This is a genomic window from bacterium (assembly GCA_016786595.1).
Classification (GTDB): domain Bacteria; phylum Bdellovibrionota_C; class UBA2361; order SZUA-149; family JAEUWB01; genus JAEUWB01.
This window is the reverse complement of record JAEUWB010000056.1, coordinates 1-46,573: the sequence shown is the minus strand read 5'-3', so window position 1 is coordinate 46,573 and position 46,573 is coordinate 1. Positions and strand designations below refer to the sequence as shown.

General features: G+C 43.9%; 47 protein-coding genes. 26 read left to right on the top strand and 21 right to left on the bottom strand.

What is annotated here, in order from left to right; all coding sequences use genetic code 11:
* From JNK13_09915 to JNK13_09895, 5 genes are all read left to right on the top strand, one after another.
* On the top strand, positions 1–581 hold a 581-nt coding region (locus tag JNK13_09915; protein MBL7663054.1), incomplete at its 5' end, for an RHS repeat-associated core domain-containing protein.
* Between the two features lie 26 nt (positions 582–607).
* Positions 608–997, top strand: coding sequence for a hypothetical protein (locus JNK13_09910; GenBank protein MBL7663053.1), 390 nt, complete (start codon positions 608–610; stop codon positions 995–997).
* Positions 998–1,274: 277 nt separating this feature from the next.
* The gene (locus JNK13_09905; protein ID MBL7663052.1) at positions 1,275–2,426 is read left to right on the top strand and encodes an ATP-binding protein; all 1,152 of its coding nucleotides are present in this window, start codon (positions 1,275–1,277) and stop codon (positions 2,424–2,426) included.
* A gap of 907 nt (positions 2,427–3,333) precedes the next feature.
* Positions 3,334–4,140: a creatininase family protein gene (locus tag JNK13_09900; protein MBL7663051.1), complete on the top strand. Its 807-nt coding sequence runs from the start codon at positions 3,334–3,336 to the stop codon at positions 4,138–4,140.
* The gene (locus tag JNK13_09895) at positions 4,118–5,086 is read left to right on the top strand and encodes a sterol desaturase family protein (protein ID MBL7663050.1); all 969 of its coding nucleotides are present in this window, start codon (positions 4,118–4,120) and stop codon (positions 5,084–5,086) included. Before JNK13_09900 ends, JNK13_09895 begins: the two co-directional genes overlap by 23 nt.
* On the opposite strand, the gene JNK13_09890 is transcribed toward JNK13_09895, so the two are convergent.
* The 3 genes from JNK13_09890 to JNK13_09880 form a co-directional block, all read right to left on the bottom strand.
* Positions 5,060–5,425 (bottom strand): hypothetical protein, encoded by a 366-nt coding sequence (locus tag JNK13_09890; protein ID MBL7663049.1) that lies wholly within the window; start codon positions 5,423–5,425, stop codon positions 5,060–5,062. The two genes, JNK13_09895 and JNK13_09890, sit on opposite strands and share 27 nt — an antisense overlap.
* 197 nt (positions 5,426–5,622) lie before the next feature.
* Positions 5,623–6,867 carry a diaminopimelate decarboxylase gene (gene lysA / locus JNK13_09885; GenBank protein ID MBL7663048.1) on the bottom strand — a complete coding sequence of 415 codons (1,245 nt, stop codon included), beginning with the start codon at positions 6,865–6,867 and terminating at the stop codon, positions 5,623–5,625.
* Between the two features lie 124 nt (positions 6,868–6,991).
* A complete protein-coding gene (locus JNK13_09880; protein MBL7663047.1) occupies positions 6,992–7,276 on the bottom strand; it encodes a hypothetical protein in 285 nt (94 codons plus the stop codon).
* A 174-nt stretch (positions 7,277–7,450) separates the two neighbouring features.
* Between JNK13_09880 and JNK13_09875 the strand changes: the two genes are divergently transcribed.
* The 3 genes from JNK13_09875 to JNK13_09865 are packed head-to-tail and all read left to right on the top strand — an operon-like array spanning position 7,451 to position 10,333.
* A complete protein-coding gene (locus tag JNK13_09875; GenBank protein MBL7663046.1) occupies positions 7,451–8,326 on the top strand; it encodes a DNA adenine methylase in 876 nt (291 codons plus the stop codon).
* 16 nt (positions 8,327–8,342) lie between these two features.
* Entirely contained in the window at positions 8,343–9,776 is a 1,434-nt protein-coding gene (locus tag JNK13_09870) for an amino acid permease (protein MBL7663045.1), read from the top strand.
* Positions 9,777–9,826: 50 nt separating this feature from the next.
* Complete coding sequence (locus JNK13_09865; GenBank protein MBL7663044.1) at positions 9,827–10,333, top strand: hypothetical protein; 507 nt, start codon at positions 9,827–9,829, stop codon at positions 10,331–10,333.
* Positions 10,334–10,354: 21 nt separating this feature from the next.
* Here JNK13_09865 and JNK13_09860 read toward each other — a convergent pair whose 3' ends face one another.
* Together JNK13_09860 and JNK13_09855 are read right to left on the bottom strand one after the other, a co-directional pair.
* Complete coding sequence (locus tag JNK13_09860) at positions 10,355–11,527, bottom strand: polysaccharide pyruvyl transferase family protein (GenBank protein MBL7663043.1); 1,173 nt, start codon at positions 11,525–11,527, stop codon at positions 10,355–10,357.
* A 50-nt stretch (positions 11,528–11,577) separates the two neighbouring features.
* Positions 11,578–12,348, bottom strand: a complete 771-nt coding sequence (locus tag JNK13_09855; GenBank protein ID MBL7663042.1) for a hypothetical protein — start codon at positions 12,346–12,348, stop codon at positions 11,578–11,580.
* Between JNK13_09855 and JNK13_09850 the strand changes: the two genes are divergently transcribed.
* A complete protein-coding gene (locus JNK13_09850; protein MBL7663041.1) occupies positions 12,319–13,992 on the top strand; it encodes a PAS domain-containing protein in 1,674 nt (557 codons plus the stop codon). The two genes, JNK13_09855 and JNK13_09850, sit on opposite strands and share 30 nt — an antisense overlap.
* 34 nt (positions 13,993–14,026) lie before the next feature.
* Here the strand turns inward: JNK13_09850 and efp are convergent, their stop codons facing one another.
* Positions 14,027–14,584, bottom strand: a complete 558-nt coding sequence (gene efp / locus JNK13_09845) for an elongation factor P (protein ID MBL7663040.1) — start codon at positions 14,582–14,584, stop codon at positions 14,027–14,029.
* Between the two features lie 94 nt (positions 14,585–14,678).
* Between efp and JNK13_09840 the strand changes: the two genes are divergently transcribed.
* Positions 14,679–15,137: a hypothetical protein gene (locus JNK13_09840; protein MBL7663039.1), complete on the top strand. Its 459-nt coding sequence runs from the start codon at positions 14,679–14,681 to the stop codon at positions 15,135–15,137.
* A gap of 11 nt (positions 15,138–15,148) precedes the next feature.
* On the opposite strand, the gene JNK13_09835 is transcribed toward JNK13_09840, so the two are convergent.
* Positions 15,149–15,634 carry an adenylyltransferase/cytidyltransferase family protein gene (locus JNK13_09835; protein ID MBL7663038.1) on the bottom strand — a complete coding sequence of 162 codons (486 nt, stop codon included), beginning with the start codon at positions 15,632–15,634 and terminating at the stop codon, positions 15,149–15,151.
* Positions 15,635–15,637: 3 nt separating this feature from the next.
* Here JNK13_09835 and JNK13_09830 point away from each other — a divergent pair, with 3 nt between their 5' ends.
* On the top strand, positions 15,638–16,204 hold the full coding sequence (locus JNK13_09830; protein ID MBL7663037.1) for a methyltransferase domain-containing protein: 567 nt from the start codon (positions 15,638–15,640) through the stop codon (positions 16,202–16,204).
* A gap of 41 nt (positions 16,205–16,245) precedes the next feature.
* On the opposite strand, the gene corA is transcribed toward JNK13_09830, so the two are convergent.
* Positions 16,246–17,355 (bottom strand): magnesium/cobalt transporter CorA, encoded by a 1,110-nt coding sequence (gene corA, locus JNK13_09825; GenBank protein MBL7663036.1) that lies wholly within the window; start codon positions 17,353–17,355, stop codon positions 16,246–16,248.
* A gap of 50 nt (positions 17,356–17,405) precedes the next feature.
* Here corA and JNK13_09820 point away from each other — a divergent pair, with 50 nt between their 5' ends.
* Genes JNK13_09820 through JNK13_09810 form a run of 3 tightly spaced genes read left to right on the top strand, consistent with a single transcriptional unit; the run spans position 17,406 to position 20,677 of the window.
* Positions 17,406–18,437, top strand: coding sequence for a hypothetical protein (locus JNK13_09820; GenBank protein ID MBL7663035.1), 1,032 nt, complete (start codon positions 17,406–17,408; stop codon positions 18,435–18,437).
* Positions 18,438–18,449: 12 nt separating this feature from the next.
* Complete coding sequence (locus tag JNK13_09815) at positions 18,450–18,908, top strand: EVE domain-containing protein (GenBank protein ID MBL7663034.1); 459 nt, start codon at positions 18,450–18,452, stop codon at positions 18,906–18,908.
* Positions 18,909–18,922: 14 nt separating this feature from the next.
* Entirely contained in the window at positions 18,923–20,677 is a 1,755-nt protein-coding gene (locus JNK13_09810) for a tetratricopeptide repeat protein (GenBank protein ID MBL7663033.1), read from the top strand.
* Here the strand turns inward: JNK13_09810 and JNK13_09805 are convergent.
* The 3 genes from JNK13_09805 to JNK13_09795 form a co-directional block, all read right to left on the bottom strand.
* Entirely contained in the window at positions 20,655–21,284 is a 630-nt protein-coding gene (locus JNK13_09805; GenBank protein ID MBL7663032.1) for a hypothetical protein, read from the bottom strand. The two genes, JNK13_09810 and JNK13_09805, sit on opposite strands and share 23 nt — an antisense overlap.
* A gap of 18 nt (positions 21,285–21,302) precedes the next feature.
* Positions 21,303–21,926, bottom strand: a complete 624-nt coding sequence (locus tag JNK13_09800; protein ID MBL7663031.1) for a YIP1 family protein — start codon at positions 21,924–21,926, stop codon at positions 21,303–21,305.
* An 80-nt stretch (positions 21,927–22,006) separates the two neighbouring features.
* Positions 22,007–22,906 (bottom strand): hypothetical protein, encoded by a 900-nt coding sequence (locus tag JNK13_09795; protein MBL7663030.1) that lies wholly within the window; start codon positions 22,904–22,906, stop codon positions 22,007–22,009.
* On the opposite strand from JNK13_09795, the gene JNK13_09790 reads away from it, so the two are divergent.
* The 5 genes from JNK13_09790 to lpxI all read left to right on the top strand — a co-directional run bounded on the left by JNK13_09790 (position 22,907) and on the right by lpxI (position 26,482).
* A complete protein-coding gene (locus JNK13_09790; protein MBL7663029.1) occupies positions 22,907–23,641 on the top strand; it encodes a methyltransferase domain-containing protein in 735 nt (244 codons plus the stop codon).
* Positions 23,642–23,765: 124 nt separating this feature from the next.
* A complete protein-coding gene (locus JNK13_09785) occupies positions 23,766–24,278 on the top strand; it encodes an OmpH family outer membrane protein (GenBank protein ID MBL7663028.1) in 513 nt (170 codons plus the stop codon).
* Positions 24,279–24,305: 27 nt separating this feature from the next.
* A complete protein-coding gene (fabZ, locus tag JNK13_09780; GenBank protein MBL7663027.1) occupies positions 24,306–24,764 on the top strand; it encodes a 3-hydroxyacyl-ACP dehydratase FabZ in 459 nt (152 codons plus the stop codon).
* A 12-nt stretch (positions 24,765–24,776) separates the two neighbouring features.
* Entirely contained in the window at positions 24,777–25,580 is an 804-nt protein-coding gene (gene lpxA, locus JNK13_09775; protein ID MBL7663026.1) for an acyl-ACP--UDP-N-acetylglucosamine O-acyltransferase, read from the top strand.
* Between the two features lie 14 nt (positions 25,581–25,594).
* Positions 25,595–26,482 (top strand): UDP-2,3-diacylglucosamine diphosphatase LpxI, encoded by an 888-nt coding sequence (gene lpxI, locus JNK13_09770; GenBank protein MBL7663025.1) that lies wholly within the window; start codon positions 25,595–25,597, stop codon positions 26,480–26,482.
* 294 nt (positions 26,483–26,776) lie between these two features.
* Here lpxI and JNK13_09765 read toward each other — a convergent pair whose 3' ends face one another.
* From JNK13_09765 to JNK13_09755, 3 genes are all read right to left on the bottom strand, one after another.
* The gene (locus tag JNK13_09765) at positions 26,777–27,265 is read right to left on the bottom strand and encodes a Dna2/Cas4 domain-containing protein (protein ID MBL7663024.1); all 489 of its coding nucleotides are present in this window, start codon (positions 27,263–27,265) and stop codon (positions 26,777–26,779) included.
* Positions 27,266–28,116: 851 nt separating this feature from the next.
* On the bottom strand, positions 28,117–29,205 hold the full coding sequence (locus tag JNK13_09760) for a ribonucleotide-diphosphate reductase subunit beta (GenBank protein MBL7663023.1): 1,089 nt from the start codon (positions 29,203–29,205) through the stop codon (positions 28,117–28,119).
* A 51-nt stretch (positions 29,206–29,256) separates the two neighbouring features.
* Positions 29,257–32,523 carry a ribonucleoside-diphosphate reductase subunit alpha gene (locus JNK13_09755; GenBank protein MBL7663022.1) on the bottom strand — a complete coding sequence of 1,089 codons (3,267 nt, stop codon included), beginning with the start codon at positions 32,521–32,523 and terminating at the stop codon, positions 29,257–29,259.
* 582 nt (positions 32,524–33,105) lie between these two features.
* On the opposite strand from JNK13_09755, the gene JNK13_09750 reads away from it, so the two are divergent.
* The 4 genes from JNK13_09750 (at position 33,106) to JNK13_09735 (ending at position 36,594) form a co-directional block, all read left to right on the top strand.
* Positions 33,106–33,483, top strand: coding sequence for an acyl-CoA thioesterase (locus tag JNK13_09750; protein MBL7663021.1), 378 nt, complete (start codon positions 33,106–33,108; stop codon positions 33,481–33,483).
* Between the two features lie 197 nt (positions 33,484–33,680).
* Positions 33,681–34,652 carry a Gfo/Idh/MocA family oxidoreductase gene (locus JNK13_09745; GenBank protein ID MBL7663020.1) on the top strand — a complete coding sequence of 324 codons (972 nt, stop codon included), beginning with the start codon at positions 33,681–33,683 and terminating at the stop codon, positions 34,650–34,652.
* 25 nt (positions 34,653–34,677) lie between these two features.
* Complete coding sequence (locus JNK13_09740; protein ID MBL7663019.1) at positions 34,678–34,986, top strand: hypothetical protein; 309 nt, start codon at positions 34,678–34,680, stop codon at positions 34,984–34,986.
* A gap of 468 nt (positions 34,987–35,454) precedes the next feature.
* The gene (locus tag JNK13_09735) at positions 35,455–36,594 is read left to right on the top strand and encodes an ATP-binding protein (protein ID MBL7663018.1); all 1,140 of its coding nucleotides are present in this window, start codon (positions 35,455–35,457) and stop codon (positions 36,592–36,594) included.
* Here the strand turns inward: JNK13_09735 and JNK13_09730 are convergent.
* Genes JNK13_09730 through JNK13_09700 form a run of 7 tightly spaced genes read right to left on the bottom strand, consistent with a single transcriptional unit; the run spans position 36,591 to position 44,640 of the window.
* Positions 36,591–37,322, bottom strand: coding sequence for an SH3 domain-containing protein (locus JNK13_09730; protein MBL7663017.1), 732 nt, complete (start codon positions 37,320–37,322; stop codon positions 36,591–36,593). The genes JNK13_09735 and JNK13_09730 overlap by 4 nt on opposite strands.
* Positions 37,319–39,253, bottom strand: a complete 1,935-nt coding sequence (locus tag JNK13_09725) for a BatD family protein (protein MBL7663016.1) — start codon at positions 39,251–39,253, stop codon at positions 37,319–37,321. The genes JNK13_09730 and JNK13_09725 overlap by 4 nt, the downstream gene beginning before the upstream one ends.
* 10 nt (positions 39,254–39,263) lie before the next feature.
* Complete coding sequence (locus JNK13_09720) at positions 39,264–41,213, bottom strand: VWA domain-containing protein (protein MBL7663015.1); 1,950 nt, start codon at positions 41,211–41,213, stop codon at positions 39,264–39,266.
* On the bottom strand, positions 41,210–42,193 hold the full coding sequence (locus JNK13_09715) for a VWA domain-containing protein (GenBank protein ID MBL7663014.1): 984 nt from the start codon (positions 42,191–42,193) through the stop codon (positions 41,210–41,212). Before JNK13_09715 ends, JNK13_09720 begins: the two co-directional genes overlap by 4 nt.
* Positions 42,193–42,777, bottom strand: coding sequence for a hypothetical protein (locus JNK13_09710; GenBank protein ID MBL7663013.1), 585 nt, complete (start codon positions 42,775–42,777; stop codon positions 42,193–42,195). The genes JNK13_09715 and JNK13_09710 overlap by 1 nt, the downstream gene beginning before the upstream one ends.
* The gene (locus JNK13_09705; protein ID MBL7663012.1) at positions 42,767–43,657 is read right to left on the bottom strand and encodes a DUF58 domain-containing protein; all 891 of its coding nucleotides are present in this window, start codon (positions 43,655–43,657) and stop codon (positions 42,767–42,769) included. Before JNK13_09705 ends, JNK13_09710 begins: the two co-directional genes overlap by 11 nt.
* On the bottom strand, positions 43,657–44,640 hold the full coding sequence (locus tag JNK13_09700) for an AAA family ATPase (GenBank protein ID MBL7663011.1): 984 nt from the start codon (positions 44,638–44,640) through the stop codon (positions 43,657–43,659). Before JNK13_09700 ends, JNK13_09705 begins: the two co-directional genes overlap by 1 nt.
* Positions 44,641–44,745: 105 nt before the next feature.
* On the opposite strand from JNK13_09700, the gene JNK13_09695 reads away from it, so the two are divergent.
* The 3 genes from JNK13_09695 to JNK13_09685 all read left to right on the top strand — a co-directional run.
* The gene (locus tag JNK13_09695; GenBank protein ID MBL7663010.1) at positions 44,746–45,162 is read left to right on the top strand and encodes a RidA family protein; all 417 of its coding nucleotides are present in this window, start codon (positions 44,746–44,748) and stop codon (positions 45,160–45,162) included.
* 84 nt (positions 45,163–45,246) lie between these two features.
* Complete coding sequence (gene alr, locus JNK13_09690) at positions 45,247–46,425, top strand: alanine racemase (protein MBL7663009.1); 1,179 nt, start codon at positions 45,247–45,249, stop codon at positions 46,423–46,425.
* A gap of 5 nt (positions 46,426–46,430) precedes the next feature.
* A partial coding sequence (locus JNK13_09685; protein ID MBL7663008.1) for a thiamine-phosphate kinase occupies positions 46,431–46,573 on the top strand: 143 nt, incomplete at its 3' end.

Genomic DNA, 46,573 nt, shown 5'->3' with positions numbered 1-46,573 from the left:
AGCGATTAATTATTAAAATTAAGAAAAGTGGTAAGTATGGTTACTACTACGATGAGCAAGTCTATGGGATGTATTTAGCCGGGGCACGGTGGTATGCGCCTGATTTATACCGCTGGATGAGCCGCGACCCGATTGAGTATGCCGGTGGGGATAATATGTTTGCCTATGTCGCCGGGAACCCAGTGAAGTATGTGGACCCGAGTGGGTTGGATTTCAAGCTGCCAAAGAATCCATCTGGACTAGGTCCCGAGTGGAAAAGAGATTTAAGTCATCGGGATCCTTATGGGGAAAGGTATGTAGACTCATCAGGCCGTCCGTTGGATTTTCACCAAGGAAGACCAAATGATCTGGGATGGAAAGCTAAAGATCATTGGCATGATAGAAATAATTTCGGCAGCAAGCATTTAGAGCCAGGTTGCAAGGTTCCTGATCCTGCTCCGCTAGCTGGCAGGTCCCCTAGTGCACATAACCCGAAACCTAATGGCGAAATTTTACTACCTTGGTGGATGCGTTTACCTACCTTTCTTCCACCTGTGCCATTTTTTGTTATTCCGCGAAATGAAAAAACTAATGAGACATAATTGCATAGTAATAGGAATTAATTGATATGACTAAAATATTAGAATTGCACGACTCTGTCATTCTTAAATTAGAACAAATTGATGGCGATAAAGTTTGTATTCATTTAAATCCAGCGGTTGTTTACCCGAACAGCTCTGCGTTGCCTAAATCGCTAGAGACAGACGATTTATCTGAAGAACGACAAATATTGATCACTATTGAATCTGACCAAATCCCGGATAATATACCTGCATTACCATGTGGAATTTGGAATGGTGGGGTTCAAGCTCCACAAGTAAAATATGACAATGTTATTCCGATTCCATTTGAGTGTGATGCAAAGCAAAAATTAATTACTCTCACCTTAATTTTAATGGATGACTGTCCACCTATAACATTTGTCACATCGTATCTGTCGATTGGGCTAGAAGACTAACAACAAACTGTATCATTTACTAGGCCGTCAAGGTTTAATTCTGGTATTGGGTTATTTTCTCAAGTAAATTGATAGATTCCATTAATAAACGTGGTATTAAAATATTTTCAGTTGCACGAAACAAACACCTAAATCTGGACGATAATTTAGCTGGAAGTGTATTGTTGCGTCGTTGAGTTCAGCTGAAAAAGTAACCCCGTACCCACGGCCATTAAAAAATTAGCCTATCAAAAATAATAGGTTGACCTATTGTTTTTGGTAGGCTAAGCTATGAAAAATGGAACGGCTAATTTATCTCAATTGTATTAGTGCCTTAAAGGCTCGAATTGATTCGAGAAAGGGGCTGGTTCAGGTATTATTAGGGCCTAGGCAAGTCGGGAAAACAACGTCCATACTTAAATTAATTGAAGACTATTATCCGAAGCAGGCGCTGTATGTAAGCGCTGATCAGGTATTTCATGCAGATCGGGAGTGGTTGCAGTTTAATTGGCAGAAAGCCCAAGAAGAGAGGAAGATTCTTTTTATTGATGAAATACAAAAGTCTTATAATTGGTCTGAAACAATTAAATCCCTCTACGACGCTTCAAAGCGAGCAAAGAAGCCAGTTCAGTGCGTATTATTAGGCTCTAGTTCGCTGCAAATTCAAAAAGGACTTAGTGAAAGTTTGACCGGTCGTTTCCAGCTTACGAATGTTTATCATTGGAATTACAAGGAATCGAACGAAGGGTACAAGCTTACTTTTGAAGAGTATTTAAAATTTGGTGGCTATCCGGGGTCGTATCAGTTTATTAATTCAAGTGATTGGGTTAGTTATGTGAGAAATTCGATTATCGCTACGGTGATCGAAAAAGACATTCTTCAGTATCATACAGTTAAGAATCCAGCGCTTTTTCGGCAGGCATTTGAAATACTAATTTCATATCCAGCCCAGGAGATTTCATATACGAAACTCCTCGGGCAGCTTCAAGATCGAGGAAATGTTGAATTAATCAAATACTATCTTTCGCTGTATGAGGGCGCATTCCTGATTAAAACGTTAGATAAGTACTCAAATAAATCTTTTAAGATAAAATCATCATCGCCAAAGATTTTACCAATGGCACCTTGTTTGCCGTATCTGTCTATTCTCGACAAGTATTCTACTGAGGAAACTGGAAGAGCTCTTGAGCTCATGGTCGGGACGCAATTAGTGCGTCTTGATGAGGCGCTATACTACTGGCGTGAAGAGGATAAGGAAGTCGACTTTGTTTTAAAGATTGGTAGGAATTTATATGCGATTGAGGTTAAGAGTGGTCGCTATAAGAATTCAAAAGGCCTTGAAGCATTTCGCAAGAAATTTCCGAATACAAAAGGGCTAATCATTACTCCTGAAAACTATCTGAATTTTGAAGCATCACCAAAGGCATTTATCGAGCAGTATGCACTGTGAATTCATTCCTGGTATTTTTTTCTCCGGCCCGATGCCGATGCCGAGTTCGCTACTAGTATCTGGTTACTTTCTCAAGTCAGTAAATCGATAGATCCCAAGAACAAGCCTGGCACTTAAATATTTTCAGTTGCACGCAACAAACACCCAAATCTGGACGATAATGTAGTTGAAGTGTATTTTACTCTGCAATGGATAAGTAAAAAAGTTAAAAAAGTAACCCGATACCCACGGCCAATTCAAGATTCTCTGCGTAATCCAGGTGTTTCTAGCGTACTGAATATTCCAGAAAAATATGAAGAAGACTTGACTAGATGCTTGAAGAATTACCAGCCCGAGTGGACCCCTATTACGAATAATAGCACTGAACCAATTAGATCATGTATAAATGGAATCGGAATCCCTGGAGTGCCATATATCGATCCGGTAGTGTTCCCTGGTTCCTTGATGGACAAACTAGATGAGGCCGGCATAGTTAAAGAGCATAAACTATATCCATAAAGTAAATTGAATTATGAAGAAAGAATACTTCCAGCTTTAAACCTGGTATTGGGTTACTTTCCCAAGTGAATCGATAGATTCCATTAATACAAGCGTGGCACTAAAATATTTTCAGCTAGACGCAATACGTGCCTAAAGATGGAAAGCCTGTAAAAGTTGTTTGCTCATAATGGCTAATTCCGATAGGAAAAAGATCTACCCTAAACGTAACCCCAACCCCAGTTGCTAAAAGTTCCTTCGGCGAACAAAACTTTCCTCAACGGGTCTGCATTTTGTCCAGTAAAATCAGTTTACTAGACGGTTAAATTTACTGCCTAGAATACAGCATAAGCAACAACTGTTTTGGCACTCAGTCTAACTGATTAAAATAAGTTTGATTATTTCTTTAGATCTACTTTAGATAGGGTAAATGAAGCGCTTTTTACTGATTTCTATACTCGTTTACGCATTGAATTTTGTTACTCACTCCTCAGCAGAACCTTCAAGAGCCCAACCTTCAAGTTTGTGGCTTGAAAAACTAACAAGCCCCGAAGTTCAAACGGCAATCGACAACGGCTACACGCAAATTATTATTCCCACAGGCGGAATCGAACAAAATGGCCCATTCGTGGAACTAGGAAAACATAACCTGATCGTCACGCACCTTTCAGAATTAATCGCCAAAAATCTAGCACAGACCTTAATCGCACCTGTCGTAAAATATGTTCCCGAAGGCGAAATCTCGCCGCCACAAGGTCATATGAAATTTGCTGGCACAATTAGCCTTAAACCCAGCATCTTTACCGCAACAATTCTAGAAATTTGTCGCAGCTTAACGCAACACGGATTTAAAAAAATCATACTGATCGGCGATAGCTACGACAATCAAAAGCCACTCAATGAAGTTGAGAAAATTTGGAAGCAACAAGCAGCAAACCCACAACAGTCGCGCGTGATCTATATCCCCGAGTACTATAACTACCAAGCAATCGAAGGCCTCTTAGACCGTAAAGGCATTAAACGCGTTAAGGAAAATTTTCACGATAGTTTGCCCTTTAGCTTGCAACTCTTAGTGATCGAGCCAAGCGCAGTCCGCAGCGAACAACGCATCAAGGCAAATAATTTCCAAATCGAAGGGGTGAATTTGTTGCCCATTGAAAAATTTATTGCCCTGGGCCAAGAAATAATAGATTTTCGCGCTCAGGAAACAGTAAATGCAATTCGGAATCGAAACTAATATTGGCGTTGATTTATTCGATGAACTTGGCCCGCTTAGCGGGTTATTCAATCCAGCCAGTCGAATTTTTTGGTTCTACCTGCTCACAGCGTTTACTATTGCCCTTGCAGTTTATATCGTCCAAGAAAAAAAACGTAATGCGCCGTCAGTCTTAAAATATCTCTTTCCTAAAGAAATACTACTGCATCGCTCGGCTATCGTTGATTATTTTTACTTTATTATTAACAGCGTAATTTTCTTTTTGTTTCTCGGACCACTCATGCTCTCGACCAATTGGGTTGCAGAGCGCAGTCAGGAAATCTTTGAGAGCTTAGGCGCTCCGGCAGGGCTGTTAGAAATCTCACCTTGGATTGTCAGCGCGGCATTACTTGTGGCGATGGATCTCGCTTTATACTTGGCACACTATCTTAGCCATAAAATTCCTACGCTCTGGGAATTTCATAAGATTCATCACTCAGCTGAAGTGCTTACGCCAATTACTGTATTTCGCATGCATCCTGTAGATGACATCTTGAATATGACATTGAGCGCCCTCAGCGTTGGAGTGACCGCTGGATTTCTCGAGCAGATTGGAGTGGGGCCCTTGTCGCTCTATCTGGTTTCGGGAGTAAATGTGTTTTTAGTAGCTTATTACGTATTTGGCTATAATTTGCGGCACTCTCATATTTGGCTGTCCTATGGATCGATTTTGAGTCGAGTTCTGATTAGCCCTGCGCAACATCAAATTCATCATAGCTCGCTCTCGCGCCACTGGGATAAAAACTTCGGTTTTATTTTTTCACTCTGGGACTGGTTTTTCGGAACTTTATATGTCCCGCAGACAAAAGAGAACTTTCCACTCGGAATTGGTGGAGAGGAAAAAGAGTATTCTAGCGTCTGGCGACTTTATGAATTGCCGTTCGTGAAAAGCTTTAAGCGCCTATTTTCTTCGCGCATCAATAAATGACTTCACGCAGGCACAGACAAAAATCAGTGAAAGCAATCCCATCGCTGCACGGGATACAGTTGCCAAGGGACGGGCAATATCTTCAATGTTGGAAATTAGCGTTGGGATTTGCAGTAACGCTTTAAAATTTCCAATCAGCCCAAGAATTCCTACCCCACAGGCGCCATGCATGGCATGCATGCGGTATTGTTCGTTTTCAGCAAGATGCGCACAATATAAAGCAAGACCTCCAAAGATTGCCGGAATTAAGGCAGTAAAACTTGCCATTCCCGAAAGAATATAGCCAAAAACTGCAAGCACAATCAGCAGATATCCGTATGCGCGTGTTAAATTGATCATTTTTAAAAACTCCTTAGATGTTCGTCTTGATCCTTGAACTTAGGCTTAAACTTTTTTGCCTTACGCCTTTTTCACGCGTAATCGTGAGATTGCCACGACCGCTGACGCAGTCTCGCAATGACAGCATCAGGACAGGGCAAGTTCAAGCCTAATCCAACGGCCAGACCTTGAAACAAATAACCTATTATGGGCAAAGATCAAAATGCTTCGATTTCCCGTCGCATCATGTCGTCAAGGTTACCGCGACGCTCAACCACTCTAAAAGATCCGTCGACGTTCACAAGCACAGCCGCAGGCATATTCATCGAATTATACTCACTCTTCATTGAATGACAGTAAGCACCGACGTTTTCCATGACCATGAGATCACCGACTTGCAGCTCTGGGAATTCCCGCGGCAAGAGTGTGCCGTCACGGGCCACAGTAAAAACGTCTCCCGATTCACAAAGATAGCCTGCTACAACGTAAGGCTTTTTTGGCTCCGCTGCAGTTCTTTCATCGTGAGTTACAAAGCGAATCGCATGAAAGCTCCCATACATTGCTGGGCGGATATTATGGTTTAATCCAGTGTTGACGATTACATAGTTGTATTCTGGCGTTGACTTTACAACTTGCACTTCAGCAAGGAGTGAGCCGCATTCTGCAACAATAAATCTACCTGGTTCAATTTGTAGCTGGACATTTTTGCCATACTCTTGGCAAAAGGCGGCAAAACGCTCAGAGATTTTTTGCCCCCATTCTTCAAGCGGCATCGGTGTGTCAGTGTCTGGATTGTAGACAACCGGAATCCCGCCACCTAAGTCGATAAACTCGAGGTTAGGGAATTGTCGCGCCACACTTAAAGTTAAATCGTTAATCCTCAGCCAGTGATTGAGATCTGTTTCTGAACCAATATGGCAATGTAGGCCTACAAGCTTAAGATCAAACTGCGTTACGAGTTTTTTTACTTCCTCGATTTGGTCAATGTAAATTCCGTGCTTACTTGCTGGCCCACCTGTATTAACCTTATTGTTCTTACCATGCCCTTCTCCAGGATTGAGCCTGATTGAGCAAGGGCTGCCCGGAGTGATTTTTCCGATCAATCGCATTTGATCAAGCGAGCTGCAATTAATTAAAACCTGTTTATCAAGCAGTATATTATAAGCGACTTCTGAGGCAGACTCACCAGTGTAGAGAATTTCGCTTGAGGTGTAGCCAGCATTAATCGCTCGGTAGACTTCATTTAAAGATACTGCATCGATCAAGAGCCCTTCGCTGCGGATGATCTTTAGTGCGGCTCCCAATGTCAGTGCTTTGCAAGCGTAGCGCACCTTGGTGTTTGGGTACGTGAGCGCCTGCTTAATACGTTGGCACTGTCTGCGAATAATTGATTCTTCAAATACGTAAAGTGGAGTATGGAATTGATCTACTAATTTGCGGACTTGAGTATTAGATAGTGCCATGCCTGCAATATACACTGCCTTTAGGAAATATCAATTTTTGTAATTCAAATTCAAGAAAAAAACCGCTACTCACTTGGCTTTAGGCCAAGCAAATAGCGGAACTAACAGGGAAAAGAAATTTGTATTAAAGTGGAGGAATACTTTCGCCTGGGCGAAAAATGCGTCCACTGCCTTTGATCGGTAATTTTTCAATCTTGCCATTGTATGCAAGATAAACGTTATCAGCATTGACTTTAACAAGTTGAGCCTGATTCCAAACCCAGTCGCCTACGGCAAAAACATCCTGACTGCGTGTAAATCCATCTTCAATCACGGCAACTCCACTTTGGTCAACGCTAACCAAACGAACATATAACTTTGAAACTGGAATATCTTTCGCAGCATCACTCTGCATGACAGGGAGTGTCATAAGAACGATAGATATCAGGGCCTGTAAAATCATTTGTAGTAAAACCTTCTAAACACTTATCCCGAATAACTGATAAATTGATTCAGGAAATCTATTTTATCTAATTATTTGGGCTAGTTAGCTATTTAAGGGTCGCATTGATTTATGGAGAAATGATGGGTAATCTGGGGCCCAATGTCAGATATCTCAGCAGTAGAAACAGTCGAGCATCAAAGCGCTATTCCTAGACCTCAGCCTTCGCTTGCACGCCCATTTTTAAAATGGGCAGGGGGAAAGAGCCAAATTCTGCCAGACATCCTTTCACGTATCCCTAAGAATTTTAAAAGTTATTACGAACCGTTCTTGGGTGGCGGAGCAGTCTTTTTCGCGCTGCAACCTAGAGGGGCATCTTTGTCTGACATCAACCCCGAGTTGATTAATGTCTATCAGGTCATCCGCGATCAGCTACCGCAACTCATTCAAGAGCTTTCCAAATTTAAATACTCTGAACGCGAATATTACCGTGTACGTAATCTTGACCGAGACCCAGGGTTCTGGACTTGGTCTAGCGCTGAACGCGCTGCCAGAATAATTTATCTGAACAAAACCTGTTTTAATGGACTGTTCCGCGTTAATCAGCGCGGCCAATTTAATGTGCCCTTCGGCGCCTATCAAAACCCCAAAATACTAGACGCCGAAAATTTAACTGCTTGTTCTCAAGCTCTCCAAGGAGTGGATCTTGCTGTTCGGCCATACTCTAAGATCTTGGAAGTGATCGAGCCTGGTGATTTTATATACGCAGACCCACCCTACGTGCCTATTTCGAAGACAGCTAGTTTTACAAGCTTTGCGAAAACCGGCTTCACTTTAGAAGATCAAGCAGCACTGCGTGATTTTGCCTTAGCCGTAGACCGTAAGGGCGCTTATATTATGCTTTCCAATGCTGATACTCCGCTTACACGCGAGCTTTATCAGTCGTTAAATGTTGTGCAGATTTCAGCTCCGCGAATGATTAGCGCTCGGGGGCAAAGTCGTACAAAAGTGTTTGAAGTTATTGCTACTAATTATTAACAAATAAGGAGCCCGCATGAGAAAAAAGCCAATTGAAGTAATTCTTGCACAGGCAGATTCTGGCGAAAAGGGATTGAAACGTACGCTCACAACCTTGAATATCGTGCTACTTGGTATTGGCGGAATTATCGGTGCTGGGATTTTCGTTTTAACAGGTCAGGCAGCAGCTTCATATGCGGGACCGGCAATTGCAATATCTTTTATCCTTTCAGGCGTGGGCTGTGCATTTGCCGCACTTTGCTATGCCGAGTTTGCAGCAATGATTCCAGTAGCAGGAAGTGCTTACACCTATGCTTATGCAACGCTTGGTGAATTGATTGCCTGGATTATTGGCTGGGATTTGATCCTTGAATACTTATTTGGCGGAGCAACTGTTGCTGTTGGTTGGTCGGGTTATGTTGTCAGTTTCCTTGCCGATCTGGGCATTACTTTTCCTGCGGCTTTAGCTAAATCTCCATTTAGTTATGATCCCAAGACAGGCTGGAGCTCAACTGGATCCTTGATTAATCTGCCTGCAGTTTTAATTGTTGCTGCTTGTACTTGGCTATTAATTCGCGGCATTAGAGAATCTGCAACTTTCAATAATATTGTTGTTTTCATTAAGGTAGCAGTAATTTTGGCGTTTATTATTTTTGGGTTTTCCTATGTAAACATGGATAACCTTACGCCATACATTCCGGAGAATACCGGTAAATTCGGTGAATACGGTTGGAGTGGAATTTTTCGCGGCGCTGCGGTGATTTTCTTTGCTTATATTGGCTTTGATTCTGTTTCGACACTTGCTCAAGAAGCAAAAGATCCTCAGAAATCGATGCCGATCGGAATTATCGGATCGCTAGTGATTTGTACAATCATTTATTTGCTTGTTGCGTTTGTGATGACAGGTATTGTTGCCTATCCCAAATTAAATGATCCAGCTCCAATTGCCGTAGCGATTAACGCTGCCGGTGACGGGCTTTATTGGCTACGTTTCCCCATCAAGATTGGAGCAATCGCTGGATTAAGTTCGGTTGTATTGGTCTTATTATTAGCACAGCCGCGGATCTTTTACTCGATGGCAAATGATGGTCTATTGCCTCAAGTATTCTGCAAGATTCATCCTAAGTTTGGCACTCCTTATGTAGGTACAACCTTGACCGGAGTGCTCGCTGCCGTAGTGGCTGGGTTCTTCCCGATTGGCATTCTAGGCGAGCTTGTATCAATCGGCACACTCTTGGCCTTTGTTTTAGTTTGTGCGGGAATTATTATTCTCAGAAAAACTGATCCGGGAGCACACCGTCCTTTTCGTTGTCCTGCAGTGCCGCTAGTACCAATTCTTGGCGTGCTTGTTGCAGCCGCACAGATGTTGGCGCTACCTCATGATACCTGGCTTCGATTAATTATTTGGATGGCGATTGGTTTTGCCATTTATTTTGGATACGGCAAAAAACATAGCAAGTATCAAAATTAATCATTGTGAATGAATCGTTGTAAATTAATCGTCGTGATCAATTCTGGATAATGTTTTACCGCAGAGCGTTTGGCCATATTTTAGATTTAGTCTTAGTGCTCTTTCCCGCGCTGTTTCTCTTTTTTTATGCTAAAGAATTACATCCAGGAATGGTTGCTTCGTTCATTGGTAGCATTGTGCGCGACGATCTGGTGACAAATCCGCGGGAAGGTTTGTTGATATTTTCGTTTTTGAATATTCCGCTGCGGGTAACCGCAGCGCTGCTGATGCTGATTATTCTTTTTGGCCCATGGTTTATCGATCATGCCTACCTAAGGTCAATGCTCAGTCGCCACACGCTGTTAAATATATTTTTAGCCTTTAGCGTGAGCATGGTGGTTTTGATTGTTGATTGGTTTTTTCTAAGTCACGCAGTTTTTGTGCACACGATTGCAATCCTGCTCAGCGTTGCTCAGCTAATCTATGGTGAGAATTTGACCTGGCTGATTGGTGCGAGTGTGATTTACTCCTTACCCTTGTATTTACTGGCAATGACAAAGGCCTTACTTGAAAAGTAGGGCAGCAAGAAGCATAATCCGCTAAGCAAGTTCTTTGGCAACCAGCGCTGCCGCCAGATTAGCCCGTGCTTGTAAGACTGGGATTTGCTGGGCCAGCGTTTGCTTGATCTCTGCGCGTCTTTCCCAGCTTTGCTTTAAAAACGTATAAAGCGTATCTGCATCAAGATCATCAAAACTAATCGTCGCATCTCGTAGTGGAATTGATTCGATATAATGGCCAACCTTGGGTTGATAGAGCAGTCCAACTACTGGGGTGAGGGCTGAGGATGCGAGAATAATCGAATGTAAGCGCATGCCATAGAGTAGACTTGCCTTACCTAGCACCCCTTTCATGTCGTAGTGATTATATTCTGTGTTGGAAAAAAGAACAGTTTGCTTTGCTTTGGTAACGCGCGTCATTAGTTCTTTAGTGATGGGAACGTCGTGATGCTGAGTGCTGACGAACATAAATGGCACAGATAACTCAGCTCCTAAACGATTCAGCGCGGCGCTATAAATATTCAAGAAATTTTCTTTACCGAGTGGTCCACGCTTCTTGTCTGCCCAGGTATCAAGATATTGATTGATATTGATTGCCAAGATTTCTGTCTGACTTTTGATCCCAAGGCGATCAAGTATTTGTGAAACGCGGTTTGCAGGAGCTGGATCCATTACAAGCGCTGCATCGGCAGTAACTGTAATATTTGTATTCTTTACTCCGATCCCGCGTAATAATTCGAGAGATTGCTGGTCGCGCACAGTAATAAAATCCATCAATTCGGAAATTTCACGAAGCATCTTCTGGCCGTGCTTAGTCGTGACTGGGCCACAACCGACATTGAAGCAACCGAGCTTTCGTCCAGCCTTTTTAATACGTGGAAGCATTAAATAGAGTGAAGACATGTGATTGAAAAGGGGATTATAGAGGGAACGATCGAATAAAATTGCATCAAAAATTAGTGACATATCCGCCCGCAGCATCGAGCGATATGTGGGTAGTCCGAGCATTTTAATGGAAAGCGCCCAGGGGAGCATGCTGATTGGTCGGACTTGAAAAGGATATTCCTCTTGAATGTAACGCGGGCGAATGGTTGGAATTTCATATAAAGCTTTTTCGCCAAGAGCGTGATCGATTGACTGCATGATCCCAGCGACAAGCGCAGCATCGCCAGCATTTCGGCCCGAAGAAGATCCAAGTAAGGTAATAGTTTTCATAATTTTGACGGCCCAGCTTTACCGACTCAAGGATATTTTTACAAGCAGAATTAAATTAGTGTGCGAATTTGGCGTAGCAATGCTCGGATTGGATTATTATATCTCCCCCGTGGGCGTCCAGTCGAATTCGTAAGTGCAGCAAGAATCGAAGCCTTGGGGTTGTCGGGATCGATTGTGACATTACTAATCTCGGTTGCTAAGGTTCCTAGGGCAGTTTCTTCACTTTTAAATGGCAATGGATCTGATCCATAAACTATTTTACACCCACACTTACGCGCATAACTTAACAGCGGGGTGGAAAAAATATTGCCGCACGGTCGGATTGGAATATCTCCTACTAAGAAATCCTTTGGTTGTGGACCGGCTAAGAGTGCTTTAACCACTTGGCCTCGTTGACCTAACCATTTCCCAGGTGACCAGGGAATGACAGCTAATGCCCCGGCAGCAGAGATCGACTGAATTGTAGCTTGAGCGCTTAAGCCATCTTGCGGTCGAGAAATTGTTCCAAGCGCAAGAATTTCAAGTTTCTCGCTGGTGATGAGTTGGTGTCCAGCCAAGAGATAGATCGAAGCTGCTTGTTCTGAAACTTTTAATACTTCCGGGCTCTTGGTTGGAGTGCAGGTAAGTTGCTCCGGGTTTTTTGCCTGAGAGTTTTTTGTCTGAGATAGGGTTGAAAATAGACATTCTTCGTAACGTTCAGTAAGACACAAGACCGGCACGCAATCAGCCTCTAAGCGCATGTTTTTTAGTGCAGCCGCGATTGCTGCTTTCGTGTCAAAGCTGGGATGAATATGAGTGTGTGTGTCAATAATCAGCATCATCGTTCGATTTTGAGGAATCCATCCTTAAAGCAAGAAATTGGCTCGACCGTGCTCGGCATGCTGATTCTCGGAGTGCTTGTTACGTATTTGCTTTACTCTGTGTTACGTGACAGCGATCATTTGCATCTTATACTGCAGACAAAAAATGAGCAATCTCAGAATATTCTTAAGTTAGTCGACTACTTCTCCAAACTTGATACTAAAGTTAATAGTTTAGCTCGCAATCTTTCGCAAGCAAGTCTAACCGACAATACTCAACTACAGGCAACTAAAGATTTAGATAGTTCGCTCGAAGAACTAATCTGGATCGAGCATACCACTGGGTCAAGTGGCTATGATGATTTTAAAATTGCCAATGTGCTGAGCATTAATCAAGACCAGACCTTTCACGCTGGTACGGCACTCAAAGATCAAGGAGTGCTCGTAAAATTAATTGAGCAGACTTTGACAAGGAAATTTAGCTCAGCAAGTGCCTATCTTGAACTGCAAGGAAAAATTTTACTGCTGCTTAGTTATCCCGTTTGTGAGCAAAACTGCGAAAACTCGCTACGGGGAATGATCGTTGCCGCAATCAATCTTGCTAAACTTTGCGACCAAATCGACCCCGTGCGTCCAGGCACAATTACTTGGGAGTTGTATGACCGCGACCAGTTTTCTCCCGCTCGGCCGATCTGTAGTTATCAGGACAGGCTAGGACAAGGGACGACTCTCCCCGTAGAAATTAACTTTTCACATCCTCCGCTAGCATGGACGATTGCCTCAAAAACCAGTAATTCCAAGCAGAGTTTTTTTCCTTTTGTGCTGCTCTCCTTAGGTCTACTGGTTTCGACAATGCTTGCTATGCTACTGAATAAAATACAGAAGCAACGGGCAGCAATCTTGGGGTTACGGGCACGTTTGGTCGAGCAAGCTGACCATTTGGAGTTACATTCTGAACATGCAAAGAAGATCAGAAATATCCGTGATTTATTAAATGAACTCCCATTTTTCTTTTGCGCATTTGATGCCCAAGATCGCATTGTTGAGTGGAATAAAAGCTTAGCTGACTTTACTGGAGTGACCAAGGAGCAAATAATTGCCCATCCTGAAAGTCATAATTACTTAGGTCTAGTCAGTTCGTCTGGTGAAATGCGACGCGTCATGGCGCTACCTAATCGTAACGGAGAAAAGCGGGATGTGATGTGGTCAAAAATCGAAGGACAACTAGGCGTTTCTGCTTGGAATTGGTGTGTAGTGGGGATTGATGTGACCGAAGTAATTCGTAAACGGACGATGAGGATCGAGGCCGAATATTTAAAAAGTAGTTTAATTGACCACACGGCTGTAGGGGTTTGGCATGTCGCCCCAAATGGTGAAACCCTTTATGCTAATCCTGCCTTAATTGCTTTGCTCGGGTTAAATTCGAGTTCTGAGTTAAGTGGGAAATCCTATCATTCCTTTTTTAGTCCAGAAAGCCGCAAAAAACTTGCCGAAGAATTTCTCAAACGCCCACTTGGCGTCTCCTCAACATATCAAGCTGAATTACTAACTCAGCATGGGGACAAGAAAAAAGTGTTAGTGACAGGTACCCCGGTGCTTAATTCTAAAGGGGAACTAGAAAGTACTGTTGGAATTATCACTGATCTATCTGATGCAGTAAAGTAAGTTAAACTCTTGCTAAAAAAAATCGCGCTGGCGACTATTCAGCGCGACTCAAGTATTCGCCAGTTGTCGTATCTACAATAATTTTCTCACCGATTTTAACGAAAGCCGGCACGTTTAGGGTCAAACCAGTGTCTGTAGTTGCTGGTTTTGGCGAATTGCTCGCTGTAGCACCTTTTAGTTCTGGTTGAGTATCAACTACAGTAAGGATCACAGTTTTAGGGAAACTCACTCCAATCGGACGGTCATCGAAAGTCATAATATCGACACTCATGCCATCTTGAAGATAATACCTGCCTTCGCCAACTAATTCTGCAGAAAGTGTAACTTGCTCGTAAGTCTCAGAGTTCATGAAATGCGAGCCCAGGTCATCAGTATAAAGATATGTACCCTTTAAATTAAAAACATCTGCCGTCTCAAGATCTTCAGTTGAGCTAAAGCGCGTGTCGCATTGAATGCCGCTAAGTACGTTGCGCAGCGTTGCCTGAACGAAAGCACGCAAATTTCCAGGAGTACGATGTTGAAAATCGAGCACACGATGAGGTGCCTTATTGTACATGATTACTGTGCCTTTGCGAATATCTTTTGCTTTCATGATTGATCCTCTATAGCTAGCGGCGAAGTATATAGATTAGGTCTATCTCCATGTCAAAAGCTGCGTAAATTTTAACACTTAAGGGAAATGATTTATGTATCAAACAATTAAGGAATTCATCACTGATTACAGATCGGAAAGCACTAAAACTCTTGCCACTCTTCAAGAGATTAAAGATAGTTTTAACTTTTCGCCAACTGAAAATTCCTGGACATTGGGAGGCTTAGGGAATCATCTGGTGATGGCGCTTCCTACGATTCTGAGCCAAGTTAACTTTACGCTTAAAAAACTTCCTGCTGCCGAACAAATCACGGACTTACTGGAAAATTATCAAGTAGTTGTTGAAAATTTTTTTGCAGAACTTCAAAGTAGTTGGACTGATGCAATGCTTACCGAGAGTGTGAACTTTTATGGGATGCAGGTTAAGCGCAGTGAAATTTTGACTATTATTTTAAAGCACGAAATCCATCATCGCGGGCAACTTGCCTTGTTGTTGCGCATCGCCGGGAAAAAAGTTCCTGCAATTTACGGACCATCAGCTGATTCGAAATAAGTAGAATTCAGTCAGCGGTAAAGTTTATGTTGAGCGATCGTTGCAATAATTGCTGGGTGCGGAGCTTCGGCACCTTGGCGCACTTTGGATGAAGATTCTTCAGTGCGCTGAATCACATAGATTGGTATGTTCAGCGCGCTCCAATCTTTCCAGTTTTTAACATCAGCTGCACAGTCCGATCCGACTGCCCAATGAACTTCGGTAATTGATTTAGCTTGTAAATGCAGAACAAAGTCTTTGGCATACACATAGCCATAGTCAGAAAGACAAATCCCGGGGTCAGAATATGATTGTCCAAGCTTAATTTTTTCGTAATTGAGCGTCTCTCTAATCATATGTAAGCGCAATCTAAAACCCGTCGCCGGCCTACTTTTCCAAGGGTTTTGTGAAGTCAGAGCAATAATAACCGTGGTAAATGACTCGCTTAATGTCCGTATTGCACGGACATGTCCTTGTGTAATAGGGTCAAAAGTTCCACCGAAGACAACTGTGCTCATAGCATGAAGACATTAACTTATATCAAAAATTTAGTGAAAGACAAGCACGTTGCTTCGATCACTCCTAGTTCTAAGTTCACCGTTGAGCGAGTGCTTAAGAAAATTGATTTCACTCGCAAGCTTACAATTGCGGAGTACGGACCAGGTACGGGAGTAATCACGCGGCAAATCCTTTCCCAATTGTCCACGGATTCTAAATTGATTGCTTTCGAAACAAATCCGAACTTTTGCGAGATTTTAAAACGTTCCTTAGTAGACTCAAGGTTTGAGATCCACAATCGTAGTGCGGAGGATATTTCCGAAGTAATTGGCAAAGCCAACGCAGATTATATTGTTTCTGGAATCCCATTTTCGATGCTTCCGCCTGAAGTAAAGGATCGAATTTTACGTAACACCGCTGAGACCTTGACGGCCACAGGCACATTCTTGACGTATCAAGTTTTCCCGCCGCCGGCTTCTTTAGATAAATTTCTACGCGCTTGCCTCAAGCCAGATCTGCAATTGGTTGATGTGGAATACGAATTTCGTAACATCCCGCCGATGCGCATCTACGAAATTCGCAAAGCCTAGTAGCTCACTTTTCATAAGTTTTAAAGCTTAACGAAAGATTTTTAAATCCAACGACGCTTCTTGAAGTACACAAGCATTGCCGCACTGATCCCGATCATTAAGAACAGGGCGAGAAAGTAACCGTAATACCAACGTAATTCTGGCATGTTGTAGGGTGAGGCCTCGGGGTCGAAATTCATGCCATAGATTCCAGCGATAAAAGTAAGCGGCATGAAAATGACAGAAATCACAGTCAGGACTTTCATCACCTCGTTCATTTGCTTACTTGCAAAAGATAAATGCAAGTTCATTAGATCGGTTGAGAGTTCCCGATAAAGTTCCACGTGATCCATAATGCGGACAATGTGATCGTAGCAGTCGCGCAAGTGCAAGCGCACATTCTCTGTCATGAATGTTCCGCTGTCACGGATATAGGTATTCAGCGCCTCGCGGTGTGGCCAGACAATGCGTCGTAGTGCTAGTAGGTCACGCTTGATATCATGCAATTTGGCAATTGACTCACGCTGGTTTGCTTCAGAAATGATCGTCTCTTCGTAGTTATCTAAAGTTTCCCCAATTGACTCTAAAACGGGAAAGTAGTGATCGATAACAGTATCGAGAATAACGTAGGAGAGATAATCGGCACCTAGATCTATAGTTAGCGCTGACTCTAATTGCAGCCTAGAGCGAATGCCCCTCAAACAATCATCGCCACCATGTTCCTGAAAGGAAACGACAAAATTTTTCCCGACAAAAATACTTAGCTGCTCCGTTTCGAAATGATCATTATAAGTTGGCCAATGACAAACAATAAAAAAGTGATCAAGGAAATGATCAACCTTTGCGCGCTGATTTGTATGTAAAACATCTTCGAGGGCGAGATCGTGTAAATTTAGCGTACGACCTAAGTTACGCACGAACTCTGGGTCGCCTAGGCCGTCGACATTAATCCAAAGAAACCTATGCTCAGCAAGAATCTTAGGGATCTCAGATAGTTCGCGCACGCGACACTCTTTAATCGTGCCAGATTTTTCTACCACTAGATAGTTAACTGAGCTGAAGATTGATTCGGGATTGGCGATCAGCGTTCCTGCAGGAATTCCAGGTTGCTTAAATAACTTCTTACGTTTACGCTTTTTAGGGGTCGCCGTTGTAGAAAAAGGTTCGCTCATTGAGAATCTTACTCGCGTACTAATAACTTTTGCTTATATATTGCACATAAATGGCAGCGCTTAGAAAGATAAATTTAAGGTTAAATCTCAAACTACAAGCACTAATCTGCACAGTGCTTGTGAGTGTTAATTACGCCCATGCCAAAGATAAAGCGATCTGTGTTTATCAGGGGCAAGATGGGCAACTTGTTATGACTCCAGGCATTAATCAAGTTCCTGTGAAATATCGCAAACAGGCCCGCTGTGGAGAGGCGATTCGGAACCAAGAGCTGGTTGACCCGAGTCAAGTTAATTTATCGGGAACAGTCCGTAATGAAAGCTTTTCAACTTCACTGGGCAGAGTAAATTTACGCTGGCAACGTGATAGTGAGGCAACATTTGGGCGCACACCGAACCGAGCTGTGATCGCAGCAATGCGTTCGGTCTCACGAGCTTTACAAACTCCCGGTTTTCCTGATTCGCTGCGTAACTTTTCGCAAGAATGGAATATCGTCTTTATGGGGGAAAAAGTTCCGCTGGAGCAAATTCCAATTTCACTTGTGACAAATTGCCATCCCGGTTGGATGGTCCCGCCGAATAAAGTGTATGTTGTTGCTGAGCGCGTCTCTGCAGGTTGCGGCAATGAAAGTAACTCCAGTAAGCGCTTGAGCGAGCAGGAAAGCGATGCTTTGCTGGAGCGAATTTTAATTCATGAAGTTGGGCATGCTCTCGAATATCAATTACTCGGACATCAGAGCCCGCATTCACTACAAGCCGAAGGTTTTGCCTCCTGGTTTGAGCAATATGCCAGCCGGGAGTCAGCGGCAGTGAGTAGTAGGGAAGTAGAGGGGTTCTACAAGCAAATGGCGGCCGAATCTTTTAAAGCCAGCCCTGACCATTTTAATTTTTCAGGTAGCCCCTATGATTATGGTCGGGCGAGCATGTACTTCAAAGTCATTGAAAAACGCTACGGGGTTGGCGGTCTAATGGACCTCTATAAAATGATGCGCACTGAGGCCGGAGATGTTTTCATCAGCGCAAACAAGCGTTGGAGTTTGAACCCCGCACAATTGAATTTAGCAGCAAAAGAATTAGTTAAGTAGAGTGGAGGAGTAATGGCCGGTCAATATTGGTTGGCAAAGACGGAGCCAGCTGTTTTTTCGATTGATGATTTGCAAGCTAAGAAAAAAACACTTTGGGATTGCGTTCGAAACTACCAAGCCCGCAATTACCTCAAAGCAATGCAGCTCGGTGACCAGGTTTTTATTTACCATTCGAATGCAGAGCCTTCGGGCATTGCAGGACTAGCTCGAGTGTCAAAGTCAGCAATTCCTGACCCCACGCAGTTTGAGCTGGAAGGAGAATATTTTGATGCTAAAGCAACACGTGAAAATCCACGTTGGTTTGCTCCAGAGTTTTCTTTTCAGGCAAAATTTCCCAATTTTATTGGACTTCCAGAGTTGCGTAAGCAAGCGGGCTTAAAAGAAATGCTCCTACTCCAGCGTGGGAGTCGTTTGAGTGTTCAACCGGTTACAGTTAAGCAGGCTGGAATCATTAGTAAACTTGCTGGTTGATAAGCACATAGGTCATGCAAAACGAAACAGAGAAAAGTTTAAACGTTTGGTGCCAGCAGTTAATTATTGCTCTTTGTGCCGTAGTGCCCTTTCTTCCTGCTCTTTTTTATGGCTATGTTTATGACGATGCCCAGCATATCCTTAAAAATCAGTTAATCGGCAGGAATTTTGATTTACTCTCGACCTTGCTCTCTCCAACCTGGCCAGGAAATTTATATCGACCAGTCTTAACACTTTCATTTCAGCTGAATTATCTACTTTCGGGCTTTAGTCCCGGCACATATCACTTGCTTAATATTTTGCTGCATATGTTTGTATCCCTACTTGTCTATGAGCTGATGACTCTACTGCAACAGCGTTTGACTGCATTGATTGTGGCAGTTTTGTTTGCCTTGCATCCAGCGCATTTAGAGGTGATTGCAAATGTTGCATTTCGTGCTGAATCACTGGCTACGCTAGGCGTGCTAGCTACACTAACAGTTGCGCTTTCTGCTTCGCTTGCGGTGACAAGCCCGAGTGCCCAGAAAACTCAACTGCCTACTATGCGCTCGGCGCTATTAGCAATTTTCTCAGCCAGCCTTGCCTTCTTTTCTAAAGAAAATGCCTGTGTGTTGCTCTTATTAATGCCGCTCTGTCTGTGGTGGCGCTATCAAAAAACTAGTCATTTTCTCAAGCTTACAGCTTTCTGGTTGTGTTTGATTTTAATTCCCTTTGGCCTCTATCTGACACTGCGTATCGAAACGCTATCCGGAGTGATTCAACTTGATCATACAATTAGTTATGTTGAGAACTTTCTATTGTTTTCAGCTGGGTTGGAGCGGGTGCTCTATGCCTGCTTGCTACTTGGCAAGTATTTTGCGTTATTTCTTTTCCCCTTTCCGCCGCGAGCCGACTATTCGTTTGCAGCATTAGTGCCGTTTACGCAAATGCCCGTTGCAGAAATTTTAATCTGCGCTGGATTATTTCTCGTAATTTTTCTGAGTGCTGTGATTGGGATGTTGCGTGCGCGTAGTTATGGTTTTTTTGCCGCATGGTTTTTGCTTAGTTTTATTTTAACCTGTAATCTGCTCTTTCCGATCGGGGTAATTTATGCGGAGCGCCTGATCTATTTGCCGAGTGTTGGTTTGGCGGGATTGGCAGGAATAATCATCACCAATTTCCCTCGTAAGTTAACGATCCATCTACTGACAAGCCTGATTAGCATGCTTTACTTTGTTGTGATTGCTCGAACCTTGCCGAGCTGGACCAGTGATCAGCATTTCTGGGAAAGGCAGCTTGAACTTACGCCGGAGAGCAGTAAAGTGCAGGCCAATTTGGGGAGTGTCTACTTTAAGGCAGCTCAGTATGAACGTGCGGTGATCCGCTTTGAAAAAGCTCTAGAGATTTATCCGGGCAACGCTCAAGTAGTATTGTTACTTGCTCGCAGTTATCAATTATCTGGGCGTTACGGCGATGCGCAAAATATATATGCACGACTTACTGCCAAAAATCCCAACTCTGCACTTGCGGTGGATGGCCTTGGCTGGGCAAAATTAGGGCTTAAACAGTATCAGGCAGCAGATGTATTTTTTCACCAAGCTCTTCAACTCGATCCGCAAATGCTCGCCTCGCAAATTGGATTGTTTGCAAGCGCTGTCGAGGCTAAAGACTACCGTCGAGCTCAAAGCGAAGAACAAAAACTATCAGCAGCGGCACGTTTAGACCTGCGTTATCGCGAGGCTAAGAAAAAATTTGATTTGCTCAGGACTACTTCCCGATTACAACCGTAGTGGTGTCGACTTGTGTTCCGGGTTGGGCAACCGGCACAGACTTATCCTGAGCTTTTCTTAGCCTGTGACGTAAGAGCGCAGATTCTTGTCGTGCTGCGTTTGCTTCAATCGCAGCAGCTTCTGCGGCTTTGGTCGCTTCGTCAGCAGATTTTGTAGCATCATCAGCGGCAGATTTAGCTTTTTCCGCAGCTTCGGTTGCAGATTTTACCTTATTTACAAGCTCGCGGTGCTCTAGCTCTTTCTTTGCTTTTTCAAATGACTCAGCCTCGCTTTTTCTAAAAAGGTCATAGGCAGCATTGCAATCACTGTAAGATGAGTTTGGCTGGTCGCATACATCTTCAACGATCGAAGTATTTACATGCGTAACTCCTGCATCGTTTAGGTAAGTGATATCCTCACGAAGCTTTCGCAAAACTTGTTGTTTCCTGCGAAAATCTGGATTAGCGGCGCGTGGATCAAGGGGCTGCTCTTTAAGGGTTTTGCTCGGGGCTGCAGTATTTGCGCCTTCATCGCAGGGCTTGTTGGTCCACATGCCATTACACTCATGTAAATCAGCGAAAGCAAGATTTGGTGTTAAACATATCGCAAGCAGAAGATATCTGTTCATAGCTAGCCCCTTGGTTATTTATCCGCGAAAAGTTGGTAGTGGAGGTGTCGGCACAAACAGATGCGACAGATACATGAAAATAATTGCAATTACCACGATGCAGACAACTGCAAGTGCTGCGTAGGTCATACGATTTTGTTCAGGCACGCCTGTCATTGGGGTAATGCCTTGGTAGAAAGTGTAAATCGAGTAAAGTCCAAAGAGTAGAGCAAGTACTCCCAGTGAAGGGATAATACCCAGTGCGCCACCAAGCAACGCTGCTGTTCCTGAATAGGCAACAAGGCGAAACGAATTTTGAATATTTTCTGTTCCACCATGTTTTGGGCTTAGTTTGCTTAAGACTAATGCGCTCACAAAGAGCATCACCAAAGCGGCAGCATAACGAATAATTGCGCCAACAAATCCTGAAACAAAAGGCATTTTCCACGTGCCGATAAAAGGAATTGTAATTCCAACAAATGTCATACCCAGGAACGAACAAACTGGTCCGATAATTGCCAACCAGATAATATAGCGTTTATAGACCGAATCGATAGTTTCGGTTTCGGAGCTAGCAGTTGTCCAAAATTCTTTAGGGTTTAGTAGGACCTGACGCGCACGAGAAATAATATAAGCAGTGTCGGGCTTGAAAGCTTCATTCATAGCTAATCTCCTTAAACGTTTACGCCAGATAATATCTAGTATGTTTGTTGCTTGAAACCAACAGAAAAGAAAATGAAACTCTAGGCGATTACTGCTTGTTTCTTATGTAGATGCCGGGAACGGTCACGACATGTTTTTGAGCAAAAAGACCAATCTTTGCCGTCACATAGTTCGCAGATGTGTGTAGTTTTGCCACAGACACTACAAGGATAAGGCCTTTCTGCGGGGTCTCCGCAGCAGGCACAAAGCTTGTAGCGTTCGGAAGGGTTTAAATTTTGATCGACTGCGATGCGACGGTCAAAGACAAAACACTCGCCATCGAAGGAGCGGTTAGGGAACTCTTTCAAGTAGGAAAGAATTCCGCCGTGGAGTTGGTAGACATTATTGAATCCATGGCGGGTCATAATTTGTGTGGCTTTTTCACAGCGAATTCCGCCTGTGCAGTAAATTAGAATCTTCTCATCTTTGGGAACTTCAAACTTCTCAAGATACTTATCAAATTCAGTAAACATCGTGATGTCCGGATCAATTGCCGTTGCAAACTTACCGATTTTAGTTTCGTACCAATTGCGAGTGTCTAGCACGACGGGATTTTCTCGATCTAAAACTTCTTGCCATTCACTTGGGGAGAGATATTTGCTTTGATCTTGTTTTTCGAACTCAAAAGGCAGACGCGCAGTTACAATCTCAGAGGTAAAGTTTACACGGAGCCGCACGAAGGCTGGCTTTGCAGTTGGAGCAAACTTCGGCTCTACTGTGTCGACATTTAGTTCGAGACGGATAGCCTCAATAAAGTTTCGGAGCTTTTCGCTTTCGCCGCAAAGTGAGCCGTTAACACCCTCAGATCCAATTAAAATGCTACCTTGTAGTCCTAAATCAGTGGCATGTGTAAACGCCCAGCGATGAAGCGCTTTATATTTGTCTTCTGAGAGGGGTGTAAACTTGTAAAAATTAACGACTTCTAGCATGTATGAATACATATGAAAAAAGATACAATTTTTCAAGATCAGCACTCTCCAGCCCAGTTTTCTTTTGATGCTAAGGTTGCTAGCGCTTTTGATGATATGGCAGCGCGCTCCATCCCAGGCTACTTTGAAACTGAGAATATCGCTGCAGCTCTGGCCCTCAAGCATGTACCAGCTAACGGGCGCATCTATGACTTAGGCTGCTCAACGGGAACTACAATTGCAAGAATTCTTGACGGTGCAAATCCATCTGCATGCTTCCAAATTGTCGGTCTTGACGCTAGCCGCCCGATGATTGAAGTTGCTCAGCAGAAATTGAGTTTAATCCCCACTCCTAAAAATGTTGAAATTGTTTTAGCAGCAGGTGACTTGGCTGAATTTGCGTTTCAAGCCTGTGATGTCGCCGTGATGAATTATACACTCCAGTTTGTCGATCCGGCATTGCGGCTCGACATTCTCAAAAAGTTAAGAGCAAGCCTGTCTAGATCAGGCATTTTTGTTTTTTCAGAAAAAGAAGCCTTTGATAGTCCAGAGCAACAAGAATTTTTTGATGATTTGTACTATGGATTTAAGCTCCGAAACGGTTATACGCAGGGGGAAATTGACCGTAAACGACAAGCCTTAGCAGGAGTGCTCCGTCCGCTGACTGCACAAGCTAATCAAGACTTGCTTAAATCAGCTGGCTTTTCGCGAATTGAGCGTGTGCAGCAAAATTACCAATTTGTTACATATTTAGCCTTTCCTGAGTGAGAGCGTTTCGCCTTTTGCCGGCTAGATAGAATCGCGAATTGCACTAAATACGCACAAGTTTGCGCTTATACTAATAAATAGGTAAATTCCGGCATCATTTTTTAGTATTGAGGTGAGTATTTTTATGAAGTCTCGTAAGATTTTGACCGTATTTATTATTACTTGTCTTTTTGCTGGTCAGGCACTGGCTGAGACTAAATTTGCATATGTTGACCTACAACGTGCGATGAGCGCTTCAGCGCAAGGCACAAAGGCTCAGAAAGAGTATGAAGAGCAAGTCAAGCGTGAGCAGGCAAAAATTGATGCAAAGAAGCAATCCTTTGAAGCCATGCAGTCTGAGCTTGAAAAGCAACGCGCAAGTTTAAGTGATAAAGCACGTGCAGAAAAGCAAGATAAACTGATTGCCTTAGAAAAAGACATTAAGCGCGATTTTACTGATTCTCAAGACATGTTGCGCCGAAAAAATTCTCAGCTTGTTGGTGAAATGCTCAAGAAAGTCAAAGTCATAGTTGAGCAAGTTGGAAAAGATAAAGGCTATACAATGGTTTTTGAAAAGAGCGCTTCGTCGCTAATCTACGCTGACACGACGCTTGATATTACTGATGATGTGATCAAGGTGTTAGATTCAGGTAAATAACTCAAGTCAATTATTTTTTTGTTAGTTATGAAACTTCCACTACGTACGGTCGATATTGAGAAGCTCGTTCCGCATCGCTACCCATTTTTGCTAGTCGATGCTGTGACTGAGTTTGTCGATAATGAAAGAATTATTGGTTATAAAAATTGCTCCGCAAACGAAGCTTTTTTTCAAGGGCATTTCCCCGGGTTTCCAATTATGCCTGGCGTTTTAATACTTGAAGCTTTAGCTCAGTTAGGGGCAATTTATACACGGTTAACGGCGAACTCTTTACCACCGGAAAAGATTATTGTTTTTTCTGGCTGTGAGAATGTGCGCTTCAAGAAGCCAGTTTTTCCAGGTGATAAACTTGTACTTGATTTGAGTGAGTGTCGACGCAAGTTTGGTCATTGGAAAATGACAGCAAAAGCTACAGTTAACGGCGAAGTGGCTGTTGAGGCAACAATTATGGCTGCAGAAGTAGTGCCAACGGAAATCAAGCCCTAACGAGAAGTTTTAGTGACCACGATTCACCCCACAGCCATTGTTGATAAAAATGCAGAGCTCGATTCTGGCGTGGTTGTCGGCCCCTATTCGATCATCGGGCCAAATGTAAAGATCGGGAAAAATACTAACGTTCTCTCGCATGTGGTGATTGACGGGCATGTTACGCTTGGCGCAGAGAATGAAATTTTCCCGTTTGCGTCTGTGGGAGGAAAGCCACAAGATCTAAAATATAAAGGTGAACCAACAACGCTTGTGATTGGTGCACGAAATAGTATCCGTCAAAGTGTCGTGCTGCATCCCGGGACAGTTACCGGCACCTCAACTACGACTATCGGCGACGATAATCTTTTTATGGTTGGCGCTCACGTTGCTCACGATTGTCGCGTGGGAAATGGTAATGTTTTTGCAAACCAAGCAACTCTGGCTGGGCATGTTACAATTGGCAATCGCGTGATCCTCGGCGGACTTGTTGCGATTCATCAGTTTGCCCGCATTGGAGATTTTGCTTTACTCGGTGGTGGGGCGATGGCAGCGCAAGACATTCCGCCCTATTGTATCGCGCAAGGAGATCGCGCCAAGCTACGTGGGGTCAATGTAATTGGCTTACGGCGCTCGGGGCAGAGTGACGATGCGATTAAAGCAATGCGCAGAGCTTATCATGCAATTGTGCTCGGTACTGGACCAATTAAAGAGCGCATTGCCAGTGTACTGCAAGCTGATACTGAGCATGCAATCGTTAAGCATTTCATTGAATTTTATCAAACTTCAACTCGAGGAGTTGCGCGTGGTGGACTAAGTGACGACAGCGCAGACTAACTAAGGCGTTTCTGATGTGGCCATTCACTAAAGTTCCCAAACAAGCTAGCCTACAACAAAAAGGTGCTAGTTTCGATCTAGAAAATTGCTCCATTCCTCAGGGTTCAACAATTGGACTAATCGCCGGGAGCGGGCTCTTCCCTTTTGAATTTATCAAGGCCGCTAAGCACTCTGGATTTAATGTCGTCGGCGTATTTCACGAAGATGAAACTTCAAAAAACCTCGAGCAAGAGCTTAGCGCATATACGTGGATCAAGCTAGGTCAGGTTGGTTCGCTGATTGATACCTTCAAACGTCATGGCGTGAAGCATGCGGCAATGGTCGGGGGCATTAACCGTGTAAAGCTTTTTGGAGGCGTGCGTTTAGATGCTCGCGGAGCACTGTTGATGGCGAAAATTCGAAGCACTAAGGATGACAGGGTCATGCGCGGGTTAGCCGACGAACTCTTAAGTGAAGGAATTGAGGTCGTGCCTTCAATGGTTTTCATGCAAGATTCGCTGGTGATGCGAGGGGCCCTGACGGCGCGTAAATTTGCAAGTTTTGAACTTGAGGATGTTGAAATTGGACAAGCTGCCTTGGCGGCAATGAGCGCGCAAGATATTGGACAGCTTGTAGTAGTGAAAGACGGCGTGATTACGGCAGTTGAAGCGGTTGAAGGGTCAGATCAGGCAATTTTACGTGGCGGGAAGCTAGCAGGTGAAGGTGCAATCGTTGTGAAATTTTCAAAACCTACTCAAGATTTGCGCTTTGATGTCCCAACAATTGGCCTACGTACAATTGAAACAATGATACAAGCTAAATGTCGCGGACTTGCCGTCGAAGCCGGAAAATGTTTGGTGCTGGAGCGCGAACAGATGGTGGCCTTAGCGAATCAGCATCAAATTGCAATCGTTGGAATTTGATTTTTGTCATTAATGAAATGGACCTTTTTAGCGCTATTCTTATAGCGCCCTGGGTGGGGAGACGTTTTCAGAAATGGCTCGTCCTCTGCATCGAATAGTGGGTAATTTTAAAACATATTGCTTCGGACTGTGCTTTACTTTCTTCAAACTTCTCCCCCACCCAGGGCCTCAGCCAGCCAAGGCATTAATTCCAACTAGTTGTTTTTCTATAATTATTTGGGATTAAAGTATCTTCAACTGGAGCGTAAAGTAAAGAAAAAGAAAAGGTCCATTTCATTAATGACAGTGGCGTTTCTAAGCGAGTCGCACTGTGCAATTCTCGCGCTGCCCGCAGCGTAGGCACTGCTTAGAATTCACGCCAATAGGCTCAAGCGGAGAATTTGACTGATGCCTTAGTTCGCGGATTTGCTCAGCGCTTGCTAAGACTAGTTCTCTAAGTTCTGCTGTGTTCTTAACGCAGACACGCTTGCCATTGCCGAGTACAATGTATCCGTAAGGTGGTCTGATGCCGAAATGATCCTCGATTAGGATAAAATAAACTCCCATCTGGGCGCGAAAGGAGTCTTGAAAACGGAAAGCCGTTTTCTTCTCTTCAGGGATATATTTACCACGATATTCAACAATTCTGTCAGGTTTGCCGATTAATCCATAGTGTTTAGACTTAAGCGTCAGATCATCGTGACTAATTGTCTTGCCAAAACCGAAGCCAGATTTGCGACGCTGGATCAGTGCGATGACAATCACGATTAATAAAACTATGACCAGAGTTTGCGGGAGTTTCATCGAAATATGCCTAGGTAATAAAGGATGGCAACGATGAAAATGCTTGCGACTGCTAGTTTGATTAACGCTGCAGTATAAAAATCTGCTCTGGTCCAGTTGCGATGTAGACGTTTGCCGCGTTCTAAAGCTTTGTCATTGCTTGGTTTAAGTTTTAATACTGAGCTTAGTCTCCAAAATTCTGGGCAAGAATGAAAGCTTCTAATCTCAGAGGCTGAAACTAAACTATTTTCGCCTGGTTGCTTTTTCATAGTTAAAAAGTAATATATTGTGAACTATAACCTCATTTTTGTTCTTTGAAATCTTCTTTTTGGTAGTTTGAAATCGGCAATCTTTTGTTGTCTTTAAGTGACATCAAGAGATTGTAAGAGTTTTAGGTTTTTATGCAGAGGAATTTTAAGGCGCTTATAAACTAAGCTTTTAGGATTCCTCTGGAGGGAGGAAAAATCAAATGGATAAGAAAAAGAAGAAAGTCCTCTTGGGCCTTGGAGGCCTCCTTGTCGTATGCGGGATTGCTGCCTTAGTGGCAGTCTCGAGGGGGATGGACGAGATGTTTGCCGACATCTTTTCGGACCCCCATGATTGCGGGTGCTAGAATGGGCTTGATCGCGCAATCTAGCAGCCCCTCTGACTGGCTTGAGCTATTGCCGTACATAGCTGGTTTAGCTTTGCTCTTGCTTTTCATATACTACGTTACTCATAGCTCCGACTATGAGGCTGGATCCGCTGATCGCCAAAGCGGCGATCAGGATATGAAGTCAGAATGAGGCTAACTTACTGGGGCGCGGTCGGCTGAAAAGCTCACAACGCCCCAGCTTAAGTTTAAAGGAAATACTCTTACAATCTCCCGTCTTCTACCACTGCAGGGACGATGCCCCTTGGTATTCAGTGACCCGCGTTTCAAAGAAATTCTTTTCCTTTTGCAAGTCAATTGTTTCAGACATCCAAGGGAATGGATTTTTAGAGCCATACTGAGCTTTAAGACCAATTCGCTCTAAGCGACGGTCTGCAATATAGCCGACATAGTCTTTAAACATTGGCGCTGTTAGGCCGAGAATCCCTCGCGGCAAGCAATCTGCTGCATATTTATATTCAAGATCAACTGCCTCGTTGATGAGGTTGAGAATATGGCCTTGGAATGCTGGTGTCCAGATTTCTGGATTCTCTTCTTTAATGCCATTGATCAAATCAATGCCGAAATTTAGATGAATCGTCTCATCGCGTAGAATATATTGGAATTGCTCTCCAATACCAGTCATTTTATTTTGGCGATGTAACGAAAGAATCATCACAAAACCACTATAGAAGAAAATTCCTTCCATAATGATGTAATAGCCAATCAAGTTTTCTAGAAACTTTTGTGCGCCTTCAAAACTTTCGGTGGAGAAGCTTGAGTCAAGCACAGCCTGAGTTAGCTTCATCTCGAACTGGTCTTTGGCATTAATCGTATTGACCTCGTTATACATATTAAATACTTCACCTTGATCTAAGGACAGCGATTCAACGATGTAGTGAAAGGTATGCGTATGGACTGCTTCTTCAAAAGCCTGGCGTAATAAATATTGACGGCATTCAGGATTAGTGACGTGCTTAAAAATTGCCAGAATAATATTATTTCCAACTAAACTTTCAGCAGTGCTAAAAAACCCCAAGTTACGCATCACCAAGGTTTTCTCATCAGCCGAAAGCCCGCTTGATTTCCATAGCTCAATGTCTTTGCCCATTGGAACTTCGGTAGGCAGCCAGTTATTGGCACAGCCATTTAGATAATGTTCCCAAGCCCACTTGTACTTAAGTGGCATGAGTTGGTTTACATCTACGGCGTTACAATTGATCAAGCGCTTATCTTGAACTTGAACGCGCTTGTTACGACCACCTGTGATTTCTTCTGGCGTGCTTTCGGTTGTTGTTTTGGTTGGTGTTTCGTCATCAAATGTTAACATAATCTTTACTCCTGTAATCAAATAAAATTCAGTTCTTTTCCATCCTCATCCTTACTGGCAACTCTCGCAATCCGGGTCTAAGATGGAGCACACTTTTGGCCCTTGAGCCTTGGCCTCCTCGCTATCACGCTCAATTTTAATATTGCTCGAAGCGGATTTATTCTTCATCCAGCGTGGCTGCAGCCCACGACGATTAATATCTGTCGTTGACTTCTCGATTTGGGTTGCTCCCATCGAGCGCAAGTAATAAGTGGTTTTACAGCCTTTGCGCCATGCTAACATATACATGTCGTGAAGCTTTTTACCGCTTGTTTCAGCGCTATAAAGATTTAAGCTTTGGCCCATGTCGATCCATTTTTGTCGACGCGCGCCACATTCAATAATCCAATCTGGTTCAATTTCAAAAGCAGTTAGATAGACGCGCTTTAGCTCATCTGGAATGCGCTCGATTTCCATAATCGAGCCATCGAAATATTTAAGGTCATCAACCATATCCGCATCCCAGAGATTAAGTTTTTTAAGCTCTTCGACTAGGTAAGTATTGTGCACCATGAATTCTCCGGAGAGGTTAGACTTGGTGTACAGATGCTTATAAGCCGGCTCAATTGAAGCAGCCACTCCGGTGATATTAGAAATAGTAGCAGTTGGCGCAATTGCCATAGTGTTACTGTTTCTCATGCCGTGTTCTTTGATTGAAGCTCTAACAGGTGACCAATCCAGCGTTGCAGAAGTATCAACATCAGTAAACTCTGCACCGCGCTCTTCAACTAAGAGTTTAAGTGTATCAATTGGCAGCATGCCCTTACTCCATTTTGAGCCTTGGTAGCTTGGATAAGCTCCGCGTTCCTTAGCTAATTCACTGGAGGCAAGGATGGCGTTATAAGAAATAACTTCCATGCTTTCATCGGCAAAGCGCACAGCTTCGGGGCTGGCATAGCTAATGCCCAGCATATAAAGCGCATCCTGGAAACCCATGATGCCCATCCCGACGGGGCGGTGGCGTTTATTAGAGCGCTCGGCTTCCTCAGTTGGATAGAAGTTAATATCCACCACGTTATCCAACATGCGAATTGCAGTTTTTACTGTTTTTGCAATACGGCTGCGGTCTAACTTGCCGTTGATAATATGCTCAACTAGGTTAACTGAACCTAAGTTACATACAGCAGTTTCTTCAGCTGAAGTATTAAGCAGAATTTCTGTGCAGAGGTTGGAGCTGTGCACCACTCCCATATGATCTTGCGGGGAGCGAATGTTTGAAGGATCTTTGAAAGTAATCCAAGGATGACCTGTTTCAAACAACATCGAAAGCATCTTTCTCCAAAGCATCACTGCTTCAACGCGTTTGTAAAGTTTGATTTTTCCTGCCTCGACCATTTGCTCATATTCGGTGTAGCGCTTTTCGAAAGCTTTACCGTAAAGATCATGTAGGTCAGGCACATCGCTCGGACTAAATAGTGTCCAAGTGCCATTTTGAGAGACGCGCTTCATAAATAAGTCTGGAATCCAGTTGGCTGTATTCATGTCGTGTGTACGCCTACGTTCATCGCCAGTATTTTTTCTAAGCTCTAAAAAGTCTTCAATGTCAAGGTGCCAAGACTCAAGATAAGCACACATTGCGCCTTTGCGTTTGCCACCCTGATTTACAGCGACAGCTGTGTCGTTTGCGACCTTGAGAAATGGAATAACGCCTTGGCTACGGCCATTGGTGCCTTTAATACGAGCACCTGTGGCACGCACATTCGTCCAGTCATTGCCTAAGCCGCCGGCCCATTTGGAAAGTTGAGCATCATCAGAGACGCACTTAAAGATATGCTTTAAATCATCCATCACCGTGGAGAGGTAGCACGAGCTTAGTTGCGAATGGAGTGTGCCAGAGTTGAAAAGTGTTGGCGTGCTTGACATGAAGTGAAATTGAGAAAGCACATTGTAAAACTCAATCGCGCGCTCTGTTTTGTCTTTACCTTCCTTGACGGCAAGTCCCATTGCTACGCGCATCCAGAAAATCTGTGGAGTTTCTACACGCACATCTTCTTGGTGAATTAAGTAACGGTCATAAAGAGTCTGTAGTCCAAGATACATAAACTTTAAGTCGCGTGTTAAATCCATCGCATCTGCCAACTTATCTAAATCAAAACTCTTAAGTTCAGGATTTAAGCGTTCCAGCTCTACGGCTTTCGCGATATAAGATTTAAAGTAATTAGCATGTAGTTTCTTAAGCTCAGGATTTGAAGCTTCAACGCCGAAAGCTTCCCTATAGATAACGTCTAGTAATAAGCGTGAGGCCACATAGGAATAAGCTGGTTCTTTTTCGATTTGCGAGCGGGCCGCCAGGATATTAGCCAAATCAATTTCCGTGCTTAAAATTCCTTCGTAAAAATTCTTGATTGATTCTTCCAGAATATTTTCCGAAGAAACTAAATTCTCCAAGCCTTTGCAGGCATATTGAATACGACGTCGGATTTCCCCATCAGTGACAACAAAGGTAGTGCCATCGCTGCGGCGGGCATGGAATTCACGGGCGCTAACTGCGGGAGCTTCGATAATTTTTTCTGGAATGACAGTATCAATGCTAATTTCTGGTGTTTGTTCGCGCAGCGCTGCCCGGGCGGCACGATAGAGAATGAAATCCTTAGCAACATCATAGAAGCCTTCGCGCATCATGGTGCGCTCAACTTCGTCTTGAATAAATTCGACGTGAAGAATTGTGCCAGCTTTGGAAAGTTCTGTGCAGCGCGCAACAACTCGGTTAGTCAGTAAATTGACTGCTTCAATAATTTCACTTGGCGTTTGACCTTCGATTTTTTGATGTGCACGGAAGGCGCGTTCAATGGCGGAAGCAATCTTCATTGGGTTAAAGCGCACAGTGGTTGTGCCATCGCGGCGTAAAACCTTGAGATTTCTTGGAGAATCGTCGCGAAGTGCTTTGTGATCGTCGCGATAGATAATGTAGTTACGCGCTACATCAAATTGCTCAGCTTGCATTAATTTGACTTCAACAATGTCTTGAATACCTTCAACGGTAATCGACGCCCCTTCGGCGGCTTTGGCGCGTACTTCTTCGACAACGGAGTTTGTTACAAGTTGAACGATCGTATAGTCGGCTTGCGAAAGTGGTGCGCTTTCAGGGATGCGATTTGTTGCACGGTAGGCAGCTTCAATTGCTGTGGCTACGCGGTCTTTGCGGAAGGGAACAAGTGTGCCGTTACGCTTTACGACTGTAAAATCCTCTCGGAGCTTCCCAGCTGTGCTGCTTTTAATTGCTGCTGCGTTGACTGCTCCTGCTACGTTTGTATTTGTTGCTGTAGTATCTGCTTGCATCACACCGAACTCCTTTGAATGAACTCCATTTGACTGCGTTGAAATGTTAAAAAATTATCACTTCAAGCAGCTGCACTACTATCTGAGTGCATGTCTGAGCGTTTCTCATTTGCGCCTTTCAACTTAAACTAGCTAACACCAGTTATTGAATTCAAAAGCGATTATAACACAATATATTGTGTTAGCTCTCAGTGGCTCATACTACATATTGTGTAAGTCTGCTTCTAGTCGACTATGATGTACCTGCGCTTACATAGTAAGTAAGTACTTGAATTTATTTATTAAAAATCTTTAATTCAGCCTAAATTGAGCTGTAGAAATGGCTAATACAAAAATCTAGGAGGTACGTACGCTTATGTTAATTATCTGTATTTATTAGATAATTTTTATGCAATTTGAGAATTAAGATATAAATCATGGCCTAACTTTGTATGTATACAAGAATATAGAAATCTAAACTGCGTCAACATTACAAACAAAAACAGAACAAAAAATAAAAGATCAATAAAATCAGCTACTGACCAAGCTACGATTGCTTATATATCTTTCATTGAATAGGTCATCAGGCTATTTACTCTCGCTATGACTACCCAAGCTGTTCGCATTCCGAAAATTCGTATTGTTTGTCTTCCTAAAGATACTAATGCCTTGGGGTCAATCTTTGGTGGTGTGATTTTAAGCTATCTTGATATGGCTGCCGGGGAAGAGGCGCGTAGTATTGCCCCACATCGTTATGTCACGAAGCTTGTTAGGGATGTTGAATTTATTGCGCCGGTTTTCGTTGGAGACTCAGTAAGCTTTTATACAGAAACTCTTAAGCTTGGCCGCACGTCGGTTACAGTGAAAGTTCTGGTTGAAGTCGAGCGCGGTATCGGTAAGCGAGAGACGATTAAAGTTACCGAGGCCGAGGTCGTGATGGTGGCGATTGATGCCCAAGGAAATCCGATACCGATAAACTAATGGCCAGGTTGGCCAATCTCTTCCACCGATGCCGCTTCCGCCGACTACGGCGGGCAAGTCGTCACGGGAGGTTGTTGTTACCTCGTTTGTTTCAAATGAAGTCGGCACTCAAAAATTAGTGTTCCTTGATAATTAATGATCTCAGGCTCGAACGTTGCCATGTAGCATTAAGTCGGCAGGTAAAATATAATGATCGCATGCAAGCGAAGAAATTAAATTTTGCGATCATTGGCACAGGTAGTATTGCTTCTAACGGACATGCTCCGGCACTAATCGAAACAGAAAAAGCTCAGTTATGGAGCGTTTTGAGCAGAAATCAAGAGCGTGCCCAAGAATTTGCTCGGAAATTTAAAGCCCAATCTGCTACCCCGGCATATTCATCGTTAGTAGAATTGTTAGCGGATCGTGACCTTGATGCCGTGATTATCGCAACTCCTGACAAGCTCCATGCCGAGACGGCAGTTGCAGCAATGCGCGCAGGAAAACATGTGCTCTTGGAAAAACCTCTCGCTACCGATCGTGAAGGGGTTGATCTGATTTTAGAAAGCTATGCTCAATCAAAAGTAAAACTCGGACTTTGTTATCGGCTACGCTGGCATGCCGGACATCGCTTGGTGAAGGAAGCTGTGCAACGCGGAGACTTTGGTGAAATCCGCCATGTCCGCTCGCTTTGGGCTTGGCGCCAAGCAGATGCTACAAACTGGCGAGCTTCAACCGAAGTCGGGAAGTGGTGGAGTCTTGCTGCTGTGGGAACACACTTAATCGATCTTGCTAGATGGATGCTATTGCCTGAGCATGGAGAAATTACCAATTTAGAAAGCGTGATTGCCAATCAAGTTTGGCAAGGCCCGCACGATGAAACGGCACTGCTCACTTTTAAATTCGCAAGCGGGGCGACAGCTGAAGTTTGCAGCTCTGTGCTATTTGATGCACCAAGTCGTTTAGAAATATATGGTTCTAGCGGGTGGGTCGTGTGCGAAGATACTTTTCATCGAGATGGAAAGGGTAAAATTTGGACCAATCGCGGCGGCTTATCCTTTCCCGTTACAAATCCTTTCCTTGGCTTAATTGATAATTTTGTTGATGCCGTGAGAACTGACAATAGCCCAGAAGTTGATGTTTTTGAGGGTGCAGCCAATGCGAAATTGTTGCTACGTGTAGCGGCATAAAATTTTTTAAGAATTGGAGTTAGTCATGGAAGCGCTTCTTAATTTTGTGATTAATGTAATTGGTAGCCAGGTCGGCGCAATTTTGATGATTACTTTTGGATTTGCTGCGATTTACTGCCTGAAGGTATGGCTGGTGCTGCTCTCCTATCGAGCTAGCCTGTTTTGGGCAATTGCAGTGTTCTTGGTTCCATTTGTCGATCTTGTTTACACACTAAAAAATTGGCATTTAGCCAAAAAACCATTTTTGTTGGGAATATTTTTTCTAGTTTTGTCTATTGGTATGTATCTTGTGCGAAGCCTCTTACAAACTTTTTTTAATACGCAAAGTGTTTGATCGTAATATTATTCGCAAGAATGTTGCTGTGAAGTTGATTTCTAGTTAAAGAGGAATTTCTAATCGATTATCCAGAAAAGTAATTCGATACCCACGGCCAATAAGATCAAGAAAGCAAAGCAGTCCTCGTCATCGTGCGCCCTTCGAACTCACTCGGGACAAAGTCAACGAAATGAAGTTCTACGCTCACGACGAGATCTCCAAATCCTCCAGCAAGCGCAATTGGAGTGCAATTGGAGATCTCTCCGCTTCGCTCTTCGCCGTAAACATATACGGCTCAGAGCTTCGGTCGAGATGACGGTGCCCCCCCTTACCTTAATGACCGTGAGCACTGGGTTACTTTGATCTATAATTTATTTCAGTAAATACACTACAATTAGCCGTATTTAGTTAATAATTTGATTTGGCCGTAAGGTGGCCGCAACCTTCATATTGCCAAATTTTGCGAAATTTGGCATATTATATGCCATGTTTCGTAGAATATTAGACATTTCGATGATTTTAGCTCGAAAATCACTATTTTTGCTTGGCCCTAGGCAAACTGGAAAAACTACCTACATCAAGTCATATTTCCCAACTGCTAAAATCTACAATCTACTCGAGGCCGATACTTTTAGAGATCTTAGTCAACGTCCAGAAAATATACGCAAGCAATTAACTAAAAATGATCAATTAATCATTGTCGATGAAATTCAAAAACTTCCAAGTTTATTAGATGAAATTCACCTGATGATCGAAGCTAATAAAGATCTTCGATTTATACTAACAGGTAGTAGCGCCAGGAAATTAAAAAAACAAAATCTAAACCTACTTGCTGGCAGAGCCGCCAGCGCTAGTTTTTACCCGCTTGTCTATCCTGAATTCACAGAACATGATCTTTTAAAACGCATCAACAGGGGGGGGCTCCCTTCAATCTATCTCTCAGCCGACTATCATGCTGATCTAAAGGACTATATTGGCATGTATCTGCAGGAAGAAATCAAATTTGAATCTTCGATTAGAAATATTGAGGCATTTTCCCGCTTTCTGACAGTAGCTGGACTGCATAGTGGAGAACTCATTAATTACACTAATATTGGTAATGACTCAGCCGTGCCCCCAAGAACCGTCAGGGAATATTATCAAATGCTAGAAGATACTCTCTTAGGTTATCAATTACCGCCCTTTCAGCACACTTCAAAACGTAAACCAGTTGCCACATCAAAGTTTTATTTATTTGATGTTGGAGTCGCCAATGCATTGAAAGGTACTGCTGACATTACGTATGGAAGTAAAAGTTTTGGTGATGCCATCGAGCATTTAATATTGATTGAATTAAAAGCATATCTTTCATATCAAAGAAAAAATTTGCCACTGACATTTTGGCGATCGCTATCGAAAATCGAAGTAGATTTTGTGATCGGTGATTCAATTGCACTTGAGGTGAAGGGAAAAGAACGGATCGGTCGTAATGATCTAAAAGGACTTAAGTCAATTGCAGAAGAGCAAAAGTTTGCACGATTGATTCTGATCTGTCTGGAGAAGAACTATAGAAAAGAAGGAAACATCGAAATATTTCCGGTTGAAAAATTTTTACATGAACTCTGGAGCGGGGAAATTATTTCCTAAATCCTACTCACTGCATCAGCAGTAACCCAGCCCGTGCGGCCACTCGGGAGTAGGATATTTAAGAAAGTTTTATCGCTTCCAATGATGCTTGCTTCTGTGCCAGCGCTGGCGATCTCAATTACTTGAGCTTGAGTCTGTGGAGCAGAGAAGACTTGCGTTTGGTCACGCACCACCACAGCATAATTAGGTCGCTGCAGACTAAAAATCCTCAGCCCCTCTGGTCCAAGATGTGAGGTGTAGCGCACGGTTAGTACTAATAAAGTTAAAATCGCAAAGATACGATGCAACTGGCGCTTGAATAAACCGCGTCTTTTTGTGAAATAGAGCGTCACTAAAGTCAGCCCAGCAAAAATTAGCGCCAAGAGATCCATTGAAAAATCATTGAGTGTTGTTACTAAAGGCACCAGTGGCTGCGGTCTGCTTAAATTTGTTTTAATTTCTTTGCGAATTGTTGACAGTGTTTGTAATGCTGTTTGGTTAGTTGGATTGATGTTTAATGTATGGCGTAGATCTCTTACGGCTTGACCACGTTCGTGCAGTTGATACTCAGTTAAAGCTAAAAGTAACAGCAAATTCGCCTGCGGCCCCTGACTTTCAAGCTCACGCTTCAGAGCTTGCTTAGCGAGAAGATATTTTTGCTGCTGATAAAGAGCTAAACCGGAATCTTCGGCACTGGCCAGCGAAACAGAGCATAGTGTGAATATCAAAATAAGGATTCTTTTACTCATACTCGATCTAATTCACTAGCTAAGGTTTCTGCGGTTTGTTGAATATTTACTGCAGGAGCATGCAGCTTAGAGAATTGTAACGCTTCAAGTTCAAGCAGAAACTGCTTAGTGCGACTTGTTAAATCTGAATTAACGCTCAGGGCCTCAAGTTGTGCTACTACTTCATTTGGCGTCATGCTTTGGGCAGAAATAGCAAAACGTTGCTGCAAGAATAACTTAAACTGATCGATTAGCTCACGCACGTTTAGCGCTTCAGTTCGATTAATACTTGCTAAAGCTTTCTTGAAATTTCCTAAGGCATGTAAGCGCTGCCCTAAATGCGGGTCAGCTTCAAGCGCGGCATGCGCCGCATAGAAACGCGAAAGCGCGTAACTGCTAGCTAGTAGTAAGACCGTAAAAAACAGTGCCAAGTTACTGCTCAGCGGAGCACGCGCATACCAGGGGGCTTGAAGGAGAGGAGCTTCAAGCGCAGCGATAGTAGGTGCTTGAGGTACTTTAATTTCGTCCTGTGGAGTCTGCATCGGTTCGGAATCACCCGGGGCCTCTGTTTGATTAGTTTTGCCTGGTGCTGGAGTTAGCGCTGCAATCGCACTGCCAGTCACATTGATGCTGCGCTCAGGGGTTTTGATCGTTTCATAGCGCTCCTTGAACGGGTCGAAAATTAAAATCTCCAGCGGATTGATTTTTAATTGTCCAGGCTGAAGTGGAACGATTGAAAAAGTAAATTTCTTTTTGAAAAAGACTCGACCATTTTCATAAAAACGCTCAATTTGTGGTTTTTCTGCATAGACTGAAAATTCGGTTTCATTTACTGGAAGAGAATTAATTTCAAGTGGGCGTAGATTTGCATCACCGAAAAGTTCAAGCACATAAGTGATTGTTTCTCCGACTTGTGCATCACTGCGTGTGATTGACGAAGCTAAGCGCAACATTCCTACGGGGACATAGGGCGTTTGCTTGGGGGCAGGCGGCAAGGGGCGCACCTCTAAATCAACTGGGTTGGAAATAATCCTACGTGGAACAATTTGTGTTGTCGCAAATAAATCAAAAGGGTCGTCTGCAAAGGGATCGAAGTTCCACGGGTTTGGCAAACGTGCTTTGCGGCGCACCTGCTCACGTGCTGAAATTGTGCGTGATAAAATCCTTAGTGCTCCGGCTTTGAGTGGAAAGAGCGCATCATGCACTTTAATTTCTGTGACTCCGGTTAAGTGATCAGTATTTGTCTCTTGACCATCTTGTCCCAATTCCTCGCGCCAGAATCCCGGGAAATTCGGATCGGTGATTTCTATGTTGGATAATGCGGCGGCCGTGCTTAAGGTTGTCGTGGCAATTATTTGCTGTCCAACAAACGGCCGCTTAATGTCGGCATCCTGACGTAGCGATGAGCCTGGAGTTACTTGGTTTGTCGCAGGACTATCTTTGGGGTCAGACGGTTGGTTTGCGCCACCACTTTGTTGCTTGCTTCCCGGATTTGTAGTGGGATTAATTGTAATTTCACTGCGCGGAATTTCAACCTCTGCGCCGCCGACTTCAATTACACCGGAAGGGGTTTGGTATTTGCCAGGGGCAAGCGCTAGATCGGGAGCAAGTTGAAAACTATAACTCATACTGGATGAGGTTACGCCATTAATAATTGAGATTTGCGAATTTGAGGTTGTGCCTACGATTTTAAAAATATCTGAATGATTCAAGCGCGGCTTGCCCGTTTGCTGACTCGACCCCGATGTTTTGACTGTGAGGGTAAATAGATCTTCAACCGTTCCGACTTTGGGATTTACACCCACAGTAACTGTAGGTGCGGCTGTGGCTTGTGTAATCACTCTGCATAGAGTTAATGCGTATAGAGTGCATGTGTAGCAAAGTATGATCAGCATGCTGCGGCGCACTGTCTGCTGTAAATTCAAATTCTTGTTTAAAACTAATGCTTGCATGCTCTTTTCATTACCAATCAATTTTTGGCTGCGGCGCACCGCGAACTAAGCCCTTACGATAATCAATCATAGCCTGCTTGTCCCCACCTTGATCGAGCGCTGCAAGGATTGATTCAAGTTGATCGAGTGCTTGAGCTTGCCCGTCTTGGGGATCTTTGGGGTTGCCCTGAACGGACTCCTTACTTTGAGAACCTTGTTGATTGGGATCTTTGCCTTGCTGCTGTTCCTGCTGCGGCTGAGAGTCTGTTTTGCTTTCTCCTTGGTCGCCCTTATCTGCGGGATCTTTTCTCTCTGATGCTTTTTCCCCCGATGCTTTTTGCTCTGATTCTTTTTGCTCGGACTCTTTTTTTTGGGGGCCTTTTTCTTCTGCCTCTTTTTCTTTGGCGCCTTTTTCCTCTTCACCTTCTTCTTTACTTTTACCTTGTTGTTCTTGCTCTTTCTTGCCAAGGTTTTGCTGCTCTTTGTCTTTGTTTTGCTCTTGCTGATTTTGCTGCTGCTGATTTTGCTCCTCTGAACGATCTTTCTTTTGCTCTTCTTTGAGAAGCTTTTTTACGTATTCTAAGTTTTCCTTTGTTTCTCGATCTTCAGCAACAGTCTTTAATCCCTCTTCGTATGCAGCAATTGCTTCTTTATATTGCCCTAATTGAGTTAAGGCGTTGCCTAAATTGTAGAGGCCATCCAATTTCTGAACGGGCGATTGAGCAAGCTTGGTGCTTTTCTCGAACTCGGTTGCAGCCTCTGCGAACTTTCCCTGTCGGTATAAACTCAAGCCTTTGCCAAGTGGCATGCGTGCGTCACTGGGCGCAGCTTTTGCAGCTTGTTCAAATAGAGCTTGAGCTTCGCTGAAACGTGATTCAGAAAGCGCCTGCTGAGCTTGTGCCCCAAGCGCACGAGCTTGATCGGCTGCTAGGCTAGGTGTCGGTCGTAGCAGCAGCAAACCTAGCAGTACAGCTAGTAGCGGACTTCTAAATCGGGCGTAGCTGGGAGTTAATAAATAACAGAGTATCGCAAGGGCAAGTGGCAGCTGAAAGTATTCAAACCAAATTTGTCCACGCTCGGTTGCTTTAGTCGCACTGAGCGTCTCTGTGATTGCAACCGTCTGGTTTAAAGCTAATTGCAAGGTCGGGTCGAGTTTGAGGTATGCTCCATTTGTTGCGCTGGCAATCGACTGCAGTGTAGTCGCATTGAGTTTTGATAAAACGACTTCGCCTTTTTCGTCACGTTTGATTCCTTGCTGGGTGATAATGCTTGCTCCCTGCTCAGTGCCAACGCCAAGGCTCAAAATTTTTACTCCTTGAGATTGAGCTTTTGCCAAGGCTTGCTCAGTATTTCCACTCGAAACTTCACCATCGGAAAGTAAAACTATCAGTGAATTTTTTCGTTTTTCTGGGTTTTCAGCGATAGTCCTTAAGGCTGTTTCTAGCGCAGCTTCAATGTTTGTACCTTGACGTGGGGAAAGTTCAGGCACTAATTCCCCAGCAAAGTCGATAAATGTTGGCACATCAATCGTCAGTGGCACTTCTACGAAGGCATCGCCTGCAAATGAAACAAGCCCAAGCCTGTTGCCACGTAAACGTGGAGCAATATCATGTAGGTAACGTTTCACTAGTGCCAGGCGACTAGGCTGAAGATCTTTGGCAAGCATGCTATCGGAGATATCAACGGCAAAGACAATCGATTTTCTTTCTACACTACCTTCGTTCCAACGAAAGCCCCACTGAGGACGTAAAATTGCAAAAAATAAGAAAAGTCCAGTCAGGAACAAACGTGCAAGTTCAAACCCTCTTGGCTTACCGGAGAGTGTTTTTTGTAGCACATGCTGACTGGCAAGTGTGCTGAGTTTAGCTTGGTTAATCCTTGCTGCGCGGCGAAAACAAAACACTAAGACCAATAGTACAAGCCCAACCCAGCAATATTCGAGCTGATCTAAATTAAAACCATTGAAGAGGCTAGTTTTCATGGAAGCCTCCTAAAGACTGTGCTCAGTAATAAGCCTTCGAGCGTTAATGTGCACAAGGCGGCAAGGGCAAATCTGAGATAGAGCTCTTGGTAAATTGCCAGGCCTAAGCCTTGGTCGCGTCGAGACTCTAGTCGGTCGATTGCTTCGTAAATTGTCGATAAAGCGTCTGTGTCTTTGGCATTAAAATATTGTCCACCAGTTTTTTCGGCAATTTCTCGAAGAGTTTTCTCGTCGTATTCCATTTCCTGAAGCACTACGCGCTTGCCAAAAGGAGTTTCGACTTCTAGCGGGGCAGGCTCAACTCCTCCAATGCCAACTACGTGAATTTTAATACCGAGTTTGGCAGCTAAGTCTGATGCCTCGCTTGGTAGAACTGCGCCAGCGTTGCTTTTTCCATCGGTGACGAGCACAATCACTGTGGACTTAGGTTGGTCGATGTTTTTTGCTAGTTTTAAACTACGAGCCAAGGCGTCACCAATCGCTGTACCTTGTCCAGCAATTCCCACGTGGAGAGTTTCAATAAAGTTTTTCACAGTCGAGCCATCCAGGGTCAGTGGGCAAAGTAGTAATGCGCGCTCAGCGAAAACCACAAGTCCAATGCGGTCCCCCAGACGATGATCAACAAACTCTTTTGATTTTACTTTAAGTGCATCGACGCGCCGTACGCGCTCTTGTCCGATAAAAAAATCTAATGCTTTCATGCTGCCAGAGAGATCTAGAGTTAGAATGATATCTTTTCCAGTTGATTCATTCTCGATGAACCCAGCTTGCTTTTGCGGGCGGGCAAGTGCGGTGGTTAAGCAGAGCAAGGTTAATAGTTTAAGAGTATTCAAGACTGGTCCACGCCAACGTGCGCGAGCCGAGAGCGGTAACTTTGCCGGTAAAATAAATTTAAAACGACTCTCGCCAGATTTAGGATGCACCCAAAGTAAGGGCGCGAGTATGAGTAAGAGAAATGCGGCAGGGAATTGAAACTCCATTATTTCCCTCCGCGCTGGTTGAAGTCTAAAGCGGTCTGGCGCAGTAGCTCTCCACGGTCAAGAGCGTTTTGAATCGAGTCTGTAACCACGCTTGGAGAAATTACTTCCCCGGAAAAGCTATAATGTTCTAACTTGCAAAGCTCTTGATGTAGCGCTTTAAGCTCGGTGCTAATGCGCTCTGCATTGTTCAGTCTTGAAATTTGCTTTGATTCAAGAATTCTTGTTTTGAATTCAGCAGTCGTTAGCGCTTCAACTACTCCAAGCCCAGCTGCGCTAAAGAGGCTCCGCAGTGCGAGTGAGAGTTGACTACTTGCAGCTGTCGCTGCAAGCTTGTTACTTTTTAAGTTCTGCAACAACTCTCGCAAAGTATCGGCAAATGATTGAGTGGCTAAAGCTAGTTTGTGATTTGCTAGGGTTTTACCGCGAACATGCTTAATCCAGGCCAAGAATAGAGGGACGCACAAGGCTAAGAGCCAGTAAACTAGATTTGACTCGACTGTAAACTGCGGTGCAGGCTTCAAGTCATTAAATCCCGTACGCGCATCATGCAACGTGCCTGGTTTTGTAAGCGCTTCATCCGGCATAATGATGTTTGTGCTGTGACCTGAGTTTGAAGAATTTCACTAGTTCCGGCCCGACAGGTCGAGAACTGTTAATTGTTAATGTATCTGTTTTGCATTTGAGGAAAATCTTTGAGAGTTTCGCTGTGAGCGTTTGCTGTTCAGCATAAAACTGCTGGCAGACCGCCCGATCACTTGTGTCCAGTAGTTGCCTTAGACCTGTTTCCGGGTCTTCGATTTCAATTAGCCCGAGATTAGGGAGAGCGAGTTCGGAAGGGTCGGTAATACGAACGGCGATGATTTCATGCTTGTTTGTGAGTTTGCTGATACCGCGCTCTAAATCGTCGATCAGGAAATCTGAAAGAATAAAAATCAAAGAGCGGCGCTTTAAGACTAGATTTAAAAAATCACAAGTCTGACTAAAACTAGTTTCAGGATTGGCCTTCCTGGGGCGAACTGCTTGAGTCAGGGACTTAATGATTTGCCAGGAAATATTGCGAGCTTTCTTGGGGGGGAGATAACTACGTTTTTCTCCACCAAAGCTACAGAGGCCGACACGATCGTTACTTTGTAAGGCAGCAAAGGTCAAAATCGAACCAATTTCGGCTACGCAATCTGCGCGCAAATGATCTTTTGTGCCACTAAACGTTGAAGGGCTTTGGTCAACCAAGAGTAATACCGAGAGTTCACGTTCTTCGCGGAAAACTTTGATTTGTGGTTTGCCTGTGCGCGCTGTTACCTTCCAATCGATTGCCCGCACATCGTCTCCCGGAAGATATTCCCGAACCTCCTCAAACTCCATCCCGCGCCCACGAAAGGCGCTACGATATTGCCCCAGACTGAGTTCTTGCATTGTCCGGCGGGTCGTAAAGCGTAAACGACGAACAAGAGATTGATTATTCATTAGGGGACTTTTACGGTTTCAAGAATTGTAGCGATAATTTTATCTGCAGTTAGATTTTCAGCTTCAGCTTCGTAGCTTAAGAGTAGGCGATGGCGTAACACATCAGGTGCAACATTTTTTACGTGCTGCGGAGTGACATAAGTGCTGCCCGTCAGTAAAGCGTCTGCCGCTGCTGCGCGAAACAACGAAATGCTTGCTCGCGGGGATGCGCCGATTTCGATTTTGCTTTGAAAATTTAAGTTAAATTCTTGTGGCGTGCGTGTTGCCCGAACTAAATCGACGATATAGCTTTTAATTTTTTCGTCGACATAAATATTGCGCCAGGTTTGGTGTAATAAATCTAGGTCTGCCACATGAGCTACGGCCTGCTTGCCTTGCTCATCATTGTGCTGCAGCAGGCTCAGCATTTGCTCTTCTTCTTTTGCTTCTGGGTAGCGGACAATGACTTTCATCAAAAAGCGGTCGACCTGGGCTTCCGGTAATGGGTATGTGCCTTCTTGTTCAATCGGATTTTGTGTTGCCAAAACAAGAAAGGGCTCACTCAACTTGAATGTTTCATGGCCGATTGTGACTTGTCTTTCTTGCATGGTTTCCAGCAGTGCTGATTGAACTTTAGCTGGTGCGCGATTGATTTCATCGGCAAGTAAGAGGTTAGTGAACACAGGGCCTTTGCGGACTTCGAAAGATCCCTTTTCTGGGCGATAGACCTCTGTGCCCACAAGATCGGCAGGAAGTAAATCTGGCGTAAACTGCACACGCTTGAAATCAAGTTCGAGCGCTTCGGCCAGTGCTTTAATTGAGCGCGTCTTGGCTAAGCCGGGAACACCTTCAAGTAATAAGTGCTCACGGGTAATTAGCGCCAGCACAAGTCGGCGCTTTAAATCTGCTTGGCCGATGACACGTAGATTAAGCGCATCGATTAGTTTCTTGATCAATGCTTGCGCATCTGAAAATGACGATGAAAAAGCTTCAGGTGTTGACATAATCATAGTCTAATAGCAGAGAGATGCCGTCTGAGGAACTGTTTGACGTTAATTACCGGGATAAATATTCAATTAATTAGCGAAGATTTTTAGTGAGTATTTTTAATGAGTAGTATTAAAGTCATGAGTACGCGAGCGCCTGAACCTGGCGCAGCCTACGCGCATGCTGTGATTAGTGGCGGCTTGGTCTTTGTCTCAGGGGTCGACCCACGCCGTAAGGGCAGCGCCGTTATCCCTGGGGTGGTTCAAGATGGCGAGGGCAATGTGCTTAGCTATGATTTTGCTTTGCAGTGCAAGGCTGCATTTCAAAATCTTAAGTTTATTCTGGAAGATGCCGGGTCGAGCTTTGATAAGCTTTTAGACGTTACAGTTTACTTAAAGAGTTTCAAGCGCGATGCTAAAGCCTTTGAGATGCTCTGGACTGAGATCTGTGGCAGTATTCAGCCCACGCGAACAGTCGTCGAAGTGAGTCAATTTCGCTTTCCAATTGCGATTGAATTAAAGGCAATCGCTCGGTCTTAAGCGCTAAGTCTAAGAATTAATTCGAGTCAAAGCTGAAAAACGCAGGTTTCACTTCAGCGAAAATACTAATATAGTTATTACGCTGTGAATACTAAGCTTGCAAAAATCGACCCCTTAGCACTACGTCCAACAGTGATGGATGTAGATCTCGACGCGCTCGAGCATAATTTCAAAGCCATTTCAGGACTAACGCCTGCAGAAGTTATGCCCGTAGTTAAGGCGAATGCATACGGTCACGGTATTGTCGAATCAACACGAGTTTTAGAACGCGCTGGAGCAAGGCTTTTTGGTGTGGCCTTGTTGGAAGAAGGGATTGAACTCCGCGAGGCTGGAATTAAGGCGCCAATTTTGGTTTTTGGAGGAATTTCTGGAGCGCAAGTTAAATATTTTATCGATTACGATTTGCAAATTACCGCATCTTCTGTTGGTAAGCTCAAAAACATTGATGAGGTAGCCAGAGAGACCGGTAAACGCGCTCAAGTGCACTTGAAGATTGATACTGGCTTAGGGCGCATTGGCGTGCAGTGGCATTCAGCAACAGATTTACTTAAAGCCGCTACGGAAGTGACGCATACCGATGTCGTTGGCATTTATTCCCATTTTGCCAATGCCGATCAAATAGATCTTGCCTTTACACATACTCAAATTGAGCGTTTCGAGAGCGTGATTGAGTTTTATCGTCAGGCCAATCTACCGCTTCCTAAATTACATCTAGCAAATTCTGCAGCGATACTAAGAGTGCCCGAAGCGCACTATGACTATGTCCGACCGGGGATTATGCTTTACGGTGTTTTGCCCAATAATTGCTCGAGCTTTTCCGGCCTTGAACTTAAGCCAGTGATGTCGATTCGCTCTAAAGTTGTCTTTTTTAAGGTTCTACGTGCTGGTTGTGGTGTGAGTTACGGACATACTTGGACAAGTGCACACGACACGCGGATTGTAACAGTGCCAATCGGATATGGGGATGGGTATTTGCGCAGGCTTTCTAATCAGGGAAAAGTTTTGATTAATGGAAAGCGTTATCCGGTGGTCGGTGCAATCTGCATGGACCAGTTAATGGTTAACATTGGCGGGGAGGATGAAGCGTTTAATGGTGATGAGGTAGTTTTGTTAGGGCAGCAGTCTGGACGATACGGCACAGGCCAAATCACGATTAGCGATATTGCTCAAGCTGCCGACGCCCGGATGCATGAAGTCTTAACCGCGACAAACATGCGCGTGCCTAGGCGTTATCACTATCACGGCAAAACATTTATTGAATAAAAACGATGCAATCTGAATTTGAGTTAATCGAGTCAATTAAACGCTACGCTGGCGTGATGCCTGCTGGGGTGATCGGAATTGGAGATGATTGTGCGGTGATCGAGCACCCCGATGGCAGCTCGCTTTTGATTACCGTTGATACAATGGT

Bases quoted from the DNA above. Each gene is read 5' to 3' on its own strand.
- JNK13_09910 (MBL7663053.1), top strand. From the start codon at position 608: ATGACTAAAATATTAGAATTGCACGACTCTGTCATTCTTAAATTAGAA.
- JNK13_09905 (MBL7663052.1), top strand. From the start codon at position 1,275: ATGGAACGGCTAATTTATCTCAATTGTATTAGTGCCTTAAAGGCTCGA.
- JNK13_09900 (MBL7663051.1), top strand. From the start codon at position 3,334: ATGAAGCGCTTTTTACTGATTTCTATACTCGTTTACGCATTGAATTTT.
- JNK13_09895 (MBL7663050.1), top strand. From the start codon at position 4,118: ATGCAATTCGGAATCGAAACTAATATTGGCGTTGATTTATTCGATGAA.
- JNK13_09890 (MBL7663049.1), bottom strand. From the start codon at position 5,425: ATGATCAATTTAACACGCGCATACGGATATCTGCTGATTGTGCTTGCA.
- lysA (MBL7663048.1), bottom strand. From the start codon at position 6,867: ATGGCACTATCTAATACTCAAGTCCGCAAATTAGTAGATCAATTCCAT.
- JNK13_09880 (MBL7663047.1), bottom strand. From the start codon at position 7,276: ATGACACTCCCTGTCATGCAGAGTGATGCTGCGAAAGATATTCCAGTT.
- JNK13_09875 (MBL7663046.1), top strand. From the start codon at position 7,451: ATGTCAGATATCTCAGCAGTAGAAACAGTCGAGCATCAAAGCGCTATT.
- JNK13_09870 (MBL7663045.1), top strand. From the start codon at position 8,343: ATGAGAAAAAAGCCAATTGAAGTAATTCTTGCACAGGCAGATTCTGGC.
- JNK13_09865 (MBL7663044.1), top strand. From the start codon at position 9,827: ATGTTTTACCGCAGAGCGTTTGGCCATATTTTAGATTTAGTCTTAGTG.
- JNK13_09860 (MBL7663043.1), bottom strand. From the start codon at position 11,527: ATGAAAACTATTACCTTACTTGGATCTTCTTCGGGCCGAAATGCTGGC.
- JNK13_09850 (MBL7663041.1), top strand. From the start codon at position 12,319: ATGAGTGTGTGTGTCAATAATCAGCATCATCGTTCGATTTTGAGGAAT.
- JNK13_09855 (MBL7663042.1), bottom strand. From the start codon at position 12,348: ATGATGCTGATTATTGACACACACACTCATATTCATCCCAGCTTTGAC.
- efp (MBL7663040.1), bottom strand. From the start codon at position 14,584: ATGAAAGCAAAAGATATTCGCAAAGGCACAGTAATCATGTACAATAAG.
- JNK13_09840 (MBL7663039.1), top strand. From the start codon at position 14,679: ATGTATCAAACAATTAAGGAATTCATCACTGATTACAGATCGGAAAGC.
- JNK13_09835 (MBL7663038.1), bottom strand. From the start codon at position 15,634: ATGAGCACAGTTGTCTTCGGTGGAACTTTTGACCCTATTACACAAGGA.
- JNK13_09830 (MBL7663037.1), top strand. From the start codon at position 15,638: ATGAAGACATTAACTTATATCAAAAATTTAGTGAAAGACAAGCACGTT.
- corA (MBL7663036.1), bottom strand. From the start codon at position 17,355: ATGAGCGAACCTTTTTCTACAACGGCGACCCCTAAAAAGCGTAAACGT.
- JNK13_09820 (MBL7663035.1), top strand. From the start codon at position 17,406: ATGGCAGCGCTTAGAAAGATAAATTTAAGGTTAAATCTCAAACTACAA.
- JNK13_09815 (MBL7663034.1), top strand. From the start codon at position 18,450: ATGGCCGGTCAATATTGGTTGGCAAAGACGGAGCCAGCTGTTTTTTCG.
- JNK13_09810 (MBL7663033.1), top strand. From the start codon at position 18,923: ATGCAAAACGAAACAGAGAAAAGTTTAAACGTTTGGTGCCAGCAGTTA.
- JNK13_09805 (MBL7663032.1), bottom strand. From the start codon at position 21,284: ATGAACAGATATCTTCTGCTTGCGATATGTTTAACACCAAATCTTGCT.
- JNK13_09800 (MBL7663031.1), bottom strand. From the start codon at position 21,926: ATGAATGAAGCTTTCAAGCCCGACACTGCTTATATTATTTCTCGTGCG.
- JNK13_09795 (MBL7663030.1), bottom strand. From the start codon at position 22,906: ATGTATTCATACATGCTAGAAGTCGTTAATTTTTACAAGTTTACACCC.
- JNK13_09790 (MBL7663029.1), top strand. From the start codon at position 22,907: ATGAAAAAAGATACAATTTTTCAAGATCAGCACTCTCCAGCCCAGTTT.
- JNK13_09785 (MBL7663028.1), top strand. From the start codon at position 23,766: ATGAAGTCTCGTAAGATTTTGACCGTATTTATTATTACTTGTCTTTTT.
- fabZ (MBL7663027.1), top strand. From the start codon at position 24,306: ATGAAACTTCCACTACGTACGGTCGATATTGAGAAGCTCGTTCCGCAT.
- lpxI (MBL7663025.1), top strand. From the start codon at position 25,595: ATGTGGCCATTCACTAAAGTTCCCAAACAAGCTAGCCTACAACAAAAA.
- JNK13_09765 (MBL7663024.1), bottom strand. From the start codon at position 27,265: ATGAAACTCCCGCAAACTCTGGTCATAGTTTTATTAATCGTGATTGTC.
- JNK13_09760 (MBL7663023.1), bottom strand. From the start codon at position 29,205: ATGTTAACATTTGATGACGAAACACCAACCAAAACAACAACCGAAAGC.
- JNK13_09755 (MBL7663022.1), bottom strand. From the start codon at position 32,523: ATGCAAGCAGATACTACAGCAACAAATACAAACGTAGCAGGAGCAGTC.
- JNK13_09750 (MBL7663021.1), top strand. From the start codon at position 33,106: ATGACTACCCAAGCTGTTCGCATTCCGAAAATTCGTATTGTTTGTCTT.
- JNK13_09745 (MBL7663020.1), top strand. From the start codon at position 33,681: ATGCAAGCGAAGAAATTAAATTTTGCGATCATTGGCACAGGTAGTATT.
- JNK13_09740 (MBL7663019.1), top strand. From the start codon at position 34,678: ATGGAAGCGCTTCTTAATTTTGTGATTAATGTAATTGGTAGCCAGGTC.
- JNK13_09735 (MBL7663018.1), top strand. From the start codon at position 35,455: ATGTTTCGTAGAATATTAGACATTTCGATGATTTTAGCTCGAAAATCA.
- JNK13_09730 (MBL7663017.1), bottom strand. From the start codon at position 37,322: ATGAGTAAAAGAATCCTTATTTTGATATTCACACTATGCTCTGTTTCG.
- JNK13_09725 (MBL7663016.1), bottom strand. From the start codon at position 39,253: ATGCAAGCATTAGTTTTAAACAAGAATTTGAATTTACAGCAGACAGTG.
- JNK13_09720 (MBL7663015.1), bottom strand. From the start codon at position 41,213: ATGAAAACTAGCCTCTTCAATGGTTTTAATTTAGATCAGCTCGAATAT.
- JNK13_09715 (MBL7663014.1), bottom strand. From the start codon at position 42,193: ATGGAGTTTCAATTCCCTGCCGCATTTCTCTTACTCATACTCGCGCCC.
- JNK13_09710 (MBL7663013.1), bottom strand. From the start codon at position 42,777: ATGCCGGATGAAGCGCTTACAAAACCAGGCACGTTGCATGATGCGCGT.
- JNK13_09705 (MBL7663012.1), bottom strand. From the start codon at position 43,657: ATGAATAATCAATCTCTTGTTCGTCGTTTACGCTTTACGACCCGCCGG.
- JNK13_09700 (MBL7663011.1), bottom strand. From the start codon at position 44,640: ATGTCAACACCTGAAGCTTTTTCATCGTCATTTTCAGATGCGCAAGCA.
- JNK13_09695 (MBL7663010.1), top strand. From the start codon at position 44,746: ATGAGTAGTATTAAAGTCATGAGTACGCGAGCGCCTGAACCTGGCGCA.